This window comes from Bacteroides acidifaciens (genome assembly GCF_024623065.1).
Classification (GTDB): Bacteria; Bacteroidota; Bacteroidia; order Bacteroidales; family Bacteroidaceae; genus Bacteroides; species Bacteroides acidifaciens.
Map to the genome: position 1 here is coordinate 1 of NZ_JANJZR010000005.1, position 57671 is coordinate 57671.

A 57671-nucleotide genomic window follows, 5' to 3' on the forward strand; every position below is an offset into this window, starting at 1 on the left:
CATGACAAAGCCCTGGCTTGGGAAAGTCGGGGCTTTGTTTATACAAAAAAGAGGATGCATCGTTTCGACACACCCTCATTTTATCATTGCATCTTTCCAGCGGGGCGAACTTCCTTTCCCTTCCTATGCATATTACTATCCCCGCATTGCTTACGCATAACCTCAAGAGCTTGTTTCAACCGCTCTACTTCTTTAGGATAAAGACTCTTAACATCGTATCGTTCTCCAGGATCACGTCGTAAATCATAAAGCGCCCAGTCTGTATAAGCTTTCGTTCGCGGTCCAGGTGTACCGTCATCGTGAGGTAACGTACCATCATAAGTAATATAAAGATGAGGTTCGACCAATTTGAACCGTTCGTCTCGTACAGCATCCAATTGATTCTTTTGATCATAATAATAAAAATAGTTATGAGGCTTAAAACTTTTATCCCCTTGCATTAACGACAGGATATTCACACCGTCAATTTTCCGTTCTGGTAGTTGTCCGTCAACAATTGCAGTTATCGTAGGTAAAATATCAATGCCACTAGTCAACTGATTACAAATCCATCCGGCAGGAATCTGCGCCGGCCATTTCATAATACAAGGCACGCGTTGTCCACCTTCATATGTAACATGTTTTGCATCCCGCAGACCACCTGTAGAACCTGCCCTCATTCCAAAATTTATCCAAGCTCCATTATCGGATGTAAATATAACCAATGTATTTTCTTCTAAACCCGCTTCACGAACAGCTTTCAAGACTTCCCCCACACTCCAGTCCACTTCCATCATTGCATCACCAAAAAGCCCTTGTTCGCTTTTGCCTCGAAATTTATCTGAAACAGGCAACGGAACATGTACCATTGTATGAGCAAAATAAAGAAAAAAAGGCTTTTTCCGCTGTCGATGAATAAAATCAACCGCATATTTAGTATAAAGTTCCGTCAATGAGTTTTGATCATCCATGGTTTTGATATACCTTTCGATTTTATTGCCATTATAAAGAGGCAACTCCGGACGTTTCATCACCCGCTCGGTTGGCACTTCCCCAGGACGCACCAAATAGCCATAAGGCCACATATCATTCGAATAAGGTAATCCGAAATATTCATCAAACCCTCGTTGCAAAGGTAAATACTCAAACTCACTACCTAAATGCCATTTTCCCACAATTGCAGTTGTATAACCTACTTTCTTGACAATCTGTGATATAAAAATTTCATCAGGATGTACGCCAATACCAGTTTCCGGCTTAATAGCTCCATAAATACTAATCCGATTCGGATAACATCCAGTCATCAATCCAGCCCTTGAAGCAGAACTGACTGAAGAAGGACTGTAAAATTGAGTAAAACGGACACCCTCAAAAGAAAGATGATCAATATTGGGGGTGCTATACCCCTGTGCACCTGTAACAGTCAAATCACCATATCCCATATCATCCATATTAATCAGAATAATATTGGGACGTTTTATAGAAGGCTTATGTACCTTCTCCCCTCCCATCGCAACAAGCGGCGAGAGAGCCATTGAAATAAGCAGTTTATACATATCACATTTCTTTTTACTATTTTATACAAAAATAGACGGTTTTCCCGTAAACAAATGGCAAATATTGAGTTAGTTCCATAAATACAAAACGAATGAACGTACACTTATATACCTATTTATCAAGCAAATAAATAAAAAAGACAATGCATTTATATATAAACTTGTCTATTACTTTTTCTCTCACTATTATCATTAAGACTACAATTTCTCTAGCACAGTGTGTGTGTACATATTCCAAAAGAAAAGAAACCAGAATACTACATGGGACGGGAAAAATTCTAAAAGAGAAACCGATATCAATCAACAGTATCTTACATACAGAAAAGCACAAGATTAACCTCCACCGGTATCTCTTGTGCTTTTCTGTTTTATAGGATGAATGCTCAGACTGTAATATCCAATAAAACTTTTCCTTCTACATTCAGTACCTTAATCCGCAACTTATCTTTCTTCTTCTCCAGAATCATCACCGTAGCACTATCCATCTTATATCCTCCACCGATAACAACCGGATAATTATTGCCTAACTCACCTTTCGGATGAAAAGCATATTTATGAGTATGTGCATTCAAGCTAACATTGAAAGGTGCCTTCTCTAATAAATTAGTCCATAAGTCGGCACAAAGATTTTTTTCAGAATTGCCATAAAGTGGAATATGGTGAATAAGAACACGTTTCTTCGCTTTCTTGAATTCTTTGGCAGAAAGTTCTTTTTTCAGGAAATCGACCTGTTCATTACGCAATTGAGTAAAATCATTCAGACCATAATACACCCAATGAGAGTCCAGTTTGTCTTCTCCGCAGTCCAACATGACAATACGGGTATCCCCCCAGTTGAAAGAACCGTAAGTCTTGTCTCCTACATAGTCGTAATGATCGCGCAAACCAATAGAATATGCATTGCGGATTTCGTGATTACCGCGCATAAAGAAAGTCGGTATGCGGTCGCCATGAACACCTTCTGTCAGTTCGCTGATAAAAGCAGTCGCTTGATTATGATCGACAGGATCGTCTACACAGTCACCGTTGAAAACAACGAAGTCATAATCCACATTCTGTATTTGTTTGCACAGGGCACGGAAAGTTTTGGTATGCTGATGCAGGTCATTAAAAACAACGGCAGTAAAAGAATCCGTATCCGTTGCCGGAAGCGTGAACTCACTGAAAGACGACTGTGCCGTATTGCCGAACACCTTTTTATATGCCTGGTAAAGCAGCATTTCCTGTGAGCATACACGATAATAATACTTCTGACCGGGTTGCAAACCGTCTATACGTATTTTGTGCAAGTAGTTATTGCAAACCACCTGTCCGTCTACGATTGTACGCGCACGTTTCAGTTGAGTAGTGTCCGTTCCATATTCTACCCAGCAATATGCAGGGACGGTAGTTTCCCACATCACTGTAATGCCATTGCCTACCGGATTCTGCAAATAAGGTTTCGTGCGGAATATTTTGTTTGCTTCTTCGGCAGTTCGGAGTTCTACTAATATAGGGCGATGGTCGGAAGCCATAGGCTCATTCAATACCTGTGCGGATATAAGAGCGAAACCGTTTGCATTGGATTTTAATGCCGCAATATAATCTATCGTTTCCTTCGGCTCTGGAGCAGGATAAGTATGCTGTTTGGGATTGGAAAGTAACTGAAAATCCTTTTGCAGTTCTTTAATAAAGTCGGATTCCGGTTCGGCATTCATGTCTCCTGCCAGAAAAAGAGGCTTTTTATAAGGAGTAGTAAACGATTTCACAATCTTCAATGATTCCATTCGATCTTCTTCTGTCAGCGACATATGAGTGCAACAGTAAATGTAATCTTCAAATTCTGCGAGAACCAGGGCACGCTCTTCTTCTCTTCCCGGTAAAGGGATAGTTTGCAGGCGTACCGGAACTTGTCTGGTCAGTAATCCGATTCCGTATTTTCCACCATCAAAATCAATGGCAGGTGCAAAGTAGGCATGCATTTGTGTGCGCCCGGCAATTTCTCCCAACACATACTTCTGTCCGCTCCGCTTCGTCATGCTGTCCACTTCCTGTATAGCCACCACATCGGGAGAAGCGTTGTTTATCACATTCGCTATACGCTGGAAATTACAGACATCATCCATGCCGTTTGCATTCTTGATATTGTAGGTCATCAATTTTAACGTGTTCTGAGCCTGTGCTGAAAAAACAAATAGAATAGCAATAATTAATAAAAGATTCTTTTTCATGTTTCTCATTTTTTGGGGTTCATGTTAAGCGGCTCAAAGGTAGTGAAAAAACAAAAAGCTGCAAAGATCAAACAAAGATGTATGGAACAAACAATACGGATATAATAAAATACACAGTACGATGTTGGTTACTAATTCAAATAAAGCACCTTTCGTTGGAGAAAGTTTAGAAAAGTTCCAAGTAAAATAATTCAAAGAAACGTCTTCTTTAAGGGAAAAAGGAAAAACAGGCAAAAACGATACACTCATAAAGTTTGTCGTTTTTGCTTTTTTAGGTACTTTTGTAATCGAAAAGAACCAAATGCAGTATCTGCAAAAGAATTATGAAACATCCTCTCGACCAATTCCAATATTGCCCCAAATGTGGTTCCTCACATTTCGAGGTCAACAATGAAAAATCCAAGAAATGTGCCGATTGCGGCTTTGTCTATTATTTCAACCCGTCCGCCGCTACCGTGGCGCTGATTCTGAATGAAAAGAACGAGTTGCTAGTCTGCCGACGCGCCAAAGAGCCCGCCAAAGGTACGCTCGACCTTCCCGGCGGCTTTATCGACATGGACGAAACAGGAGAAGAAGGCGTAGCCCGCGAAGTATTGGAAGAAACCGGATTGAAAGTGAAGCAAGCCATTTATCAATTCTCACTTCCCAATATTTACATCTACTCCGGGTTTCCCGTACACACGCTTGATATGTTCTTTCTTTGCACCGTAGAAGATATGAGCCATTTCTCGGCAATGGATGATGTGGCGGATTCCTTCTTCCTGCCTTTATCGGAGATACGTCCGGAAGATTTCGGGTTGGACTCCGTCCGGCGGGGACTTATACGGTTTCTGAGCCAGCATAACTAACCGGAGGCTTCATTAAACTTTCGGCATGCAAATTGCGTTCTAAGCGGAAAAGGGTGTATCTTTGTAGCATTAGAATTCTAAATCTATCCTGGTCATGAGCAAGATTTACCCCATCGGAATACAGAACTTTGAGAAGATTCGCAGAGACGGATATTTCTACATCGACAAAACTGCCTTAGTCTATCAAATGGTAAAGACAGGCAGCTACTTCTTCCTAAACCGCCCGCGCCGCTTTGGGAAAAGTTTGTTGGTGTCTACGCTCGAAGCCTACTTTGAAGGTAAGCGCGAACTCTTTGAGGGACAGAAGTATGCCGTGAATTAAGAACGTGTTACGATGGGTGTCATTTCGTAGAAGATTCTGTCGGCATATATAATCCGTTCAGCGTGCTTAATACATTCTTCAAAATGAAGTTCGGTAGTTACTGGTTTGAAACCGGAACACCTACTTATCTGGTGGAATTATTAAAAGCCCATCACTATGACCTGCACTGTATGGCGCATGTAGAAACCGATGCGGACATACTGAACAGTGTCGATTCGGCTTCGACCAATCCTATTCCTGTGATTTATCAAAGTGGATATCTCACTATAAAGAAATTTGACCAGGAATTTGCTACTTATCAGTTAGGCTTTCCCAATCGCGAGGTAGAAGAAGGATTTATGAAATTTCTGTTGCCTTTCTATGCAAATACAGATAAGGTTGAATCACCTTTTCAAATTCAGAAATTCGTTCGTGAAGTACGCAGTGGCGATTATGAATCTTTCTTCCACCGCTTGCAAAGTTTCTTTGCCGATACACCCTATGAGTTAATACGCGACCAGGAATTACATTATCAGAATGTACTGTTCATCGTTTTCAAGCTTATCGGCTTCTATGTAAAGGCAGAGTACCGCACATCGCAAGGTCGTATTGACCTCGTGTTGCAAACAAACAGATAAATTCATATATGTAATGGAATTTAAACTGGAAGGCAGTGCCGAGGAAGCTCTCAGACAAATAAACGAAAAGAATTATGCGCAGCCTTTTGCAGCCGACCCTCGTAGGCTATTCAAGATAGGGATTAACTTCGGCAGTCGGACAAGGAATATTGAAAGGTGGATTGTAGAATAATACAAGAGCCGGGAAAGTGAAGTACAAGAGCTGGGAGAGTGAAGTACAAGAACGAGACAGAAGAAGTACAATACTTTAACAAATGAAGTAGACGAATCAGATAGAAGTAGCACTTAGTTTTAAATCCGGGCAGGCTCTTTCGATACCTTTTATCCCACCCAACAAAAAGTAGAGAAAGTTGCCTTCAGCTTCTCAAAAAGCTGCAAAATCAATAAATAAATTAAACACATACATCTATCCTGATATATGTCTACATAACCCACATATTGGACATATAGATTCACCGTGCTGTATATATATTGCCACCGTGCTGTACATATATAGCCACCACAATGGATATATATACCCACTAAATAGCTTGATGTCTGCGCCGTGCATGCATATATTCTATCCCCCAGCCCATACCTCTTCGAGCACCCGGCATATCGAATTCTCCCCACGGTTCAGAGATTCTGTTCTCATGGATTGACACCTTTGTTCCCGCACATCAAAGCCTCTAATCTATAATTACAGAAGAAACTGAAAGCTGAAAGCAGAGAAGTTGATGAAAAGTTGGGTTTAGCCCAAAACCTATTAAAAAGACCATTTAAGACCAAAGCACACAATCAGTCCATAATCTTAAATAATTATATTACACCACTCAAAATGAGAAGAATAGCATGACTTTCATTATCTTTGTAATCGTCATTAGTTTAATGGCCATCAAATTAGCCGCCATTAAGAATAAAGCCTGTAGTATGCAATTTTATGACCGAAAGACAGAAATAGCGATAGCCCTGACAGTCCTCAACCGATTCAACAAAACCGCCCTAATCGGAGAGGTAAAAAGAAACCCCATAAGAACAAGCATCTCCGTGTTGGGAAACGTGTTGGAAAAGAAGAGCGAAACTTTACATAAAGAATTAAATGATTATAAAATAACTTTCAAAGGATTGTCTTTGGAAGATATGTAGTACTTTTGCATAAATACCCGATTATGAAAAAAGAAATTATCAGACTCATTTGCGCGGCTATCTGCAGCGCACCCATTATAGGACTTGCCCAGACAGGTGATAAGTTCACCTCGACTGACAACCTTTATAAAGAGGGAAAAGAACTTTTCCTGGAAAAGAATTACGCTGCCGCCCTGCCGGCACTAAAGGCATTTATAAAACAAAAGCCAACAGCCAGCCTGCTTCAGGATGCGGAGTATATGCTGGTCAGTTCGGCATACGAGTTAAATGACAAGAACCGTATCGAATTGCTCCGCAAATATCTCGACCGCTATCCCGATACGCCTTACGCCAATCGAATTTATTCACTGTTGGCTTCCTGCTATTTCTACGAAGGAAAGTACAATGAAGCGATGGCGCTCTTCAATTCTACCGACCTCGACTTGCTCAGCAGCGAAGAACGTGACGACCGCACCTATCAATTGGCTACCTGCTATCTGAAAACGAACAACCTGAGAGAAGCAGCCATCTGGTTTGAGACTCTCCGCGCCAACAGCCCCAAATATGCAAAAGATTGCGATTACTACGTTTCTTATATCCGCTACACACAGAAACGCTATAACGAAGCGCTGAAAGGTTTCCTGCCGCTACAAAACGATTCGAAATACAAAGCACTCGTACCTTATTATATCGCTGAAATCTATGCACAGCTCAAAAACTATGATAAGGCACAGATTGTGGCACAGAATTATCTGTCGGCTTATCCGGACAATGAACATGCAGCGGAAATGTACCGTATCCTCGGAGATGCTTATTACCACTTCGGCCAATATCACAAAGCGGCAGAATCATTCAATGCATATTTAAATAAAGACCATTCGGCTCCCCGCCGGGATGCCCTCTATATGCTGGGACTTTCTTGCTATCAGACGAAAGTCTATTCAAAAGCAGCCGAGACACTCGGTAAAGTGACAACTACCAATGACGCGCTTACACAGAATGCCTACCTGCATATGGGGCTCTCTTATCTGCAACTGGCAGAAAAGAACAAAGCCCGCATGGCTTTCGAACAGGCGGCAGCGTCCAACGCCAATATGCAAATCAAGGAACAGGCAGCCTACAACTACGCTCTCTGCCTGCATGAGACTTCTTTCTCCGCCTTCGGTGAATCCGTTACCGCCTTCGAGAAGTTCCTGAACGAATTTCCGACTTCTCCTTATGCAGAGAAAGTCAGCAGCTATCTGGTGGAAGTTTACATGAATACCCGCAGCTACGATGCGGCTTTGAAATCAATAGACCGGATTGCCAAACCAAGCGCACAGATACTGGAAGCCAAGCAGAAGATACTGTTCCAATTAGGTACACAGTCCTTTGCGAACGCCGACTTCGAACAGGCTCTGAAATATCTGAACCAATCCATTGCCATCGGGCAATACAACCGTCAGACCAAGGCAGATGCTTACTACTGGTGTGGAGAATCTTATTATCGCCTCAACCGGATGACGGAAGCAGCGCGTGACTTCAACGCCTATCTGCAACTGACCACCCAGCCCAATAACGAAATGTATGCGCTTGCCAATTATAACCTGGGATATATCGCTTTCCACCGGAAAGACTATACGCAAGCAAACAACTACTTCCAAAAATACGTCCAACAGGAAAAAGGTGAAAACACAACGGCTTTAGCCGATGCATACAACCGTATCGGCGACTGCCGCTTGCATGTGCGCAACTTCGAGGAAGCCAAACATTATTATTCGCAAGCCGAACAGATGAATACTCCTTCCGGAGATTATTCTTTCTATCAACTGGCTCTTGTATCCGGCCTGCAGAGAGACTATACCGGCAAGATAACTTTGCTGAACCGCCTGGTGGGAAAATATCCCGCTTCTCCTTATGCCGTGAATGCGATTTACGAAAAAGGGAGGTCTTATGTATTGATGGACAATAACAATCAGGCAATCACTTCCTTCAAGGAACTGCTGAACAAATACCCCGAAAGCCCGGTCAGCCGGAAAGCTGCGACAGAAATCGGACTGCTCTATTATCAGAAAGAGGATTACGACCAAGCTATCGGAGCCTACAAGCAGGTCATCGAGAAATATCCGGGTAGTGAAGAAGCCCGTCTGGCTATGCGTGATTTAAAGTCGATTTATGTGGACTTGAACCGTATAGACGAATTTGCGGCTTTGGCAAATACCATGCCGGGACATATCCGCTTTGACGCCAACGAACAGGATTCACTGACCTATGCCGCCGCTGAAAAGATTTATATGCGAGGACGGATGGAAGAAGCCAAGACAAGTCTCAACAAATACTTGCAGACTTTCCCGGAAGGGGCTTTCAGCTTGAATGCACATTATTATCTTTGCCTGATTGGGAACGAGCAGAAAAACTATGATATGATTCTTCTCCACTCCGGCAAATTACTGGAATATCCGAACAATCCGTTTGCCGAAGAAGCCCTTATCCTGCGTGCCGAAGTGCAGTTCAACCAACAACAGACAGCAGAAGCACTGGCTAGTTATAAGATGCTGAAAGAGAAAGCAACCAACGTAGAACGTCGCCAGCTTGCTGAAACAGGGATACTCCGCTGCGCCTTCCTGTTGAGGGATGATATTGAAACCATCCATGCTGCTACCGACTTATTGGCTGAACCTAAACTCAGCCCTGAACTGAGAAATGAAGCCCTTTATTATCGCGCCAAGGCTTATGTCAAACAAAAGGCGGACAAGAAAGCAATGGACGACTTCCGCGAACTGGCAAAAGACACCCGTAATCCATACGGAGCGGAAGCAAAATATCTGGTTGCACAGTCGCTGTATGACGCGAAAGAATATGCTGCCGCGGAAAAGGAACTGCTCAACTACATAGAACAAAGCACACCGCACGCCTATTGGCTGGCACGTAGTTTCGTCCTTTTGTCCGATGTATATGCTGCTACGGGTAAGGACCTTGACGCACGCCAGTATCTATTGAGTCTGCAACAGAATTACCAGGGCAACGATGATATAGCAAGTATGATTGAAAGCAGACTCGCTAAGTTGAAAGGTGAAAATTGAGAATTAAAAAATAGAAAAGTATGAAACACTCTCTTTATATAATAGGCGGACTTGCATTGGCGATTTCCATGCCGTCCGACCTTCAAGCCCAAACTACCCAGCCCAAGGATACGACCATGAATCGTACCGTTGTTGTGGAACAAGAATATAACCCGGATATTATGGATGCTTCGAAAGTAAACGTCCTGCCCAAAGTGGAAGAACCGACGGTAAGCAAGAAAGAGGTAGAGTATGCTACGACTTTCTTTCCGGCAACTTCTGTCCCGGCGGGTCTGATGAATCCTTATACCGGAAAAGAAGTCCAGCCCGGCAGCACTCCCGGATATGTACGCGCCGGATATGGCAATTTAGGCAATCTGGATGTTCTTGCCAATTATTTATTCCGCCTCTCGGATAAAGACAAACTGAATGTACGTTTCCAGATGGACGGAATGGACGGAAAATTGACTCTTCCTTTTACAGATGGTGAGAAATGGAATGCTTTCTATTATCGCACACGTGCTAATGTGGATTACACACACCAATTCAACAAATTGGATTTGAATATTGCCGGAAACTTCGGCTTGAGCAACTTCAACTTCAAACCGGGAAGTGTAAACAGTAAGCAGAAATTCACTTCCGGTGACTTTCATGCCGGTATTCATTTTATCGACGAAACTGCACCGCTTCGTTTCAATGCCGAAACAAATCTGCTGATGTACGAACGTCAACATAATATGCTCAATGGGAATGATGCCAATACAGCTATTAAAGAAACAATCATACGCACCAAAGGCGATGTCACGGGAGCTATCGGTGACCAGCAATCGGTGACTATCGCTCTGGAAATGAATAATCTCTTGTATAGCGGATATCCAAAGGATGTCTCTACCGGAGACGAGTATTTCAAGAACTATACGACGCTTCTCCTGAATCCATATTATGAGTTGGACAACGACGACTGGAAACTGCACGTCGGCGCCAACGTAGACCTGTCTTTTGGGTTCGACAAGTCCTTCCGTGTCTCGCCGGATATTACTGCACAATATATCTTTTCCGACAGCTATGTGGTTTACGCAAAAGCGACGGGCGGCAAGCAACTGAATGATTTCCGCAGACTGGAGAATATCTGTCCTTATGCAGACTCTTATATACCGGCATTATCAGAAGCGAGCACCATCCTCAGTCGTACCTTCGACACTTACGAACAAGTCAACGCCAGCATCGGATTCAAGGCAAGTCCCTATACCGGGGTTTGGTTTCACCTGTTCGGAGGATATCAGAATCTGAAGAATGATTTAATGTATAGCAGCCAAGACCTAAGCATCTCCGGCACCGGTCCAATAGGCAACACACTTGCTTTCCAACAGGAAAACACCAGCAATGTATATGCAGGTGGTGAATTTACCTACGACTATAAAGACATTCTTTCTGTTGCAGCCCGCTATACTTATCGCAACTGGAGCAGTAGCCGAGATGAATATCTGCTCAACATAAAGCCCGAGAATGAAGTTTCCGTATCTCTGGGCCTTCAGCCAGTTTCCGCTCTCCGGGTCAACATCGGCTACGATTATATCGGACGCAAGCAAGAAGCGGTGTCTTTTCCTATGTCGGACGTGAACGACTTATATATCGGAGCCAGCTACAATGTATTCAAAGGAGTATCGGTCTATGCACAGGTACACAATCTGCTGAACAAGAAGTATCAATACTACATAGGTTATCCTGCCCAGGGATTCAATTTCTTGGGAGGATTGAGCTTCCGGTTCTAAAAAAATAAAGGGATAACCCAACAGGCTGCCACACGAATTCTTTCTGAATCATTTTTCAAGATTTTACTAAAAAACATTAGATTCTCCTTATATTATAAGGTAGGGAGAATCTTTTTTTCTACTTTTGTCCCCGAATATTGTGGTACAAGCCATTATAAAAGAAAGAATTATGCAGAAAAACCTTGTCATTGTCGAGTCTCCGGCAAAAGCAAAAACGATTGAAAAGTTTCTTGGGAAAGATTTTAAAGTCCTTTCAAGTTACGGACACATACGCGACCTGAAGAAGAAAGACTTCAGCATCGACGTAGAGAAGAATTTTAAGCCCAACTACGAAATTCCGGCAGACAAAAAGGCTTTGGTCAGCACACTGAAAGCAGAAGCGAAAGAGGCGGAAACCGTATGGCTCGCATCCGATGAGGACCGCGAGGGAGAGGCTATCGCCTGGCATCTGTATGAGGTCTTAAAACTGAAACCGGAAAACACAAAACGGATCGTATTCCATGAAATTACGAAAAACGCTATTCTAAAAGCTATTGAACAACCACGCGATATCGACATCAACCTCGTGAATGCACAGCAGGCACGACGTATCCTGGACCGCATCGTAGGTTTCGAGCTGTCTCCCGTACTCTGGAGAAAAGTGAAACCGGCACTTTCGGCAGGACGCGTACAGTCGGTTACCGTCCGCCTGATTGTAGAGCGCGAACGCGAAATTCATGCTTTCAAATCGGAAGCGGCCTACCGGGTGGTCGCCGTTTTCCTGGTGCCCGACACTGACGGAAAACCGGTGGAAATGAAAGCCGAACTAGTGCGCCGTATCAAAACCAAAAAAGAGGCAAAGGCTTTCCTCGAAACTTGCCAGGGAGCTAATTTTGCTATCGAAGATATTACCACCCGTCCGGTAAAGAAAACGCCACCCGCACCGTTCACTACGTCTACATTGCAACAGGAAGCCGCCCGTAAACTGGGATATACCGTAGCACAGACCATGATGCTTGCACAACGTCTGTACGAGTCGGGATTCATCACTTATATGCGTACGGACTCCGTCAACCTGTCGGAATTTGCAACGATAGGCAGCAAAGACGCCATCGTCAAAATGATGGGCGACCGCTATGTGCATCCGCGCCATTTTGAGACAAAGACCAAAGGCGCACAGGAAGCGCATGAGGCTATCCGTCCAACGTATATGGAAAACCAGACCATAGAAGGCTCACCACAGGAAAAGAAACTGTACGAACTGATATGGAAACGTACCATCGCCTCACAGATGGCGGACGCGGAACTGGAAAAGACAACCGCAACCATCACGATAAGTGGCAGCAGCGATGTGTTTACTGCTGTCGGCGAAGTAATCAAGTTCGACGGCTTCTTACGCGTCTACCGTGAATCTTATGACGATGACAGTGAGCAGGAAGATGAAAGCCGCTTGTTGCCCCCTTTGAAAAAGGGACAGAAACTGGAACACGGCCCTATCATCGCCACCGAACGTTTCAGCCAGCGCCCACCACGCTATACGGAAGCCAGCCTGGTACGCAAGTTGGAGGAGTTGGGCATCGGACGTCCGTCTACGTATGCACCTACCATCTCGACCATCCAACAGCGCGAATATGTAGAAAAGGGAAACAAGGACGGAGAAGAACGCAACTTTAATGTGATGATCCTGAAAGACAATCAGATTAAGGACGAGAACCATTCCGAAATCACCGGTGCCGAAAAGTCCAAGCTGTTCCCTACGGATACGGGTATAGTGGTAAACGACTTCCTGACCGAATACTTCCCGGACATTCTGGACTACAACTTTACGGCAAGTGTGGAAAAAGATTTCGACGAGATTGCGGAAGGCGGCGTGCAATGGACTTCCATCATGAAAACTTTCTATGATAAATTCCATCCGGCGGTAGAAAACACATTGGCTATCAAGACAGAACACAAGGTAGGCGAACGCATCTTGGGAGAAGACCCGGAAAGCGGCAAGCCTGTTTCGGTGAAGATTGGGCGTTTCGGTCCTATGGCACAAATCGGTACGGTAGAAGATGAAGAAAAGCCACGGTTTGCCCAATTGAAGAAAGGACAGTCCATAGAAACCATCACTTTGGAAGAAGTTCTCGAATTATTCAAACTTCCCCGTACACTGGGCGAGTATGAAGGAAAGACAGTCAGTGTAGGTATCGGCCGTTTCGGTCCCTATGTTTTGCATAATAAGGTATATGTATCACTACCGAAAACAATGGACCCGATGGTAATCACTTTGGAAGAGGCAGAACAACTGATTCTCGAAAAACGCCAGAAGGAAGCCGAACGCCACATCAAGAAGTTTGAAGAAGAACCGGAGTTGGAAATTCTGAATGGTCGTTACGGACCTTATATTACTTATAAGGGCAATAACTATAAGATTCCTAAAGATATCGTTCCACAGGATTTGAGCCTGCAAAGTTGTTTGGAACTAATCAAGATACAGGACGAAAAAGGGGAAACGTCTTCCTTCAAACGAGGAAAACGGACTGCGAAGAAGAAATAAAAAAATCAGGGTGTCGGTCAACGTGAGACCGGCACCCTGTTTTTTTTCAGATAAATATCCGATTGTTCTTACATTCGTGAAGGAACTTCGATGCCCAACAGGCCCATACCCAAACGAACCACTTTAGCTACATTTGCCGACAGAGCGACACGGAACACTTTCACCGCTTCGTTCTCTTCGCGCAAAATACTGAAGTCGTGGTAGAACTGATTGTATTCTTTCACCAGGTCGTAGGTGTAATTGGCGATGATAGACGGGCTGTAGTCCTCGCCTGCCTGTTTGACAACAGCGGCAAAATCGGCAACCATTTGAATCAGTCCTTCTTCTTTTTCACTCAATTCAATACCGGCAGGAATCTGCTCGGGTATCACGATTCCCGATTCGGCAGCCTTACGAAGTACGGACTGGATACGGGCATAGGTATATTGGATGAACGGTCCTGTGTTGCCGTTGAAGTCAATAGATTCTTTCGGGTTGAACGTCATGTTCTTACGGGCGTCCACTTTCAGGATGAAATACTTCAAAGCACCCAAACCGACGATACGGGCAATATCATCCGCTTCTTCCTGTGTCAAGCCGTCCAGTTTGCCCAGTTCCTGCGAAGTTTCTTTGGCAGTGGTAATCATCTCTTCCATCAGGTCGTCAGCATCCACCACCGTACCTTCACGGGATTTCATCTTACCTTCCGGCAGTTCCACCATTCCGTAAGAGAAATGAACCAGACTCTTGCCCCACTCGAAGCCGAGTTTGTCAAGCAGGATAGAAAGCACCTGGAAATGATAGTTCTGTTCGTTACCCACTACATAAATCATCTTGTCAATGGGATAATCGGCAAAACGGAGTTTAGCTGTGCCAATGTCCTGCGTCATGTAAACAGATGTGCCGTCACCACGGAGAAGCAACTTATGGTCCAGCCCTTCAGCAGTCAGGTCAGCCCACACAGAGCCGTCTTCCTTCTTGAAGAAGAAACCTTTCTCCAGTCCTTCCATCACTTTCTCTTTTCCTTCAAGATAGGTGTTGGATTCATAATATATCTTGTCGAAGCTGACACCCATCTTCTTGTAGGTTTCATCGAAACCGGCATATACCCAGTTGTTCATCATCTCCCACAATCCGCGTACTTCCGGGTCACCTGCTTCCCACTTCACAAGCATTTCACGGGCTTCCTGCATCAATGGGGAAGCAGCTTCCGCTTTCGCCTTCGCCTCTTCATCATTCATTCCCTGTGCTGTATATCCAGCCATCAGTTCCTTAACTTCCGCCTTATAATGCTTATCGAAAGATACATAATAATCACCTACCAGATGGTCGCCTTTCTTGCCGGAAGTCTCGGGAGTTTCACCGTTGCCGTATTTCTTCCATGCCAACATGGATTTACAGATATGGATGCCACGGTCGTTAACGATATTGGTCTTTACCACCTTGTTGCCGTTTGCAGCCACAATGTTAGCCAATGCGTTACCCAAAAGGTTGTTACGCACGTGTCCCAAGTGAAGCGGCTTGTTCGTATTCGGAGAAGAATATTCAATCATCACCAACGGCGAAGTTTCGGTAGCTTTTACCAGACCATATTGTTCGTCAGCCTGAATCTCATTCAGCAACTGAATCCACGTAGCTGATGCGATAGTCAGGTTCAGAAACCCTTTTATCACGTTAAAGGCAGCCACTGCCGGTTCGTTAGCCTTCAGATATTCGCCAATTTCCTGCGCCGTCTGTTCCGGGCCTTTTCTCGACATTTTCAGAAAAGGGAACACAACCAGCGTCAGATGTCCTTCAAATTCTTTTTTGGTCTTTTGGATTTGCACCATCTTTTCAGGGACTTCCTGACCGTAGAGTGCCTTCAGTCCGCTAATGACGGACGCTACAATTTTATCTTCTATCTTCATAATCAAGTTGTTTCTTGCGCGCAAAGATACAAAAAAAAGGAGACGCATCACGTCTCCTCTTTCCAAATTCTTTCAACTATATGTCTTATTCAACAGCTGCAGACAATTCAGCACCAGCTTTAAACTTAGCTACTTTCTTTGCAGGAATAGTAATAGTTGCCTTTGTTGAAGGGTTAATACCAGTTCTTTCAGCCCTTTCGCTTACAGAGAAAGTACCAAAACCAACGAGGGATACTTTTTCGCCAGCTTTCATAGCATTAGTAACTGAAGTGATGAAAGCATCAAGTGCTTTTTTTGCATCGGCTTTGCTCATTTGAGATTCAGCAGCCATTGCGCTGATAAGTTCAGACTTATTCATAATACGTGAATGATTAATTAATATATATGTTACACAAAAGATTATCTTTCAAGGAATTGATTTCACAAATATAACCGAACAAAACAACATATCAAATAAAAACATAAAAAAAACGCAGCAAATTATTGAAAAAGAGCTAATAGGAAGTCTTTTTCATGCTTTAAAACAGAATTTATTCGTACTTTTGCGTTTATTATCTAAATATTCAGAAATTAAAATGATGCCAACTGTAACTAAAAACCTGATAATTATCAATGTATTGGTATTTTTCGGTACATTCGTTGCCCAACGATACGGTATAGACTTAACGAACTATCTGGGATTGCATTTTTTCCTTGCAAGCGATTTCAATCCGGCACAACTTATCACTTATATGTTCATGCACGGCGGATTCAGCCACATTTTCTTCAATATGTTCGCCGTTTTCATGTTCGGTTCGATTCTCGAACAAACTTGGGGACCGAAACGTTTTCTGTTTTACTATATCCTTTGCGGCATCGGTGCAGGGCTTATTCAGGAAGGAGTGCAGTATATCCAGTATGTGACGGAACTGAGCCATTACGCACAAGTAAACATAGGTACGGGAATCATCCCCATGGAAGAATTTCTGAATATGATGACTACCGTAGGTGCTTCGGGAGCGGTCTACGCCATTTTGCTGGCATTCGGTATGTTGTTTCCCGACAACCGCCTGTTCGTCTTCCCGCTACCCTTCCCTATCAAAGCGAAATTCTTTGTTATCGGATATGCCGCAATCGAATTATGGGCGGGACTAGCCGATAGTGCCGGAGACAATATCGCTCACTTCGCCCACCTGGGGGGAATGTTGTTCGGACTGATTCTGATTTTATATTGGAGAAAAAAAAACAATAACAATGAGACATATTATAGCTGATTTAAAAGAAACGTTCAGAAGAGGAAACATTTTTATCCAGCTGATTTATATTAACGTCGGTATTTTTATTATCGGCACACTGGTTAATGTTTTCCTGCAACTATTCAATTTCAATATCCTTGATATATTCAGTATTTTTTCCCTGCCGGCATCGTTTATCGGCTTTATCCATCAGCCGTGGTCACTGTTCACCTATATGTTCATGCATGCAGGCATCCTACATATCCTGTTCAATATGCTATGGCTGTACTGGTTCGGAAGTCTGTTTCTCTACTTCTTTTCGGCAAAGCATCTGAGAGGTTTGTATGTATTGGGCGGTATCTGCGGCGGTTTATTATATATGGTCGCCTACAATGCATTTCCTTTATTCAGTTCGCAGGTGGCGGGCTCCACACTAGTAGGTGCATCGGCATCCGTACTGGCTATCGTAGCAGCAACGGCATACCGTGAACCAAACTACCGGGTACAACTCTTCCTGTTCGGCGCTATCCGACTCAAATACCTGGCGTTAATCGTTATCGGCATTGATGTATTATCCATCACCTCCAGCAACGCAGGCGGACATATCGCCCATTTAGGCGGTGCGCTCGCCGGACTTTGGTTTGCCGCAAGTCTGAGTAAAGGCGTTGATTTAACTTCTTGGATTAACCGGATTCTGGATGGTTTCATTTTTCTGTTCCAAAAGAAAACATGGAAACGAAAGCCCAAAATGAAAGTACACTACGGCAACAGTGCTACCGGTCGTGAGAAGGATTACGATTACAATGCCCGCAAGAAAGCACAGTCCGACGAAGTAGACCGCATTTTGGAAAAACTGAAAAAGTCCGGTTACGACAGTCTGACTACAGAAGAAAAGAAAAGCTTGTTCGACGCAAGCAAAAGATAAAAGAATGGAACATATAGGCAAAATTGTCGCATTTCTGATACTGGCCATCAACGCTTTCTTTGTGGGAACGTTGATATTAAGTGCGTATAGCCCTTATCTCAGTCCCAAAGCAAACCCGCTTGCTTCCAGTCTCGGACTTGCGTTCCCGATATTTCTGGCTGTCAACTTCCTGTTCCTTATTTTTTGGGCATTTATCAATTACCGCTACGCGTTATTGCCAATCATCGGTTTTCTGGTTTGTATTCCGCAAATTCGGACGTATATCCCTTTCAATTCCACCACCAAAACAATCCCTGAAGGAAGCATCAAACTTCTATCCTACAACGTAATGAGTTTTAATCATATGGAAAAGAAAGACGGGGAAAACCCTATCCTGTCGTATCTGGCAAATAGCAAAGCCGACATTATCTGCCTGCAGGAATATAATACAGCCACCAACAAGCAATTTCTAACGGAGCAGGATGTGAAAGAAGCGCTGAAAGCCTATCCTTACCAGTCTATCCGCCAGCAAGGAAGAGGAGAGGTACAGCTAGCCTGTTTCTCCAAATTTCCCATACTATCCGCACGTCCCATCAGGTACGAAAGCAGTTATAACGGTTCTATGAGATACGTACTGAATGTAAACAACGACACGATTATGTTGATAAACAATCACTTGGAATCCAACAAGCTCACCAAGGAAGACAGAGGAATCTACGAAGACATGATAAAAGACCCGAATGCGCAAAAGGTGAAAACCGGACTTCGGCAACTAGTCAGGAAGCTCGCGGAAGCATCGGCCATCCGTGCGTCACAAGCAGACTCCGTAGCCAACTATGTAGCGGAAAGCAAATATCCGACCATTATTGCGTGCGGTGACTTCAACGAGGGTTCCATCTCGTACACACACCGTATCCTGACCCAAAAGCTGGACGACGCATTTACCCACTCCGGCAAGGGGCTGGGGATTTCCTATAATCAGAACAAGTTCTATTTCCGAATCGACAATATCCTGATAAGCCCCAACCTGAAAGCTTATAATTGCACCGTAGACCAGTCAATCAAAGCTTCCGACCACTACCCTATCTGGTGCTATATCAGCAAGCGATAAGAACTGTGAACTCTAATATAAAACACATATGATGATAAAAAAAACACTAACCATTTTAGCAGTAAGTTGTATGATGTACTCCTGTGCTACGAAAACAGAAAGCAATCCTTTCTTTACAGAGTTTCAAACCCAGTATGGTGTTCCTTCTTTCGACAAGATTAAACTGGAACACTACGAGCCTGCCTTCCTGAAAGGTATCGAGGAGCAGAACCAAAATATAGAAGCTATCATCGAAAGCCCGGAAATCCCGACTTTCGAGAATACAATCGCAGCCCTGGATAACAGCGCGCCTATCCTCGACCGCGTAAGTGCTATCTTCTTCAATATGACAGATGCGGAGACCACCGACGCCCTCACCGAACTTTCCATGAAAATGGCTCCGGTCCTTTCGGAACATGAGGATAATATCTCCCTGAATGAGAAACTGTTCAAGCGTGTGAACAACGTGTACTTGCAGAAAGACTCATTGAACCTGACAACAGAACAGGCACGTTTGCTGGATAAAACCTACAAGAGATTTGTCCGTTCGGGAGCCAACCTCAGCGCAGAGAAACAAGTCCGTCTCCGTGAAATCAACAAGGAACTTTCCACACTCGGCATCACTTTCAGCAACAATGTATTGAACGAGAATAATGCTTTCCAACTCTTCGTTGATAAAGAGGAAGATTTGGTCGGCCTGCCCGAATGGTTCCGCCAAAGCGCAGCCAAAGAAGCAAAAGCAGCCGGACAACCAGGCAAATGGCTGTTTACCCTGCACAATGCCAGTCGTCTGCCTTTCCTGCAATATTCCGAAAGCCGTCCGCTCCGCGAACAAATGTACAAAGCCTACATCAACCGGGGAAACAACGACAATGAAAACGACAATAAAGAGAATATCCGCAAAATCGTTTCTCTCCGTCTGGAAAAAGCCAATTTATTAGGTTTCGACTGCTACGCCAACTTCGTCCTGGACGAAACAATGGCAAAGAACGCCACCAACGTAATGGAACTTTTGAACAACCTCTGGAGCTATGCATTGCCGAAAGCGAAAGCGGAAGCGGAGGAACTTCAAAAATTGATGGACAAAGAAGGCAAAGGCGAAAAACTGGAAGCATGGGACTGGTGGTATTATACCGAGAAACTGCGGAAAGAGAAATACAACCTGTCTGAAGAAGATACAAAACCCTACTTCAAACTGGAGAACGTACGCGAAGGCGCATTTGCGGTAGCCAACAAGCTATACGGCATCACCCTGAGCAAGCTCGAAGGCATCCCAACCTATCATCCTGACGTAGAAGTCTTTGAAGTAAAAGATGCAGACGGTTCACAACTCGGTATCTTCTATGTTGACTACTTCCCGCGTGCCGGCAAAAGCGGCGGTGCATGGATGAGCAACTACCGCGAACAACAGGGGGCAACCCGTCCGCTAGTATGCAACGTCTGCAGCTTCACCAAACCGGTAGGCGACACTCCTTCCCTGCTGACAATGGATGAAGTAGAGACATTGTTCCACGAATTCGGACATGGCCTGCACGGACTGCTGACCAAATGCGAATACAAAGGAACGTCCGGCACAAACGTAGTGCGCGACTTTGTAGAACTTCCTTCACAAATCAACGAGCACTGGGCTACCGAACCGGAAGTACTGAAAATGTATGCCAAACATTATCAGACAGGAGAAGTGATACCCGACGAAATCATCGAAAAGATACTGCAACAGAAGACTTTCAATCAGGGCTTCATGACCACCGAATTGCTGGCTGCCGCCATCCTCGACATGAACTTGCACACCGTAACAGATGTAAAGAATATAGACATGCTTTCTTTCGAAAAAGAAGCCATGGACAAGCTCGGCCTTATCCCCGAAATAGCCCCCCGCTACCGTGTCACTTACTTTAACCACATCATCGGCGGATACGCTGCCGGATACTATAGCTACCTGTGGGCGAATGTATTGGACAACGACGCTTTCGAAGCCTTTAAAGAACACGGAATTTTTGATAAGAACACTGCCGACTTGTTCCGCCACAACGTATTGGAAAAGGGCGACAGCGAAGACCCGATGGTACTTTACAAGAATTTCCGCGGAGCAGAGCCGAGCCTGGAACCGCTACTGAAAAACAGAGGAATGAAATAATTCTGCAAAAAAGCCCTTAAACATCAAATATTTGAGGGCTTCTTACATATAAATGTGAAAAAAAAACTATATTTGCAGCCTTGTATGCGGCAAAAAGCACTTGTGTACGACAGAATTTAACTGAAAATTAAATTAAAAAAGTAATCATCATAAATTAAAAGTAAAATGCAAAACAAAGGATTTGTAAAGGTTTTTGCGGTATTACTCACGCTGGTATGCGTGTTCTACCTCTCCTTCTCCTTCGTAACACGCCATTATACCAACAAGGCGAAAGAAATTGCGAACGGCGACCCGAAAGTGGAACAGGACTACCTCGACTCTCTCTCCAACGAGAAAGTATGGCTGGGTAACTGGACGCTGAAAGATTGTCGTGAGATGGAGATTAGTTTAGGTTTGGACCTGAAAGGTGGTATGAACGTTATCCTTGAAGTTTCCATACCTGATGTTATCAAAGCATTGGCAGACAACAAGCCGGATGAAGCTTTCAACAACGCATTGGCGACAGCTGCAAAACAGGCTGTCAACAGTCAGGATGATGTTATCACCCTATTCATCAGAGAATACCACAAAATTGCTCCGGACGCAAAACTTTCCGAACTCTTCGCAACACAACAGTTGAAAGATAAAGTTAACCAGAAATCAACAGATGCTGAAGTTGAAAAAGTGCTAAGAGCAGAAGTAAAAGCCGCAGTTGAAAACTCATTCAACGTTCTTCGTACCCGTATCGACCGTTTTGGTGTCGTTCAGCCGAACATCCAAAGCCTGGAAGACAAAATGGGTCGCATCATGGTAGAATTGCCGGGTATTAAAGAACCGGAACGCGTGAGAAAACTTCTCCAAGGTTCGGCTAATCTGGAATTTTGGGAAACATATACAGCTAAAGAAATTCTTCCTGCCATGCAATCTGCAGACGCTAAATTGCGTGGTATTTTAACAGAAGGAACAACAGCTGATACAGATACTATTGAAGCAGCCCTTACCGAAGCTACTCCGGTTGAGGAAAAAGCTGTAAGCGCTGCCGACAGCCTTGCAGCCGCCTTGAAAGGTGATGCAGCCGCTGAAGACAAAGCAGCCGTCAACATGGAAGAAATCAAAAAGCAATATCCTCTGTTGTCAATGCTTCAGTTGAATTCCAGCGGACAGGGTCCTGTTATCGGTTATGCCAACTACAAAGACACTGCCGACATCAACAAATACCTGGCGATGCCGGAAGTGAAAGCCGAACTGCCTAAAGACCTTAGTCTGAAATGGGGTGTATCTGCCGCTGACTTTGACAAGAAAAAACAGACATTCGAACTGTATGCCATCAAAGTGACAGAACGCAACGGCAAGGCTCCGTTGGAAGGTGATGTTATCACAGATGCAAAAGACGAATTCAACCAATACAGCAAACCGATAGTTACTATGGCTATGAACAATGACGGTGCACGTCGTTGGGCACAGTTGACCAAACAGAACATCGGCCGCGCTATTGCTATCGTATTGGATAATTATGTATATTCCGCACCGAATGTAAATACAGAAATTACCGGCGGACATTCTGAAATCTCCGGAAACTTCACTCCGGAACAGACCAAAGACTTGGCAAACGTATTGAAATCAGGTAAGATGCCGGCTCCGGCTCACATCGTACAGGAAGATATCGTTGGTCCGTCACTGGGTCAGGAATCTATCAACGCAGGTATTTTCTCATTCGTTGTAGCGCTGATTCTGTTGATGATTTACATGTGCTCCATGTACGGTTTCATCCCGGGTATGGTTGCCAACTGCGCATTAGTCCTCAACTTCTTCTTCACACTGGGTGTCCTTTCATCCTTCCAGGCTGCGTTAACAATGTCCGGTATAGCCGGTATGGTATTGTCACTGGGTATGGCAGTGGATGCGAACGTACTTATCTATGAACGTACAAAAGAAGAGCTTCGTGCAGGCAAGGCAGTGAAGAAAGCACTTGCTGACGGTTATTCCAACGCATTCTCGGCCATCTTCGACTCTAACTTGACATCCATCATCACAGGTATCATCCTATTCAACTTCGGTACTGGTCCGATTCGTGGTTTTGCTACGACATTGATGATCGGTATCTTGATATCCTTCTTTACCGCAGTGTTCATTACTCGTATTGTTTATGAACACTTCATGAACAAAGACAAGTGGTTGAACCTGACATTTACGACCAAGATTTCAAAGAATCTGATGGCCAATACGCATTTCGACTTCATGGGAACCAACAAGAGATCCATGATTATCGTCAGCGCAATTATCATTGTTTGCATCGGTTCATTTGCTATCCGTGGTTTGAGTCAGAGCATCGACTTCACCGGTGGACGTAACTTCAAGGTACAGTTCGAAAACCCGGTTGAACCGGAACAAGTACGCGAACTGATTTCCAGCAAGTTCGGTGATGCTAACGTCAGTGTAATCGCTATCGGTACAGACAAGAAAACAGTACGTATCAGCACAAACTACCGCATCGAAGATGCAGGTAACAATGTGGACTCGGAAATCGAAGCATATCTGTACGAGACATTGAAACCGGTACTGACTCAGAACATTACATTGGAAACTTTCATTGACCGCGACAATCACACAGGTGGTAGTATCGTAAGTTCACAGAAGGTAGGTCCGAGTATCGCAGACGACATCAAGACAGGCGCTATCTACTCTGTAGTATTGGCATTGATTGCAATCGGCTTATACATCTTAATCCGCTTCCGCAACATTGCTTACAGTATCGGTTCTATCGTAGCCTTGACAAGTGACACCATTATGATTATCGGTGCCTACTCACTGTTCTGGGGTATCCTGCCGTTCTCACTGGAAATCGACCAGACATTCATCGGTGCTATCCTGACGGCTATCGGTTACTCTATTAATGACAAGGTGGTAATCTTCGACCGTGTGCGCGAGTTCTTCGGCTTGTACCCGAAACGTGACAAGCGCATGTTGTTCAACGACTCTCTGAACACTACACTGGCTCGTACCATTAATACATCATTGAGTACATTAATCGTATTGCTGTGTATCTTCATCCTCGGTGGTGATTCAATCCGCAGCTTCGCATTCGCAATGATTCTCGGTGTGGTTATCGGTACATTGTCTTCACTGTTCATTGCATCTCCGATTGCATACAACATGATGAAGAACAAGAAAGTCGTAGTACCGGCTACGGAAGAATAACAAACTCCCCAAATAGAAAAGCCTCTTCCGGATATTCGGAAGAGGCTTTTCTATTGATTATTAAAACAAATAGAAGCTATAAGACGTTAATCTTAAAAGAAGCCATTGTAAAACTTAATACAGTATGAAAGCCTACAACACAACTTCCCATAGATTCTTCTTTATAGTAGCCCCGAGGGGAATCGAACCCCTATCTAAAGTTTAGGAAACTTCTAACCCAACTTTGAGTATCAGTCACTTGCGAGACTATTTCAATTTTTCGTAGAACTATAGTAGAACTTTTGCATTTTTGTTGAATACCCCTGCCTCTCCAAAAGAAGAATACAGGGGTACAATGCAACACCGATTTTCAGAATCGGTACTGCAAAGATATGACTTTTATTTCAAAGGACAAAGAAAAACCGGGCGCACTTCACAGCGAACCCGGCTCAGAACAAAAGTTCTACTCTATTACTAACACCTAATCATTTCTTTTTCCGTTTCTTCAATTCTATATATTCCGAATACACTATTTTGGTATGGGGATTGCTACTTACAACTTCTTGCCTAATAGCCTTTGTTCCCCATCGGAAAAACAACCATTGCTTAGGCACTCTATGCACTACTTGAAATAGGGTATCTACAGATTGTATGCGTAAATCCAGTTTCTTATCGGGCATGATTAAGCCATCAACATTTATCCACGGGTCTTTCCATCGTATCGCTTGGACTTTAAGATAGGATGTATCACGGTATATAATGCTATCCTTAACTATGGTTTGTACCTCCACCTCCGTTTTTGTTGCATTCGTGGAAGCCGCTTGTAACCTCTTTACTTTCAAGTCAAGTTCCTTAACGGTATTCGTCAAGTCGGCACAATGCTTTTCCACCTCAGACTTGGATAAAGTCAATGCCTGTACAGAAGCAGCGGATTTTCCGGATTCTGTTTGGTAAAATTCAATTTTCTCCAACAAGGCGGTTTGGTTGCCATCCAATCTTTCCTTTTCTGATTTCAACTTGGAACAATAAGCCCATAGCCCAAAGGTAGCCGCCATCAAAAGCCCACAGAGGGCGATTAATATCAAAAACGCTTTATTTCTCATATTCCTTGATGTATTGGATTATACCCTCTACGTGGGTGTTCACAATGTTTTGTTTCCCCTCCATAGATGTAAGGTAAGCAATATCTTCCTTGTTATCCATGAAGAAATTTTCCGTCAATACAGCCGGGCATTTCGTCTTGGAAAGGATGTAAAAATTTTCCTCCCAATCCGGGTCGCCATCCGAATAGTCACGCCTAATCTTTTGCCCGGTAATAAAGCAAGCGGCAGCATCATACATTCGGTTTGCCAGTTCGTCAGCTTTCGTTTTGCCCTTAGTGGTATAGGCAGACCATCCACGGGCATTCATCCATTCGCCATTCCCGGCAGCATTGCAGTGGATGGAAACAAGCAACACGTTATTAGCTCCATATCGGGCGCAAATCTCGTTCACACGCCTTGCACGTTCAGCCAAAGGCACGTCCAAGTTCTCCTTAACAATGCGTTCCGCTACATAGCCACGTTTAGCCAGTTCACGCACGACTTCATCCGCAATTTCTCTTGTATAGGCATACTCCCTGAAAGTTCCATCCGGGCTGCGTTTACCCGGTGTATTTTCTCCATGCCCATTGTCTATAAGTATCTTCATTCTTGATTCAATTTATGGTAAAAATCTATTTTAATTCTGTCATATACCATTTGTACATTGGTATAAGCTCTGCCATTGTTCACCGTTTCCGCATAAACCTCTGACAACACACATTGCTCTACCCATTCAATCCATTCGGGCGAAGTGTAGCTTGACAATCGTTTCCCTCGATACGAATGTGCATCAAATCGGCTGTTTCTGTCCTCGTGCATATTCATAATCAAGGTGTGTACTTTCGCTTTCGTGGCTTCACGGTCTGCGATGTGGTTTTCTTCACGCACTTTCTTTATTATACGGCAAACCCTCTCAACGGCAAGGTCAAAGTAAATGCTTGATATGTTTTTTATCCGCAACTGCGTTTCGGGTCTTAACCCCTCTGCAATGTCAGTGAGCATATCATTTTGGGTTTTGGTTTCCGTCAGAAGTTCGGCTACCATAGACTGATTGCTTTTAATCATGTCGTTAATGATAGACTTGAACCACTTGAAACAAGCTACCATAAGTGCAGCCGCCAAACAGAGAAACACAGCGCACACTATCACCATAAAGCCAAAATCGCTTATGCCTTGTGCTACTTTCAAACTTTCTTCCATCATCGGTTTTTCTTATACTTGTTTCGCTTGTAATACTCAAAGTTATCCCTATCCTCCTGCGTGATTGGAGTATTCGGTGGAAAGAACTTAAACCCGTACATCGTTCCATAGCGTACCACTTTGATTACGGCACGAAATGGATATTTGCGCTTCGGGTCTAAAACAACATCTTTCAACTTCTTACTATCAGTATAGAAAGCGGATGCACCGATACCCTCGCCATAGGCGATTAGTGTTCTCGTTCCGTTCTCTGTCTGTCTTTCCTTACATCCCGTAAACACCGTGACCTCATTAATCACGGCATCTACTGAGGTGTATTCACAATCGAAAATATCTTCATTCAAGGATTCTGTTTCCTCAAAGTCCATTACCTCGTTCATAAGTCCATCGGTATATTATAGGTTTCACAATCGGCATCCACCATTTCACGGATAGCCAAACGGTCTTTCAAAAAGTTCTCATAGGGGGATTTCGCACTTTCGGCAAGCAATCCCAGCATGGCAGACTGATATTCGTTTACCAGCTTACTTTCTGTCTTAGCCGGGTATCTTGCAGTAAGCAACGTGCTGAAAATATTATCAGCCGTTTTTGGATATTCCACCCTCACGCTGTCATATTGGAACATCGTGCCTGTGGCACGTTCCGCATCAGTCGTAATCTCAATGCCACCCTCTTTGTCTGCAATAACCTTAACCTCTTTGATGTTATGGTTATAAAGGAACGTTCCCTGCCCGTTATTAAGAGAATCTATCACCTCCGGCTTAGTCTTAGCCAGCAGCCCTGTAGTCAAAACATTTGCTTCCATCGTTCAAACAATTATTAAAAATGAATTTACTGTGTTCCTCCGAGCATCTGATTATCCAGCCATATTCAGATGGGAAGAAGTGTTTAATATCCGTTTCATCTTTGATTTCGTATTTATTGATGGTGCGGTGGAATTTCTTATAAAACCTTTTCAGAATACCGCTTCTTAGCAATATGCCGTAATGGTTTTGTTTGAATCCCACATAATCAATGCTACGAGCATCAACCGGGAATATCTGCCAGTTGCTTTTAATCTCTACTTTCAATTCGCCACCCAAGTAAAGCCCCATCATGTCGAGTACGAAATGCAGTGCCTCTTTGTCAGCGCATAGTATCACCATATCATCCATATAGCGATAGTAGTAGATTTTCACCCCAAAACGCTTCATCACTATCTTAGCCAGTTCTTCTTTAACCCAATGGTCGAAATATGCTAAATAGAGATTAGCCAAATATTGACTTGTGAAATTGCCTATTGGCAGCCCCTTGTCTTTACCGTTACTATCTATTATCTTATCCAACAGCCTTAACAGTTGTTCATCCGCTATAGTGTAGCGGATTATCCTTTTCAATGCTGCGTGGTCTATGTTATCATAGAACTTCTTGATGTCAATCTTCAAACAGAACCTTGTACCTTTTCTGTCTATGATTAAAGCCGTATGCACATCCTCCATACATTTATGAATACCACGCCCTTTGATACAAGCGTATGTATTCGCAATGAAGAAGTTAGTCCAGTAACGCCCCAACACATTGATAATGCAATGGTGTACTATCCTGTCCGGGAAGAACGGGGCAATCATAATCACCCTTTCTTTCGGCTCATATATAACCTTAATCCGATATTCACCGGGGGTATAAGTTTCATTGCGCAAGTCCCAGTACAAGCTATCCAAATTCTCCAAAATGTTCTCATTGAACTTGGATATTTCGGTACGCTCTCCTTTGCCTTGCTGTGCCTTATATTGCGCCCGTATGAGGTTGGAGCATTCATATATCAGGTGATAAACATTCTTAATTTTCTTAGCTTGGGAAATGAATATCTTTCCTGTATCACCGACATATAAACCGCAATCCTCAAAATCCGAGTATTGATTAAAGCAGGTATCAGCCGTATAACATAACCCGTATTCAGTCTTTACTACACCCATTTGTGCCGTTGTTCTAAAACAGAGCTTTCAATTACTTACTTGCACCGTCCTAATCCATATTATTTTACCAACTATCAGACGTGCCGATAGTCCCTGTGAGGTAAGGGCGTGGCAGCAACAGTTATAAGTTGAAACCACGGTAAAAGCGGAACCCAATGTTCGCATTCGCATTCGAGGAACGATTATTCGCATTCAGATAACCGAAACCCGCATTCGCACCATTATTCGCATTAGCAGACAAAAGGGCACCAGCCGCCACAACCCTGTTATGTTTTTATTTTTTTCAATCCAACGCCATTTTCGTTGCTCCGTTCACCGAGTTTTGCAGTCCGTCAAAAACGGCACAAGCGGAACCCAACGTACGCAAGCGCAACCGAGGAACGATTACCCGCAGACAGATAACCGAAACCCGCACTCGCACCATGAAGCGCACGAGCAGACAAAAGGGCACCATACCAGCCTACAGCAGACCACGTACTACCACCTGTGGGAGTCCAATAGTAATCGCAATACCCTTTATTACTTGAACCTCCTACTTTTTCGGCAAAGGAATAACCTTTAGTGGAATGAGCCATAGAAAGCACATAGCCCTCAGTTCGTGGAAGCTCCGTAATGGCTTCATATCCGATAGGTACGGTAGTAGCACTATCTGAATGAGAGGTGAATTTTGTCGGGTCTTCGCATACATAGGCAATAGACACATCCGCTTTATGCCAAATTAGTACATCATCAGCAAGCATCCACAAGTATTCATAAGGAGTTTCCAAGCCACGGTAAGAGGTTACTTGTACCACCTTATCGCCACCAGTCCATCCCTTGATGGTGTAGGACACCTTACCCGTGTTGTTTCCCAGCGTTGCAGTAACACCGCAAGGCACAAAGGGTCTGTAACCTCCCCATGTATTCCACTCCGTACCATTAACAACCGGACCACTCCCTAAGCCTCCTTGATGGAATCCGTCAGCAGTCAGCGTTTCGGTGTAAGCATCTTGGCAGTGCAATGAGGCATATTCCACACGTTGCAACCAAGCAATTTCATTGTACACCCTGTACGCCCCGTGGTGTGTTCCGTTCTTGCAAAGAGGACGAACACCAGCCTTTGAAATGGAAGTACGAGGCATACCCAACATGGAGTTGTAAGTACCATCCTTAGCGGCATCACCAGCACCCGAACCACCTCTGAATTGTGCGGCATTCGCTTTGAGTATAACAAATCCGTCTGAATCCCTTGCAATTTCATCGCCATTCCAAGTGAGCCAACATCCCGAAACGGCTACAGAGTTGGTAATATCCACCGTTGCATACCACGGGCTTACCGTCTTTCGTTCCATCTTGATAAAGCCGGGCAACGGATATTCGGAATAGGCACGAATCCATTTCGTCCCCTCTATCTCCAACTTGAAGTAATATTCCGGCTTTTCAAGCATTACATTACCGTCCGTGCTGTCAATCACAGCCGTTGCACCCGAATCCTTTTTACGGCTGTCATTTTGGTTAAGGTAATACTTAACCGAGCCGTCAGGGTTTTCCACAAAGCGTTTCAGCTTCGCTTGAATGGGTAATGTACGGTGCAAATCCAAATTACCCACACGCTTTAGTTTGTAGTCCTGTGAGTTGAAATCACCTTGCACCCCATACCATTGGTCGTAAGGATATTGCGGTTTCGTGTTTCCGCTTCCCAATAATAATCCCATAGCTATAAGTTATTTAATGTTTCACCAGCACCCCAATACACATCATATACCGAAAGGTCGATACCGTTTGGGGATATTACGGTTATCGCTCCGGGCGTCCAATCCCCGATAGGTACGGGGAACATACTAAATTCCTTATCACAAATGAGCTTGCATTTAAGCAGCGTACTTGTTTCCATCGTAACCTCTTTAGGTCGTACAAAGATGGTAAACGGAACACCACCCAAAGCAAAACCATTGGAAAGGTCTGTAACCTTGCCTTTGGAAAGAATCCGCAGGCTATACATTGTTGTTTCCATAATTCACTAAGTAAATCAAGTTTATCTAACTGCAAATATAATCATAAATGTGTTCGCTAAACACATTTTCAGACAAAACTAAACACATGAGGGCTATTTACATCCACCCTTGCCTTTTTTACTTGTTTTCTTACCGCCTTTCTTTGCCATTATAAACACCTCCTTTCAATATATCAATATTTATAATCCCAATCCGGGGCAAACACTACAAAATTGAAATTGCCGTCATTCCTTGAACTATCATCGGAAGTCATTACCTCAAAATAGGTAGAATATTGTACATACACATTCGCCTTTAACGGGTTAGAGCCTCCGCTTATAGTACCATTTCCGCAAACCATTACCATGTAGCCGCTTGGCAGTGTACCATTCGCAAACGAAAGTCTGTAACGCCCGGTATCTTGTCTTGATGCGGTAAATACCTCTCTTAGGTTTCTGCCATCGAAAAACTTGCCGCTTACACTTGCGCCACTACTACCATAGAACGTACCCATCGCCATAATACGGGCAAAACGCCCAGTAGCTCCATTTGTTATAAAATCATCTCTTGAAAAACGGCTTGTTATCGTCCACTCTCCAAGAATTTTACTTGGCGTACTTCCATTACGCTCAAAACAAGTCATTTCGACAATTTCTTGCGGTCTTATTAAAGCATATAAAGATGAACTTGACGAAGTAACATTATCAGTTATTGAAAACGTATTCATCTCAACAAGATAATTGGCTTTACCAAAAGCCCCACTATTATAAAGCCGACATACTTTACCTATATCCTCTTTTTCATAGCCCATAGTAATATTGCGTTCGCTTGTCGTTTCCGGAAGATAGAATAGGTTTACATCGGAGAAATTGCCGCTAAATCCTGTTGATAGTTGCAATGTGCCTTTTAGACGTACTTCGCCTTTATTCCCGTCCATATATACATTTCCATTCTGACTTTCCAAACGTCCGTTACGGAATACCCACCCGGCTATATTGGCGTTTTCAGCCAACAATAGGTTGGTTGCCACACTCTCGAATTGCGCCCCAAAAGTATTCCATTTGCTTGTGTTGGTCGGCACGACACCCGAGAACGTTCCTGCATCAATACGGGCAACATAAAACACATTATTGTACTTTACCACATCTAACCTGTATTTGTTGCCGTAATAAGTTTTGCTACTACTGTACAATCCTTGATATACAGCAGCCGGGCTATCTCCTTTTTCGCCCTTATCACCCGGTTCGCCTTTATCACCTTTCGACCCCGTGACACATATTGCAGCCGTGGTGTCGCTCGTTCCATTCGTATAAGTGATAACCGAGCGTGTCCATATATACCATTTATCTTTCCAAGTTGGGCGTGTTGTACCCCATGAGCCACCAAGCAATGAGGTTGCCGAACTGGATAGGTAGTATTGCTCCACAATGGACGATACCCCAACACCAGTAGTACCCTTGCCGCCTGTAATACAAACCGCCTTAGTGTATGTGGTCGTATTATCGGAATAAGACACTTTCGTTCTACTCCATATATACCGCCCGTCAATCCATGTAGGAGCGGTTGTCTGCCACCCCGTAGTAGGCGCAACGGTATTAGACGTGCTTTGCGCATACTCCACATCTGCCAACGTTACACTCGTACCCGGTTCGCCTTTATCACCATTATAGGAGTTTATACGTACAGGGGTACTCCATTTCTGTACCATCGTGTCTGCCTTGCCATTCATCACGGAAGCAATATCATTCACAGGCAAAGCTCCCATCAGCAAACGCACATCATCGAAATATACGGCAGAGCCGAATACATCATCATCGTAAATAGCAAAGCCTACAGCCATGATATTAACACTGCCACTATGTAATTGCTCCCCGTTTTTGAATACCGTAACGGTGCGGTCATTGAAGCGGAATGCAAGGTGAAACCACGTGTTAGGCGTGATTGCAATACTCTTTTCCACATAGTGCCTACCGTTATACCCGTTCAACATCCACTTTATTTGCCTTTGTTCTGACTTCATCCAAAAACAGAGTGTAAAACTTTCCCCAAAGGGTAAATCATAAGGAATACGGCTCTCCATTCCACCACTCAGATTGAGGGCATATCTCGTTCCGTCCTTTACCACCGTTCCACTACCCAATACGCCATTGTAGCCATTACCCGAAACATCAGAAAAATTGTTTTCCTCAATGGGCAAATAGAACTTGGTACGGTCTGCAAGCCCGGACTTCTTAGCCATGATGCACCACAAGTATTCAAACTCATCAAGTGTTGGCATTTCCGTAGTCCATCCGGCAGGATTGGAAGAATTAATATCCAAAGTGGGGGGCGTTGAAGTCGAGCCATTTTTAGCGTAACGGTATTCGTAGTATTCGCCAGCTCCGGCATCCGTTCCACCCGTACCCGATTCTCCTTTAATTAAAGCCCACGTGTAATCCATCGGGTTGTCGCTGTCTTTCTGCACATAGTCGGTGTATTGCCCTATGTAATCGCCCGGCTCTTCACCATTGTTTGCAGTGAACGACATTCCCCCGTTGTCCGAATACTTGATATGGAAGTATGGAGTACGCCCATCTTCACCGGGTAAACCGGGCGTTCCGTCTTGTCCTTTCGTGTCGCTCCACTTGTAGGCACTTGGTTTGTCGCTATCGGTGGGTATCATATCCACATACAAACCCAACCATCTTCCGGGTGTTTCACCGTTTCCGGCTGTGAACGTTTTGCCGCCATCATCGGAATACTTCTTATGAAGATAGCTACTCTTTCCATCTTCCCCCTTAATAGCTCCAACATCTTTCCAGTTCGTGCCATCCCAAATATAGAGGTTGCCCCCGATTAGATAAGCATCGCCCTCTGAATTTCCAACGGTAGGCAGTTGTGAAACATTGTCCTTAGAACCTTTGATATTGATTGAAGTACCATCAGCACCACGCACACGAAAAGGAATACCCCACGCACCCTCCGTATCGGTCTTGGCGTTCTTTATACTCATCCAAACCACGTTTTCGGACGAAGTTCTGTGCCAACCTCCCGTAGAGCCATCCCCCGTAGGGGTGGCAGGCTTGGTTTCACTGTCATTATAGGTATAGAATACGGATAAACCGCTTTCTCCCTTATCCCCAGTAGAACCTTTCGCCACAACCGACCAATATACGGAATTGGTAGGCAGGTTGCCCATGCTTGGCGTGGGGTTGGTGTATCGGTAAGTACACGTTTCACCATTCACCGTATAAGTCACCTCATCCCCGGCATAGTACACGTACTTCGGATTATATGTGCCACGGAACACCCCGATATGTGAGGTGTCCCCACTATCAGAAAGCAAACGGACGTTGTGCAATGTTAATTGGCGTTTTGCCGTTACGTTCCAATCAATAGAACTTGAAGAATCACCGATACGGAACTTGTTGCCGTCCAAATCCAAATAGCACTCCTTATCGCTTGTTATAATCTTACCCGTAGTGATAGTGTTTCCGTTGATACGGGTAAATCCGTAGGTAGTGGTAAAGTCCCTGAAATCATCATCCGAATGCACCGACCCCAATATACCCACTTGGAAATAATAGTTGTTCGGGTCTTCGGTTGGTTCAACCTTTAGTTGTTCCTGTGTCACATACCAAATGCCATCCGTGCTTTTCTTGGAGCACTTGGCAAACACATAGTACCCCTTTGGGCTTGATAGAGTGAATGAGCCAGCCGCCATGTTCCAATGCTTGATTATCTCATCATCAATAGTCAAGTGAGCCAATACCCCGGCAGAAGCATCAAAACGATTGGATATTCCGTTTACGTTGGCTTGCAGTATCACATCTATCAAAACAAATTGTTGGCTCTTAGACCCCACCGTAAGCATATTGGTGTCAATGGAATTGGGCTTGATGTTTTCGGGGTCAAAATAACCGTCCGTATCATACACCATTGTACGCAGTTCCTCTGTTGTACGCCATCCCCTCCGTGCCTTAGTCAAGTCCCGAAGCCGATTGTTTTCTATGATTGTTTCGTGCCGTCCCACATCCACAACCGTTTGAGTGATTGGGGAAATGGCTGTAATGTCCGAAAGGGTCAGTGTATAGTCATGCTCCACAAGCAGGTTCTTTGTCACCTTTTGGATGCGGATATTCTTCTCAATACCGAAACGCTCATCTTTCACGGGTACATAGTTACCCACATGAAAGACGGTTGTTTCGCTATCGCTTGGCAAAGCGTTCAGAAAGTAGGAGCGTTCAAAGGTAAGCTGATATTGCGCCCGTGCCTGTGTGCGTGGCTTGAACTCGTTATATCCGGCATACCATAAATCTTCCTCTGCATCATCTTCATAAGATTTAGGCAGGTGAATATCCGTAATCTTATACGTGTCACCCTCCGTTATTCGGTAAGCCTCGCTTTCAGTGGTAGGAATAGTTAGCCCCCTGTTGTCCGTAAATGGAATGAGCGTAAACCTTTTTGTTGCATGGTCGTATCCTCCCTTTTGCGCCAATTCAAATTGTTGTCCGGCTAATTTACCCGAAATGAAAGTAATCTTTGCCGATACCTCGTTAATCAGATACTTTGTACCTTTATCGTCTTTCTCGTTCAGGTCAAAGTCCATTGTATCATCAATGAAGCTGTTTATATCATCAGCCACCAAAGCAGTAACCGTACCCGTCCGTTTCGGGAAAATATTATCATACGTCACAGCATCCTCATCACTACCCAGTGCATCCCTCAAATCGCCATCCTCCAAATAACGCTTGTTATCATCGGATATGCCTATATATTCGCTCTGAGGCGGTACTATTGTACCGTCCCATAGTTTGTGTTCCTTTTTGTTCAAACGCACTGGAAACGGAAGCTGTAGGCGTTCTGAATAGTCCCTGTAATCACTCCGAATGTTGGTCGTGCCACCCTCCACCCAAAGTCTTGTGATAATGGTCTTATCATCTACCTTTTGCTCTTTGAGCTTGTACAAGCCGTTGCCTTTGCCCCACTCAAAGAAAGCGTTGCCACCCGGGGGCACAACTTTTGCACCGAACTTTCCTATGTGGATGGTACGCACCCCGTCCTTTTGGGTAATGAGAAACTCCAAATCAAATTCACGGTCACTGCAAAGCATTTGCAAAACCTGTAGGCAATTGTTACGGGCAAAGGAAATGGTACGGGGTTCTGTGTCCGGGCAATTAGCTTCATCGAAAGCCCATAAGCCCGGATAGTCACGGCTCACGTTGTAGATAAGCACCTTTACAAAGTCCCGGATATTATAAGTGAGGTCAAACGTGCTTTTGCTGGATTTCCCGTTTGCATCGGTGTTTCGGTACAGGCTTTTCATCAGCTCGTACATCACTCCGTAGAAAGTGGCATCATGCACATAATGGTTGTCCGAAAGCATTTCACGGTTCACCTTAGTACGGATGGTGTATTCTTCACCCTCCACTATGATTTTATCTCCCTTGCCTAAATTAAGCAACTCAGAGGAAACAATGGAAAGCTGTACGTTATCATCCCCCATTAAGGAACTGTTTTGAGCGGCTGATTTCAGCGTACAAAACGGCTCTTTGGAAAACAAGCGTACCTTTTCACCGTTGCGCCTGATTATTTCAAGAGTTCCCATATCACAATAGCATTGGTTTCAAATTTTTCAATGTCTTCAATCACGCCCGAAACGATTATCTCGTATTCACCGGGTGTAACGTAAGTGTGTTCTATCGTTTGTTCGCTGCCGGACACATCGTAAGTGTGCGTGCCGTCACCCCAATAGATATTAAGCAGCTTGGACGAAGTGACGGTAATCGTAGCCTTGCCGTTTGCAGTTCCACCTATATATCTAAGCACTTTTTTCACAGGTTCATCTTCCACCAGCTTTAAACGGAATGTACCCACCATCAAATCGTTGCTATATTGTCCCCAGCTCTTTTCCGGGTCTGCCTCATCCAGCAATTCCACTTCATATACCAAAGGCTTTGCCTTTCCGTCATAGTCCACACGCAAACGGTGGTTCCCCTCCGCATCGAATTGGGAAAAGAAAAGGTTTACCCATTCCACATAGGCGGCACGTCCCGAAGCCTCAATAAAGCAATCCAGTGTAATGTTGCGTTCCTTGTAGCGTGGTCGCTTCTTATCCCTTACAATACCGTGGTAATTGTCCCAGTTCACTTGCAAGGCTTCTTTGCGCTCCAACCGTCCAACCAATCCGGCACTTTTGGAAACGAATACCCCAAACTCCTTGAAGTTCTTTCCGTCTATGAAATATTCCACATCCGTATCTTTCTGCAACTCGAATATTTCACGGGGTTCTTTCGCCACGTCAAACAGTTTCACTTCGTCCAGCAAGGCTTTCGTCCCAAAAAGTGATTGGTCGTTGATGGAAAGCCCTGTTGGTGTCTTTGGTAATATTTCACTGAATATCCGGGTCGTGTTCTCATAGACGGTAAACATATTGCCGGACTTAACGAAAGCAAAGAAAATCCAGCCATCGGGCATTACATCAAGCCATTGCTCTTTATAATTGTCTATACCGGGCATATTCAGCACCCAGCCTAACTTTTGAGAAACAGGCAGCACCCAAAAACAAAGTGTAAAATTACCGCTAAAGGGTATGGAACGAGCTGTTTCGCATTCGCCCGTACCATTCAAAGCAAGTGATTTACCCACTTTAGATTTCTTAGAAAAATCCGCACCATCCGATAAGGTGGCATCGTTGCGGTACTGTGAAAAGTCGTAAGCTATACTACCGTCCGGGTCATCGAAAGGCAGGTGTAAAATCATGTTCTTATCCATATCAGTAAGTATTTTTATTCATTTGTCTAACTTCTATCCCCACTCCCTCTATATCCGCTTTGGCATTGCCATACAGATTCACAAGCACCTTTGCATCCGTTCCGGCTACCGCCACATACAGATACGAGTTATCGAAAGCGTCTATGGTAACAATCGCATTGTCCGACACGTTTACGGCACTATGGGAATCATGCCGTGCATATACCCGTGAAACAGAATAGCCGTCATACTCCAACATAGCTTTGCAGTCACCATTCAGCACCACATCGGGTAAATTCACCTTATCCGTAACCTCATCATCCACAAACACCCCGTAAACCTCGCATTTGCCTTTGAAGTGTTCCCGTATAAAGTCAAGCGTGGGGTAATTCTCCGATATACAGAAATCTATGCCCTTAATGTAAAGCTGTATCAGTTGCTCATAGTCAAGCCCCGTTCTTAGCTTCATTTGCCACATCCGGCAAAGCCCCTTTGCCTTGCCATCCTCTTTAAGTTGTTGTACCAGTTCCATAACTATGCTATTCCTTGTGATAAAAGTGAACTATCTTTATTTTCAATGCGCTTCAAAGTAGTTTTAATCTCCGTCAGCTCTGATGCACTCAACTTCGTGTTGGCGGCTATTTCTGCTTGGTAAACAAGTGCCTGCCTCATAATAGAGGTTTGGTCGCTTTGGTTTATGACAAAGGCATTCAACCGCCCGGCTATCACACCGCCCGTTTCCTCACTCATGGAAGTAACCGCACCCGTAAGGGGGTCTTGCTGTACGGTTTCTTCCTCCACATCCTTAATCCAATCACCAATACCCTCCAATGCGGAATTGAACAAATCCCCGGCAGCGTTCACCATCCTTTCAAATTCTCGCTTCTCTACATCGGTCAGTTTCCCGTCTTTCATGGATTCTCCCAAATAGAGAACGGCATCATTGATTCCCTTTGCCAAAAACTCACGTTTCAACGCTTCCACAACCGCTTTTTTAAGGACTTCTTTTGTCTTTTCGCCCAATGCTTCCGCTGCATCCTCACCTTTGCAATAAGCATCTACCAACGCATCGGCAAATTCATCAATGGCGGTTTTTACATCCGTTCCGGCAAGCGTTTCCATCATTGACCTATCCAAATCCTCTATCTGTTGGGTAATGGATTCTATTTGCTCGTTCCACTGTTGGATTTTTCCGTTATCGGTTTTCTTCTTATCCTTTTCAGCTTGAATTTGCTTTCTTAAATCCTCTTGTTGCTGTTTGAGGTTCTTTTTCTGAGCCTCATAGATAGAAAACATATCTCCGTTTTCTTCCGCATTCTTCAACTGTTTGTTGAGTTCCTTAATCTCCTTGTTGAGTTGAGCGTAACGGGCAAAATCCCAATTCTTCTTTGCTATATTGGCTTCTTGTTCCAAAGCCCGTATTTGGTCGTTAATCAGTTGGATATTCTTTTCGTAGGCTTCACGTTGGCTATCATTGAACACCCAATAAGTATTATTGTAGGCTCGTTCCAAACGGTTGTAGGATTGTTCCAGCGCATCTATTTCCTTTTGCAGATTTTGAATTTTCTTCTCATACTTGGAATCATGCAATTTGGCAAATATGCCCACTACAGAAGTAACGGCACTTACCATACCCGTAACGCCTCCCAATATGTCACCGCTCATCATTTTACCTACAGAGGCGGCGGCATTGCCCAACTGCCCGAACAACTCCATTGCAGTGCCTAAGCCGTTTGCCAAATCATCCTGTCCCAAATCAGAAAACATGGATGCAATGGCATTGCCGCACGTGGTAGCCGTATCGGTAATCGTTTCAATGGACTTGGTTACGCCTTTGGCGGCTTTCTTCATGTCAGCCTCTGCCTTTTTCACATCCTCATCCGTACCCTTTCCGGCAGCAACATTCGCTTTGGCTTCTGCCAGCTTCTTTTTGGCTTCAATGTAATCATCATAGAACGTGCCTAAAGCCTTAAAAGGATTCTTTGAAATAAGCGTTTCCTTTGCTTGATTCAAACTATCAATCAAAGCACGGTAATCTACGGGATTCAGTTTCAAATCCGCATCTTTTAGCTTTGTTTCAATATCAGCCACCAACTTATCTATTTCAGCTACAGAAAGGCTATCCAAATCGCCAAATAACTTCTTCCAACTATCCGATTGCTTTAACATATTGGCGGTAAGGGTGCTTAACGCTTCTGCCTCCGACTTGTTTACTTGGTTAATCCGTTCTTGGTCGCCCGTCTTTTGAGCGGCAGCACGCAGCAAGGCGTATTCCTTTTGGATGTCATTTCTTTGTTCCTCAAAGGTTCTGTAAGAGGAAAGTATCTTTTGCTGTACTTCTTCCTGTAACTTTTCATCTTCTTCTGAAACAAATAAAGTGGCTTCCGCTTTTTCGTCAGCACCCACAAGCCCGGAACTTCCATTAGCCAGCTTCTCTTTTGCATCGGCTATGGCTTCCAACTTCTCGGCAAGTGTTTGGGCTTGCTGAATGGTCTTAGATACAGATTCCTTGAAAGAATCCATAGCGGACTTTGCCCCCGTGATTTCATTGTATTGCATATTAAGGGAAATAAGTTGGTTACTTTCTCCCTCTGTGAGTGTTCCGGCTTGTTGTTTATCCTTTAGAGCCTTGATTTCATTTTCCACATACTCCTTGTACGATTTACCGCCTTTTAAAAGCGTGGCAAATTGGGTATTGGCTACATCTTCGCCCATGTTACGCACCCAACGGAAATACAAGGCATATTGCTGTTTCTTGTACTCTATTTCACCGTCAAAGAGTTTGTTTTGGGCTTTGTCATATTTCTTGTTTTCAAGTGTTCGCCTTTCATCGAAGCCGTCCTTTTCAGACTTAGATAAGCCACCTTTTCCGGCATCCTTACGAGCTTTAGCCAAAGCCTTTTCCTCTTTGTCTATATTATCCAATGCCTCCTTGTGTTGGAGCGAAAGGGTGCGCTTGCGTTTTTCGTAGCCCTCTTCCAAGACTGCAATACGGTCAGCCTCCAATTTGCGGTCAGCTTCAAGTTGCCTTTCACGTAGTTGCTTGGCGGCACTATCCGCTTTATCCCCCGTGGTATGCTTGGGTAAACGGGCTTCCAACTTCTTTATTTGCGTATCATAGCTCTTATAGTCAGAACTACCGATAATGGCAGCTTCACGCAAATCTTTAAGCTGCTTGATACGGTCTGATATTCCCTTTTCCGTGTTAAGGTTTGTAGTCTTGGTGTTTACAGCACCATTCAATTTATCCAACAAGTCTTTCAACTCTTTCAGTTGGGTATTATCGGCTTCCACCTTTACCTTTTTGGCATTGAGGGTATCAATACTTTTCTGAGTTTCACCTATTTTCTTATCCAGCTCGTTAAACGACATAGCCACATAGTCGGTACTTTCTGTTACAGAAGTCGTATCTTTCGGAGCAATGAACGCTTCTAATTCCTTATTCACCTTGCCTATGGTTTCATCCGCCTTTTTTGCTGATTGTACAATACTTTCAAGATATGTTTTTATGTTACTTTTGAAAGCATCCATTTCTTTATCAGTCGCACTTGTACTTTGCTTGACTTGTGAAACAATGCTGTTTAATGAGTTATTGAACGCATCGGTATAGGCTTGACCTGTTAGCCCTTTCAATTGGTTTGCGGATTCTACCGCCATAGATTCTACCGCATCCCATACAGCCCCCGAAGCTCCACGAATAGAACTTGAAGCCACATCAACAACCTTATTCATCATAACGGTTACACCCTCCGGGGTGGTTTCCATAACTTCTTGAATTTCTTTGTAGGTTGCATCTTCGGCATTCTCTTTCAGCTTATCAAGTGCATCCGTTTGGCTTTGTACCAGTTCTTGCATAGCTTGTTCGGTATATTTAGCCTTGATTTTTTCGGCTGTAGTTTGCTGAATGGCTGTAGTCAATTCCTCATATTTAAGACGCTGTAAATCAAGTGTAGCGTTTTCATCAAGCAATGTCTTATTATATTGTTTACATACGGCATTGATTTTTTCAATCGTATTTTTATGTGTTTGAGTTCCTTTCTCCGTATTTTGCAATACGGCAAAAAGTAAATTCAAATCGTCAATCTCTTTTTTCGTGGTATCTTGAAATTCACCCGTTGCCGTGGTCGCTTCTTTTTGTTTGCCCGTAAAAAGAGTAATTACACTGACTAATGCACCTATCAATCCCATTACCCAGCCGATAGGATTGCTCATCATGGAAGCCCAAAGAGCTTTCACCGCTACCGTTGCTTTTGTCGTGATTGCAGTCAGTACGGAAGTTACAGCCCCTTGTGTTGTCTTTGCCGTAGTATCTGCCACGGAAGCGGCTGTGGATTGCTTGGTGGCTGTAGCTTCAAGTAGTTTTTTCTTTGCGTAAAAATCGGATTGGGTGGCTAAAGCCGTCTTTCGTGCGATAGCTGCGTTATCCTCCGCTGCCTCCATCTTCTTAGTGGCAATGGCTATCTTTTCAGCGTTCCCAGTCTGTTGTGCCCTGTACACTTCCAAATAGGCACGTTCTACAGCCGCCTTTGCCGCCAGTGCATCAGCCCGTGCCGATTCCATCTTTACGGCTGCTGCCTTGACATCGGTACGCATGGCATTTAAGGTAGCCGCACTGTTTTGTGTCTTAACGGCAACCTCATTTTCCAAAGCGGCACGATACACGGCACTTTTAGCCGACAAGTCTAACTTGCTTAGAGCTTGCTTTTGTTCAACGGTAAGAACACTCAGAGCCACCGCCTCATAATTGGCAGAAGAAGCCGTTAGATTCAAATTGGAAAGGTATTCTGCTTGTTGGATGGTAAGCATTTGTTGAATGGTGGCAATGCGTAACTGCTTTACCATGTTGGCGTGTTCCTCTACCGTCAGTTGCGCTTGCAATGCTGCGACATGGCTGTTTTGGGCTGCAACCATCGCTTTTGTCTGAGCTACCATCTGCCCAGTAGCAACGGCTTCCAACTTCATTAAGGAAATCTTAGCCTGCCTTGCCGTGTTATCCAAAAGAGCAACGCCCGTATATCCCTTTGTGGCTAATGTATTCAGTACAATAGCGGCTTTCACGCTTCCATAGCCTATAGCAACGGCTTTCAAAATACGCAAAATATCATCCAAATGCTCTGCCATATAGGTAGCACTTTCAATAGCTCCGGCAAAAACATCTTGGTTATCCGCACCCAACTTGTTTAACGATTGTTCCCACGCATCACCCATGTTGGAAATCATACCCGTTAGGGACTTGCTTTGTTCTTGCATGAGGTTGTAGTAAGTCCCGGCTTTACCCGTCATGTTTTGGAAAGCCTTTTCTACTTCCGCAAAGCCAACCTTACCCTCCGTTACAAGGTTGGAAACTTCATCTTTGGTTACGCCAAGCACTTTAGCCAGTTCCTCATAGATGGGAATACCACGCCCGGCAAACTGCCTAATATCCACGGTAAATGCCCTGCCTTGTGTCCGTAGCGTTCCATAGAGGTAGGCAATATCCTGTAGTGGCGCACCCACGCCCGAAGCCACGTTACCAAGCATTACCAGCTCATCCACCACATTATCCACGGTTGAGCCGTAAGCAAGCATCTGTTTGGCACTACTCGCAATGCCCGAAAGGTCAAACGGAGTTTTGGCGGCTGTATCAATAAGCCTATCCATCAAGCCCTTTGCTTGCGTACCACTTTTGAGCATGGTTGTAAAGGCAATTTCCAACTGTTGAAACTGCCCACGTGTTTGCACGATACTTTGAAGCAAAGTCCCCATACCCTGCCCAACGAGGTAGGAAACAATGTATTTCGCCCCATTTTGCGCAAAGCTCTGAATGGAGTTATCCATCACAGACGATTCCGATACGGCTGTGGATGAAACCTGTTTGATACTCCTTTCCATCGCTTGTGCCGACACGTTGAAATCATTTATATCAAGGGTGGCTTTGAACGCCAACGCTCCGTTTATATTATCCATTACATTATTCCTTTCAGATAATTCTTAATATCATCCTTTGTCTTTAGCTGTACAGGCGGCTTCCCACCATCTTTGTTTCCGTCCGTTTGCTCCGGCTCTTGTTCCACACGTGCCGCATCTGCCAGCATGATTTGTACGTTTAGCCAACTGATACCCCAAAGCAGATAATCGTAAGTCCAGCCAAAGGACTTGATAATTTCCCCACGATTACCCCACGGGCTATTTAGCCCGATTACTCTACTCGGTTTGCTTTGAGTTTCTTCGGATTGGTCGTTCCTATCTCCCGTATTGACCGAATAGAGGACGTAAAACCCCCGGGATTCATCATTTGGCTTATCACGTCTGCCAGCTTTTCAAGCCGGGTAGATGTAAGGTGTTCCATGAAAAACGCTTTCAAGGCTTTCACCTCTTTGTCTTTAGAGGGGTCAGCTACCACGGGATTGTTAAGCACGGCTACGGCTGCAATCTCAGCCATCAGAGGAATATACTTGAAAAGGCGTTTGCTTTCCTGTATGGGTTCGGCTTGTATCTTTTCCTCATCGTATTCTATATTCAGATACAACCGCCTCAAACAATCCATCGTACCCAAATAAAGAGGCTTCAAATGGAAGTGGCGCATATATACACGCTCCATAGTTTGCAAAGCGGCATTGGGTACTTCTGTTTCGGACACATCCCAGCCTTTGGGAATACGTTTGTCACGCCACATCCTTACATGGTTCGGAAAATGCTTATTCCACCAACGGATGAAGCGTGGCGGTTTTACCGGGTTAATTTTAAGCGGTACATTGAATTTCACTCCCATGTTCACAAGTGCCTGTATCGCCTTTTCTTCGATTTCCAAGCGTTCTTCACGGGTCAATTCACGTTCATTATTCAGTTGTTCCATTTGTCTTAAAAGTTAAAAAGCCCCCCATCCGGGGATAGGAGGCTATCGGTTCTCAGACTTTTTCAGTGTCATGCTACTGTTGGGTCGCTCATTTCCTCGCTTGCTTGCAAGTTTGATTGGAACTTGATAGTCATAGGCACAAGGCAGATACCCTTTGAAGAATAGGTAATTTCGAATGTCGGGATGATACGCACATTGGCACATCCGACAAACAAGCCCTCTTCCGGCTCAATCCACATAGCCCATTCCTTGTATTCCAACTTCTTGGGACGAATCCAAACACGCTTACCATCTTCCCCGGTAGGTGTTCCACCGAAGTAACGTGCAAGCTGTGTCAAATCCGGGTCCATCAAGGAAAGTTCAATAGCCGTAGGTGTTTCACCAACAAGCGTGATAACCTTGCTTGAAGTTTCCGACTTGTGTTCCGTGATTTCCGGGGAATCGTCTTTCAGACTACAAGTGTCTTGATAGACATCGCCCAAATCAAGCCATTCATTGCCTTTTGCGGGCATATTTCCGTCACTTTTGGCAGGGGCGATATAAATCTTTTTCAACCCCATTGTTGCTAAAATCGGCATAATCTTAATTTTTATTGGTTGATACTCTTTTCTCTTACTGTAAGCTCCAAAGCAAGGGAAACAAAATGTTCGTTTTGGTCTTTCTCCTTAATCGGTGGGTTAAACCGCCCTATGTTCCAGTTATAGCCTTTCCCACTTTCATAATGGTTTTTCAACACCTCAACCACCTTTGCCCTTATCTCTATGAGCCTCTTAAAATGTGTCCTGTAAACGGCTTTCCCCTTGCCTTTGGCTATCACCTTATCCGGCACATGAATATTCACGTTTATCTGACCGTAGCGCACGGATGCTTCACCGTCTATCGTATGAGGGACAATTATCACATCCTCTTTGGTGTAGTCGTTACGCTCGTAATCAATCACACCCGAAATGAAGTTTTTCACCTCGCTTGCTTGAAGCATGGCGTAAATCCTTGTTGCTATTTCCTCAGTCGTTATCATGCTGCGTTCCCGAATAATTCGATTGCTTTCTTATTAGCTTTCATCACCAACTTGTTAATCTCGGCAGGTAGTTCGCTTTTGGCTTTCAGTTCGGCAGGTAGAATCACGTTGTACCCTTTGGCTTCCACGTAGGCGGCATAATTCATTCCGGCTACTATAATGAGGGAAAAAGTGTTTGGCAGCGTGGCGGCATACTTCATTGCAGCCTCCAACATGGCTTTCGCACCCTCTCCGGGCTGGTCTGACCCACCATAGTAAACGATTTCCTTATTCTGTACCACGGCATAGCCTATAGAGTTGGTTAAATTGCCCGTTTGGTCTTGGTAGTTGTGGCTATCCTTAGCATACTTAGCCAGCTTTTCGCCCATGTATTTTAACAAGGTTACGAAAGCCAATTCAAGTTGCTTTTGGAAAGCAGCCACGGGGTTTAAGATAGCCCCTTTGTCAAACATCGGCATTATCCCCATATCTCTATGTATTTAGGGTTTGTATCATCTATTCCCGAAATGGTGAACTCATCCACACCTCCACGCTCCAAAGTCACTTCCACACGTGCGCCTATACTCAAATCACCCTCAAAGTAGGATGGTAAAAACACATCAAAGGTGTATGAATACATTTGCCCGTCCGTTCCCAATCGTTGCTTGGCAGGTATGAATTTCTCCACTTGACACTCACAGCCTTTCACCCACACGGGCGCATCATCGTCCGTGTAAAATCCCGTTGCTTCATCCCTCGTTGCTTCAAGGGGCAAAGCGGTGTATCTGAAAGTTCCGTTATTCCGTGCCATATCACCACAAATTAGAGCCGTCCGTAATGGAAGAAACTTCGACAAAATCCGAAACGTCCAAACCGTTCTCGTTGCAAAGGTCTTTAATGCGCTTCTCCAACTTCTCCACGCTGTAGCCTTGTGAGGACTTACCTAACGTGTCATTGGTAAGCACAATCATCCGCTTTAGCACCTTTATAGCGGCTATGGCTATCGTGCGTTGGTCTGTGTCGGCATTGTACTCACTATCCCAGTCGCTTATCTTCACATCAGCAAGTGCCTTTTGCAAAGCAAGGCGGCTTGGGGTATAGGGTTCAAGCTCACCCACCAACGCATTGTATTTTGTCAAAGTTCCCATCACTACTATTTTTCAAGGGCTTCTTTCAAAGCCGTTACACTCTCATCTGAAAGGGCTTCAATCGCTTTGGTTACACCTTTAACCCCGGCATTTTTGGCAACGGGGGCATTGATGGATTCCAAAGCATCCTTTACCACATTCAAATCATATTCATTGTCTTGGAAAGTGACCTTTTCAGCCTGTTTGCTTTCCAAAGACTTAATCACACAAATGCCCCTTGCAACCAAATCATTAACTCGGTTAAGCTCATCGGTATGCAAGGTTTCACCTACCTTGTAGATTTTGCCTTTGTCGTTTTTGTCTATAAACGCTTTCTTTACTGTCAGTTCCATAAGCAAAAGGTTTAGCCTACTTCAAGAGATGTTGCGCTCTCAAATTCGGATTTAGTCCAATAGGTACGTGCCACACCGTTTGCATCGGCAGGAACTTCCTTTTCTTCAAAACCACGGACTTGCAAACAGATAATAGCACCAATCTCAGTGATAAGAGGCAGCAAGCGTCCAGAGCCTTGTGTATATTCGGCTGCAACTTGACCTGTGGATTCCCCAGTACGCCACTTGGCGATACGAATACCACCGCCAGCGTTCATGTAGTCCACGTTTTCTTCCTCTATCAACTCGCTATCTTCAATGGCGGGCTGAATTTCACCGATAACCCCGGCAGGCTTGATACAGATAAAGTTGTGATTCCACGGTTCAAGCGATTTACGCTTACCGTCCATATCCATACCCATTTTACGGGTAATCACCGTTACAGGGGGGATTTCATTACCAGCAAGCAAATCTGCCATCTGAGCCGTTGTTACGGTCTGAGCCTTTTTATCGTTACCATGTACCAACAAACGGGTCGTTTCGTCCATACGCAACCAAAAATAGAGGTCTTGGCTCATAAGGATTTCGCCCGGCTCAATGCCACGGTTACGCAGGTCACTACAGATAGCCGACAACATCAAAACGGGGGACAACTTGCCAGCTTTGGTATTGGCAGAGTTCCACAAGAAAGCTGATACCAGCTTGTTTGTTTCCGGCATTTGATAATCCACCTCGTACTTACGTCCACCCGGATTGTTGATTTCCGGCACGAACTGAGCCACACCCCAATTAGAGAATGCCATCAGAGCGATAAAGTCCATCACGTCCTTACAGCCCAAATAAGCATCTTTCATGTCGTGGGTAAGGAGCTTTTCAATTTGCTTCACCTTAGCGGATTCACTCAAACGGGGATTTTCGTAAACCTCCATCAGTTTACGGTAATCACGTGCATACATGGGGAACTTGTGACCCACACGGGGGATTTCCTTAGTCCACACATCGAAGCCGTCAGAACGCCTCATAGGTGTAGGTGATTCATCACCAATCAATGTAGCCATGATACGCAAGTTGTACTTACCTACAAGTGCCTCGGCAGTCAATGACATTTGGGGCGTGTTGGTAGTAAACCAGCTATCACAGTACATCTTCTGAAAAAGGGTTGTTTCACGTTCGGAAGCCTTATCAAAAGTCTTTTTCCACGTTGCTAAAAAGTCAAGCGGTTTGCCGTCCTTGTGAAGCCCTTTGAATGTTGAAAAAATAGATTTCATGTCGTTACGCTAATTTTAGTTAGTGTGATTTCGTTAATTTCACGTGGGGATTCCCTTTCAAGTAATCGCCCGTAGTGTCCTTTTGCCCGGCAGGGATAGGCGGCACACGTCTTTCGTACATTGCGTATTGCATGGTGTCGGCAGAAACATCTACAGAGGTTTCAAACTCGCCTACTTCCACATCGGCAATCAGTACGGAGTTGGAAGTGCCACGCTCCTTTGATTTTGCGGCAGTTTGTCCGTCCGAAACAACCTCTACCAATACATCATCCTTTACAAGCCCGGCAATGGCTTTGGAGAGAGTGACAATGTAATTGTTTCCGTTTCGCTCAATCTTTTCGATTGTGGGAACATCGGCAATGGCTGTAGCGGCTGTGCCGTCTTTCAGCACCAAATCACCAACGGCAAAGCAAGGCTCGTAGAACTCATCCACGTACAGGCTTACTTTCTTGGTGTTTTCCGCATCCACTTCCACCACTTTTGCAGTCTTGATGACTTGCACCGTCCTTTTCACCTCATCCTTGATAGCAAGCGTTCCGGCAGGCACGGTATCGCCAACAGCGAAATGTTGGTTTTCCACGTCCAGATTGAAGCCGCCTTGCACGATAGAGGGCGAACCCGTGAAAATGGGTCGCATCCCGGTAAATGAAGCAGTCTTTCTTTTCATTTCATCTTTTATTTTACGGTTATTGATTCCAGCAAGCTATCAGCAGCTTCATCAATTTGCTTTTCACTTGCCGCCTTAGAACCCCCTGAGTGTTCATCATCAAGCCCATTTGTAATAAGCTCCTGTTTGTAAGCGGAAACGGCATCCTCAATATCTTCATCATCGGAGATTGATTTTGCCAAACGGTCACGGAGATAAGCCGGGATTTTGTGCTTTTCCATAGCCTTAACTACTTCCTTCGCACGGGCTTCTTTGCTTTCTTTGGCTTCGTAGTTAGCAATCTTTTCCTCCATTTCCTTTAACCTCTTTTCAGTCGCTTCGTCCAAAGCCACCTTGCCCTTACGTTTAGATTCTTCTTCCTTACGCTTTCTTTCTTCCTCTTCCTCATCCTCGGTTTGGGTTGGTTTCTTTTTGTTTGCCCATCGGGTTGCTTCACCTTGACTTTCCTTAGCCACTTCCGCAATCAGATTTGCCGTACTTTCTATTGCCTCATCATCGGTAGAATCATCCTCAATGCTGCCACCCATTTTTTCGGTTATCGCTTTAAGGTACTTCTCCGAAAGACCAGTGTCTTTACACAAGCCTTTGACTTTCTCAAAGAGTTTCTTATTCATTGTTGCTTTTGTTATTTAGTAAGTTGAACTTCTACAGAGCAAAGATATGAAATAAAATCATATATGCGTTCTATAAACACACATATTTTACTCGGTAAATTACTTGCCTATTAGCATCTTACGCTTAAAAACAAGACGTAAAAGCGATTTTTCATTTACTATATTCAATATAACAAATATGTGTTTGATTAACACAATAGGAATAATATTTTTCACTCAACAAAAATATATCCTCAAAAAAGCACAAAATATATCCTGTTTTGCAGTAAATATATCCATTCGAGCATTTCCACCCATCTTAAATAAAGGAAATTACCACTAAAAGACTATCAAAACCAACTATCACATAGGTATTTTGAAAATATATCCAAAAATATATCCGAATACTTTGTTATATTAAATATATAGCCTATATTTGCATCGTAATAAGATTGATAACGTTTAAAATATATGTGATATGGATGTGAATTATATTCTAATAAAAGGAAACAAGCATTTTAAGTGCCACAGTTTAGCAGAAATGGCTATCTATTTTAGCTTGTCCGTAACCAGCAATGGAAGCGTAATCTGTGATGGCTACCATGATACAATGTCTTATTCTAAAGAGTGGAGCCACGAAGATATTATTACCGATTTCATACGCAACAGAGTAGAGAAAGTAGTACCTGATGTTGAAATATACAAAGTACAAAAATAATAATGCAACACTAAATTTTCAGATTATGGCAACTAAGAGTATTGATAAAAAGAAAACATTGGAATATGCGGTAGCATTTTACTTCTATGATTCGGGATGTGTAAACTTTATGATGGGTAATATCATGTACCAGCATATCAAAACCATTTATGACGAAAGGGCAGACGGCAGAGGGCAAAACACATTAGAGGTAGTTTACAACTACAAAAAAATGAAATATGAAGTGCTGTGCCTCACAAACAGCAAATTAGCTCAAAAAGAAATATCAATACTATAATACATATTGCCATGACACAGAAAGAATTTGAAGAAAGAACCGGGTTGAAGCTAACAGCGGACAACTATATAGAGGTTGAAACTTGCTACATGAATACAGACCTTGATAAAGATGCGTTTTGCAAGTTGTGGATGAAAAACCCGGCAGCTCTGAAAGAAATAGAGCAAAAAACGGTGTTAGTTCGTGAACTTTACGAAGAACGCAAATGTCTTGAAAACTTTCTTATAGAACAAGCCGAAAAGTGGAGTGCATTAGATTTAAGAGAAAAAGCAATAACCATGATTGGCGAGCGTGAATACCTCAGAAGAAAATTAGCAAAAGGATACAACCTTTGGGAATTAGACAAAGAACTATTAGACGAAATTTTAAGAAAGTAATAACCAGTAGGGTAGCAATCCCCTACACAATACAAATAAGATTATGAAACTTTTAGAGATACATAAAAAGGGTATTAATGCCCACAATAAAGAAGTAAGCTATTACGGCTTAGATTACACGACTAAGAAAGTGTTATTTGAAGTCGAAGAACTCAATGAGGCTATTGAGCAAGCCGTTTCTTTTGGCTATCAAAAATGGGCTGAAATAACAATGATGTTCTAAGTTTAACCCGGTAGTCTTTGGGCTACCACAATGCAACACCGAATGAAAAGATATTATTTGCAAGGCAAAGAGATTAGCGAAAAACAAGCTAAAGCCATTGAAGCCCAAAATCAGAAGTACATAAGCAGCAATGATTTTACGCTTTGGGCAAAGTGCCAATTTGTAACAGTAGTAACCAAGTAAATTTCAGAATTATGAATGAATACACTTACATCATTTTCGACCATAACGGCAGACGTTTGGGAAAGATTGAGTTTGGAGTGCGCAACAGCGTACCATCCGCAAAAGAAATAAAAGAAGCCATTAAAGATGGCTTTCCCAACGGGACGACTTATAAATTACTCGTTCCAATAAGCGTGTGTATCAACCAATAAAATTTTAGGATATGGGAATATTGAAAGATGCAATTTTAGCGGCAATACAGCAGGAACACCCGGATGCTCATTGGGTGGGAAACGAAAAACCCCACATGATAGAATCTACAGCGCAAGCAAAATACAATGACGTTAGACGTGTTGAACGCAATTATACTAAAGGCGTTCACAAGGCAAGAAAGGAGGCTCACAATGGCAATAGTAACAGTACAAGACATTTATAGATGTGATTCATGCAAGGCAGCATCAGACGAATTAGGAAGAGGATGTAAGCATGGTATGCTCTTCCCTCTAATGCTTATAATGGGAAACTTTACTGAGTGTATGAACTATGAGTTTGATGCCGAAAAGGTAAAACTTCAACTAAAACGAAAGGAGGCAAAATAAGATGGCAACACTGATAAAGACAGACGGAAGTAAATTGGAAATCCAACCTCAAAACGGGCTGGACTTCCAACTGGATGAACTGCAAAAGTTCGTAGATGGTTACATTGATATTATAAACCTACACAATGGGGATATTCTCGTAATCAATGATAATGGGAAAGACGTTTTAGATTCCAACGAAACAGCCACGGAAATAGCGCATAAACACAATGCTATTTTTGGTTGGGATTATATTTGTGGCGATGTCGTTATGTGTAAAGATGAGGAGGTGCAATAATGGAAATTCATAAATTCCCTTATAACTGGAAGCTGGCAGAAGCCAATTTCACTAAAGACAAAGGCAAAGTGTTTTCTTGTTTTGCGTGTGGTGGCGGTTCAACTATGGGCTACAAGTTGGCAGGGTTTGATGTGATAGGTTGCAATGAAATAGACCCTAAAGTGAATCAGGTGTATGTAACCAACCATGCACCACGGTTCAATTTTTTAGGGGATATAAGAGAATTGAGAGAGAGAGAGAGAGAGAGAGCTACCGCCCGAACTTTATAACTTGGATATTTTGGACGGCTCACCCCCATGTTCCACTTTCTCCTTATCCGGCAACCGTGAAAAGGATTGGGGCAAAGAAAAGGTGTTCAGAGAGGGGCAAACGGCACAAGTTCTTGATACACTTTTCTTCGACTTCATTGCTTTGGCAAAAGCACTGCAACCAAAGGTTGTGATAGCGGAAAATGTGAAAGGCTTGCTTATGGGTAATGCCATAGATTATGTAAGGCGCATTTACAAGGACTTTGAAGATGCTGGGTATTATTGCCAACACTTCTTACTTGATGCTTCTAAAATGGGAGTACCACAAATGCGAAACCGGGTGTTCTTTGTATGTATTAGGCATGATTTGGGCGTGAATTTCTTGAAAGTGTCTGACCTCTTCAATGTTGAGCCACATATTTGCATGGACTTCAACGAGCCGGGGATTTGCTACGGAGAATTTGCGGATTACATGGGCAAACCATACGGCAAGCGCATGAAAGAAATGTTTGATAATAGAACACATGGGGATATTGATATGTCAAATGCTTATCGGAAGCTGACAGGCAAAAGAGGATTTTTCAATCAATGTTATTTGTATGAGGATGAAATTTGCAACACGCTTACGGCTCATGCAGACAGCACGATTCCTTTTAATAAGCCTGTGTATTTATCAAAATCTGAGGTGTGCAACGCTTCTACTTTCCCGCAAGACTATGATTTTTGCGGTTTTTCACCGCACTACATTTGCGGTATGAGTGTACCGCCTGTTATGATGGCGCAAGTGTCTACACGAGTTTACGAACAATGGCTATCAAATTTATAATTGGAATGAAAACACTAACAGTTGGAGAACTTATACAAAAACTTAAAAAAATGCCTAAAGCAGCCAATGTTTGGATGCTAACAGATAGAAAAGAATCAAATTGGGATGAAGATAATGCGACTTTTAGGCGTGTTCATGGAATAACTTACGTTGAAAAAGAAATCGTATATCCAAACGATGGTTTTACAGATAAAACAGAAATTAATGTTTTACTTGAAATAGAAGAGGATGAGATATGAGAAAGTTACGTGCAATATGGCAGCTTATCAAAGCTGATAAATGGGCTTTATTCACTTATGAAAATGCCCCGGAAGACCCAGTATGGGCAACTTTCCCATTTTTTCGGTGGAACATATCGGAGAAATGCGACTACTTTTTCAGACTGATTAAAGAACGTCTGTATAGTATTGATAATTACAACAGTGCTTTAACTAATGAGCGTAAAATATATGAGGATAACGAACAATGATTGAAAAATGGTACGAGGTATCTTGTGATATATGCGGTTGTAAACTTATTCAATATGCAATGTTTCAGCCAACGCCTACCGAATTACGGAGAAACGGTATAAAAGTTAAAATCTATAATGGCAAGATTCACACTTATTGTGATGAATGTTATGAGAAGATAAGAAAAGGAGGTAAACGATGAACACTACATTAAGAAATGCTTTCAAGAAAGCGGAAGATAAACACCGTGAATCAATTATAGCACTACAAGCTATTGATAAACATCTTGCTTTTTCAGGATTTAGAGGGAACGAGCCTAAAATATCAATGGCGGCAGGGGATGATATTTTACTTGTGTGGCAATGTAAAGAAATGGATAAAGAAACAATCATCGAAATCATGGAATCAAGAGGGTATATAACACCCGATGATTTTGTAGGAGTGTTCGACTAAAGTATAAAGCAATGAGGTACGCACTTAGGAAGCAAGCTAAAATAGCCTCTGTGTATAGTGAGGCTTATTTGAAAGAACACATCATAAGCAGCCTTGATTCTTATTTTGGCAAATGCGATGATGAGCGTATAACGGATGATATTTCACAAGAGGGATATGTAACCAGTACTGGAGAAGATTATCCACTTTTGAAAATAAACGACCTTGCGGATGATAACGCTATGTTGGAGTTCGCCGTTATAGGTTTGGAATGTGATATATTAAAATTGTCTTTTTTAGGACGAATAAAAGGATAAACACAATGAATAAAGAACTGATTAAAAAGGAAGCAGATGAATTTGCTAATAAAGAATACGAGATAAGCGATATTGATAGAGATGCTTTACATAAAGGGTTTTATCATGGTGCGGAATGGCGCATAAATTCGGTATGGCACAATGCGGATAAGAAACCAAAAGACGGAAAGTATCTAACAATAATAAAGGTGAAAGGAGAGCTTATAATTGAAATAGCCCCGTGGAGAAATGGAAAATATCAAGGGACACACCATATTGGAGTGTATTTTGGTCATGCTACGATTGTCAAATATGCCAATATTTACGATTTACTACCATCAGAACAAATCGAATAAGAAAGCATTAACCATACTAAGTACAATAAACTTGGTAAACATTTGTTTTATTAAATATAATATGGTAATTTTGCGTTTATAGAACACATATAGCAATGAAACAGCAAAGAAAGGTCATTCATGTAGAATTGAAAGAGCCATACAAGGGCAAACGTCACTACTATTTTGGCAGCATTACCGCTATATATGAGCTGTTGCCCACCGAAGTAGTAGGATGCTCGAAAGAAACCCTTTGGAATGTTCTAAGGAATGACGAACACAAGGGTAGAAAAGCCATTATACGATATGGCACACTCCATACAAAACAATCAAATAGAGGCATAAGAAAGGAGGCTAACAATGGATGAATGTATTACGAAAGAAATGACAAAATCCCTTTTGAAAGCATTTGAGGGTATAAACGAATCTTTAGAAGATTTTCAAAAGGCTTGTGCATCTACAATAGAATCTACAGAAAAGCATATTGTATCGGCTCTTTTTTTAAGAGAATCTGCAATGCTCATTAAACTGGCAGAATCTTCATTTGTTACACGATGGTACTACAAACATAAGTACCGTGAAGCTAAATATCATAGAATTAAAGCAGAGCGTTTTTTTAATCAAAATTTCAAGTAATATGTTAGGAGCAATTATAGGCGATATTGTAGGCTCACGCTTTGAGTTTAACAATACAGATAACTACAACTTTGAATTATTCACAAAGGATAGCACGTTTACAGACGATACCATTTGTACTATAGCGGTAGCGGATGCAATCAATACGGGCGCAAATTACAAAGATAAGTTTCTCCAATGGTGTAGAGCATACCCCAATCCGAAAGGGGCATACGGCGGCAGCTTTGCCCGCTGGATAGCCTCAGACACCCCACAACCATATAACAGCTTCGGCAATGGCTCTGCAATGCGTGTTTCCCCGGTTGCATGGGCTTATGACAACTTGGATAAGGTTTTGATGGAGGCAGAGAAAACGGCTATAGTAACCCATAATCACCCGGAGGGAATTAAAGGAGCTGTAGCAGTCGCACACGCTATTTATTATCTGAGGACAACCCACAATCAGAAAGCATTTGAGAATATAATGCAATCGTACTATCCGCAATTCATGGTAAACGATTATTATGCCGGAGTATTTGATGAAACGTGTCAAGGCACTGTGCCGCTTTGTTTGAAAATTATTCGTGTAAGCACCTCTTTTGAGGATGCAATCAGACGGGCTATTTCATGGGGTGGAGATAGCGACACGATAGGGGCAATAGTCGGCTCAATGGCAGAAGCCCTTTGGGGTGTCCCCAAAGAAATTTCAGACAAGGCATTTGACTTGTTGCCTACTGATATGCTCAATGTAGTTGGTGATTTTTTCGGAAACTTAAATAGAAAACAATATGTATAAAAACGATTTACAATCATTTTGCCGCTTCTACAAAGGCGAAACGGTATGCCCGTTCAAAGATGGCGATAAGCAAATGTTTTGGCTTTGTGAAAAATGGTGGACTGAGCAAACTATACCTGCCACCGATGCTGGATGTGAACTCATTACCCCAATTCTAAAGGAATACACTGATGCCGGATTATCCAGTTTTGAATTGTACGATGGTGTGCCCATCACATTGAAAGCGGTGCTTTTCAATAGGTACTGCAAATATGCTGAAAGGGTGGATATAGAGGATTTTAGAAAGCTGTATCGGACTACATACATAAAAGATTAAAGTAAAGGCGCACCGTAATTGATGCGCCTTTCTTTTGTTGTCAATACTTGCAATAGAATCCCATTGGAGTAGAAACCATTTCCTTTATCACTTTCGGGCTTTGTTCCAAAACTTCCATATCTATATACCATTTGCCATTTGTGTATTCGGCTTTAGTGATTCTGAATTTAGTGCCACGCTGTAGGATAATTTCATTTTCCCCCGTTGTTGTAGGCTTAGAAGTTCCGTTCCACTTCTTACCCGGACAATAGTCCCCATTGTCATGGCTTGAACCAAATGCAGAAAAAGGCTCTGCGTAGGTCATTTGTGTACCTTTCGGACAATAGATATTCAGACAAACGGGCTTACTTCCAAAGTTCGTATTCCGGCAATTACCACACGACATAAAGGAATCATCCGTACCAACCTTGCCAACAAGCTTAGACGGGTCAGATATATAAGCATCCAAATCAGACAGCCCAAACCGATAGTTTACAAAAGCACTGATTTCGTCACGCTTTACCCAAACATCATCTTTAAGTGTGCTTCGGGCTATATATTGGGTCATATCGGCAATATGCTTTTCAGCTTCGGACAATCTACTACCATAGTAGTGATAATATCCCTTGATAGCACGCAAAGGCTCTGTTATGTAACTACTACCAGCCGTATATTGATACATAGCCGCCTTTTCATTGGTGCTTGCAAGTTTCCACATATCCACGGCATTATCAAAGAAATAATCGTTTGCATCTGAACTATGAATAAACCATTTCGCCTCATCCTTTCTTTCCTGCGTAAAATCGGAATCCTTAAACTTAACCTCCTTTACTTTTGATTTACGCTTGGCAGCGGCTTTTTCAATGCTTTCTTTCCTTGCATTAAGTTCCGCAATGGTTTGTTGTGCCATTGCTTTATCATTGCCATTGATTGCATTTTCAAGCTGTGCAATGAGCGATTGGTAAGGCTTGGACTTGGTAGAGAACTTAGATAGGTCGGCATAGCTATCCTTAATGGCATTCCAATCTATCTTATCTTGAACAATGCCAAGCTGTTTAATATAGGCTTGTTGTGACACCTGCCACGTTGGGTACTTCTGTTGTACATTATGATAGTTACCACCTAAAAAGTCGTATACTTCAAAATTCAGTTTCTTTAATTGTTGTTCCAAAGAAAGGCTATCCCATTGTGCCAGCTTATCAGCAACCGCCTTGTTTACGGCTTTTGCATCGGCTAAAGAGAACTTTTTAGCCACCTCCATAGGGCTATCTATGTAACCCAGTGAATAAATCTCCTTACCTATGGCTTTCAGTTTATGGGCTTCCAACATGATAGCGGACAAATCAGGGTGTTTTAGAGCCTCAGCTAAAGCCGTAGTATCAACGTCTGAAATACCACCCATAACACGGAGCATATTATTACCATAGTGATAGGTCGCTTTCCTCACATTCCACCGTTGCCGGATGGCATTTGCTTCCGCTTCCGTCCGGGCTTCGTGCCGGGCTTTTGCTATCTCTTTTGCTGTCGGTGGATAGATAACCTTTTCATTGTCCCGTAGGAAGTAGGGCAAAGTCCCTTTCTCCGTTGCATCCTTGATGCGTTGCTCATTATCTTGCATCCACCCGGTA

Annotated in this window: 55 protein-coding genes and 2 pseudogenes (1 of these 57 running past the window's edge); 29 read left to right on the forward strand and 28 right to left on the reverse strand. The window is 43.4% G+C overall.

Annotated elements, in window-relative coordinates; translation table 11 throughout:
• Positions 1-83: 83 nt before the first annotated feature.
• On the reverse strand, positions 84-1535 hold the full coding sequence (locus tag NSB03_RS02180; RefSeq protein ID WP_024986335.1) for a sulfatase family protein: 1452 nt from the start codon (positions 1533-1535) through the stop codon (positions 84-86).
• A gap of 383 nt (positions 1536-1918) precedes the next feature.
• Positions 1919-3745 (reverse strand): endonuclease/exonuclease/phosphatase family protein, encoded by a 1827-nt coding sequence (locus NSB03_RS02185; RefSeq protein ID WP_257466187.1) that lies wholly within the window; start codon positions 3743-3745, stop codon positions 1919-1921.
• 323 nt (positions 3746-4068) lie between these two features.
• Here NSB03_RS02185 and NSB03_RS02190 point away from each other — a divergent pair, with 323 nt between their 5' ends.
• The 6 genes and pseudogenes from NSB03_RS02190 (at position 4069) to topA (ending at position 13970) form a co-directional block, all read left to right on the forward strand.
• On the forward strand, positions 4069-4593 hold the full coding sequence (locus NSB03_RS02190) for an NUDIX hydrolase (protein WP_024986336.1): 525 nt from the start codon (positions 4069-4071) through the stop codon (positions 4591-4593).
• A 94-nt stretch (positions 4594-4687) separates the two neighbouring features.
• Positions 4688-5704 (forward strand): annotated as a pseudogene (locus tag NSB03_RS02195) (PD-(D/E)XK nuclease domain-containing protein).
• Between the two features lie 659 nt (positions 5705-6363).
• On the forward strand, positions 6364-6657 hold the full coding sequence (locus NSB03_RS02200; protein ID WP_024986339.1) for a hypothetical protein: 294 nt from the start codon (positions 6364-6366) through the stop codon (positions 6655-6657).
• Positions 6658-6680: 23 nt separating this feature from the next.
• On the forward strand, positions 6681-9698 hold the full coding sequence (locus NSB03_RS02205; RefSeq protein ID WP_024986340.1) for a tetratricopeptide repeat protein: 3018 nt from the start codon (positions 6681-6683) through the stop codon (positions 9696-9698).
• A gap of 20 nt (positions 9699-9718) precedes the next feature.
• On the forward strand, positions 9719-11449 hold the full coding sequence (locus NSB03_RS02210; protein WP_024986341.1) for a TonB-dependent receptor: 1731 nt from the start codon (positions 9719-9721) through the stop codon (positions 11447-11449).
• A gap of 169 nt (positions 11450-11618) precedes the next feature.
• The gene (gene topA, locus NSB03_RS02215; RefSeq protein ID WP_024986342.1) at positions 11619-13970 is read left to right on the forward strand and encodes a type I DNA topoisomerase; all 2352 of its coding nucleotides are present in this window, start codon (positions 11619-11621) and stop codon (positions 13968-13970) included.
• Positions 13971-14038: 68 nt separating this feature from the next.
• On the opposite strand, the gene argS is transcribed toward topA, so the two are convergent.
• Together argS and NSB03_RS02225 are read right to left on the reverse strand one after the other, a co-directional pair.
• Positions 14039-15856, reverse strand: coding sequence for an arginine--tRNA ligase (gene argS, locus NSB03_RS02220; RefSeq protein ID WP_024986343.1), 1818 nt, complete (start codon positions 15854-15856; stop codon positions 14039-14041).
• An 85-nt stretch (positions 15857-15941) separates the two neighbouring features.
• Entirely contained in the window at positions 15942-16232 is a 291-nt protein-coding gene (locus tag NSB03_RS02225; protein ID WP_255202416.1) for an HU family DNA-binding protein, read from the reverse strand.
• A 202-nt stretch (positions 16233-16434) separates the two neighbouring features.
• On the opposite strand from NSB03_RS02225, the gene NSB03_RS02230 reads away from it, so the two are divergent.
• The 5 genes from NSB03_RS02230 (at position 16435) to secDF (ending at position 24378) form a co-directional block, all read left to right on the forward strand.
• Positions 16435-17109 (forward strand): rhomboid family intramembrane serine protease, encoded by a 675-nt coding sequence (locus NSB03_RS02230; RefSeq protein WP_024986344.1) that lies wholly within the window; start codon positions 16435-16437, stop codon positions 17107-17109.
• Entirely contained in the window at positions 17090-17995 is a 906-nt protein-coding gene (locus NSB03_RS02235) for a rhomboid family protein (RefSeq protein ID WP_024986345.1), read from the forward strand. Before NSB03_RS02230 ends, NSB03_RS02235 begins: the two co-directional genes overlap by 20 nt.
• Positions 17996-17999: 4 nt before the next feature.
• Entirely contained in the window at positions 18000-19085 is a 1086-nt protein-coding gene (locus NSB03_RS02240) for an endonuclease/exonuclease/phosphatase family protein (RefSeq protein WP_257466188.1), read from the forward strand.
• Between the two features lie 31 nt (positions 19086-19116).
• The gene (locus NSB03_RS02245; protein WP_024986346.1) at positions 19117-21201 is read left to right on the forward strand and encodes a M3 family metallopeptidase; all 2085 of its coding nucleotides are present in this window, start codon (positions 19117-19119) and stop codon (positions 21199-21201) included.
• 165 nt (positions 21202-21366) lie between these two features.
• A complete protein-coding gene (secDF, locus tag NSB03_RS02250; protein ID WP_121765579.1) occupies positions 21367-24378 on the forward strand; it encodes a protein translocase subunit SecDF in 3012 nt (1003 codons plus the stop codon).
• A 464-nt stretch (positions 24379-24842) separates the two neighbouring features.
• On the opposite strand, the gene NSB03_RS02255 is transcribed toward secDF, so the two are convergent.
• The 23 genes from NSB03_RS02255 to NSB03_RS02365 form a co-directional block, all read right to left on the reverse strand.
• Positions 24843-25460, reverse strand: a complete 618-nt coding sequence (locus tag NSB03_RS02255) for a DUF6549 family protein (protein ID WP_008642540.1) — start codon at positions 25458-25460, stop codon at positions 24843-24845.
• Positions 25450-26046 carry an N-acetylmuramoyl-L-alanine amidase gene (locus NSB03_RS02260; RefSeq protein WP_005650556.1) on the reverse strand — a complete coding sequence of 199 codons (597 nt, stop codon included), beginning with the start codon at positions 26044-26046 and terminating at the stop codon, positions 25450-25452. Before NSB03_RS02260 ends, NSB03_RS02255 begins: the two co-directional genes overlap by 11 nt.
• Positions 26043-26642: a hypothetical protein gene (locus NSB03_RS02265; RefSeq protein WP_009038912.1), complete on the reverse strand. Its 600-nt coding sequence runs from the start codon at positions 26640-26642 to the stop codon at positions 26043-26045. The genes NSB03_RS02260 and NSB03_RS02265 overlap by 4 nt, the downstream gene beginning before the upstream one ends.
• Positions 26639-27019 carry a DUF8468 domain-containing protein gene (locus NSB03_RS02270; RefSeq protein ID WP_005650559.1) on the reverse strand — a complete coding sequence of 127 codons (381 nt, stop codon included), beginning with the start codon at positions 27017-27019 and terminating at the stop codon, positions 26639-26641. Before NSB03_RS02270 ends, NSB03_RS02265 begins: the two co-directional genes overlap by 4 nt.
• Positions 27016-27444, reverse strand: coding sequence for a hypothetical protein (locus NSB03_RS02275; RefSeq protein ID WP_005650561.1), 429 nt, complete (start codon positions 27442-27444; stop codon positions 27016-27018). Before NSB03_RS02275 ends, NSB03_RS02270 begins: the two co-directional genes overlap by 4 nt.
• Entirely contained in the window at positions 27407-28594 is a 1188-nt protein-coding gene (locus tag NSB03_RS02280) for a reverse transcriptase/maturase family protein (protein ID WP_008642534.1), read from the reverse strand. The genes NSB03_RS02275 and NSB03_RS02280 overlap by 38 nt, the downstream gene beginning before the upstream one ends.
• Before the next feature lie 332 nt (positions 28595-28926).
• Positions 28927-30288 (reverse strand): hypothetical protein, encoded by a 1362-nt coding sequence (locus NSB03_RS02285; RefSeq protein ID WP_024986347.1) that lies wholly within the window; start codon positions 30286-30288, stop codon positions 28927-28929.
• Positions 30289-30290: 2 nt separating this feature from the next.
• A complete protein-coding gene (locus tag NSB03_RS02290; protein ID WP_024986348.1) occupies positions 30291-30587 on the reverse strand; it encodes a hypothetical protein in 297 nt (98 codons plus the stop codon).
• Positions 30588-30760: 173 nt separating this feature from the next.
• A complete protein-coding gene (locus NSB03_RS02295; protein ID WP_228099421.1) occupies positions 30761-36154 on the reverse strand; it encodes a LamG-like jellyroll fold domain-containing protein in 5394 nt (1797 codons plus the stop codon).
• Positions 36136-37320, reverse strand: a complete 1185-nt coding sequence (locus NSB03_RS02300; RefSeq protein WP_008642527.1) for a hypothetical protein — start codon at positions 37318-37320, stop codon at positions 36136-36138. Before NSB03_RS02300 ends, NSB03_RS02295 begins: the two co-directional genes overlap by 19 nt.
• A gap of 1 nt (position 37321) precedes the next feature.
• Positions 37322-37831: a hypothetical protein gene (locus NSB03_RS02305; protein WP_005655404.1), complete on the reverse strand. Its 510-nt coding sequence runs from the start codon at positions 37829-37831 to the stop codon at positions 37322-37324.
• Positions 37832-37833: 2 nt separating this feature from the next.
• A complete protein-coding gene (locus NSB03_RS02310; protein WP_065539752.1) occupies positions 37834-43245 on the reverse strand; it encodes a tape measure protein in 5412 nt (1803 codons plus the stop codon).
• Positions 43245-43373: a hypothetical protein gene (locus tag NSB03_RS02315; protein ID WP_005655406.1), complete on the reverse strand. Its 129-nt coding sequence runs from the start codon at positions 43371-43373 to the stop codon at positions 43245-43247. The genes NSB03_RS02310 and NSB03_RS02315 overlap by 1 nt, the downstream gene beginning before the upstream one ends.
• A gap of 104 nt (positions 43374-43477) precedes the next feature.
• On the reverse strand, positions 43478-44134 hold the full coding sequence (locus tag NSB03_RS02320) for a hypothetical protein (protein ID WP_032592241.1): 657 nt from the start codon (positions 44132-44134) through the stop codon (positions 43478-43480).
• Positions 44135-44202: 68 nt separating this feature from the next.
• Positions 44203-44712: a hypothetical protein gene (locus tag NSB03_RS02325; protein ID WP_024986349.1), complete on the reverse strand. Its 510-nt coding sequence runs from the start codon at positions 44710-44712 to the stop codon at positions 44203-44205.
• Positions 44713-44723: 11 nt separating this feature from the next.
• A complete protein-coding gene (locus NSB03_RS02330; protein ID WP_024986350.1) occupies positions 44724-45152 on the reverse strand; it encodes a hypothetical protein in 429 nt (142 codons plus the stop codon).
• Positions 45149-45619 (reverse strand): hypothetical protein, encoded by a 471-nt coding sequence (locus NSB03_RS02335; protein ID WP_005655410.1) that lies wholly within the window; start codon positions 45617-45619, stop codon positions 45149-45151. The genes NSB03_RS02330 and NSB03_RS02335 overlap by 4 nt, the downstream gene beginning before the upstream one ends.
• Positions 45610-45942 (reverse strand): hypothetical protein, encoded by a 333-nt coding sequence (locus NSB03_RS02340; RefSeq protein WP_005655412.1) that lies wholly within the window; start codon positions 45940-45942, stop codon positions 45610-45612. The genes NSB03_RS02335 and NSB03_RS02340 overlap by 10 nt, the downstream gene beginning before the upstream one ends.
• Position 45943: 1 nt before the next feature.
• Entirely contained in the window at positions 45944-46279 is a 336-nt protein-coding gene (locus NSB03_RS02345) for a DUF6706 family protein (protein ID WP_005655413.1), read from the reverse strand.
• Between the two features lie 5 nt (positions 46280-46284).
• A complete protein-coding gene (locus tag NSB03_RS02350; protein ID WP_024986351.1) occupies positions 46285-46611 on the reverse strand; it encodes a hypothetical protein in 327 nt (108 codons plus the stop codon).
• Between the two features lie 11 nt (positions 46612-46622).
• Positions 46623-47858 carry a hypothetical protein gene (locus NSB03_RS02355; protein ID WP_024986352.1) on the reverse strand — a complete coding sequence of 412 codons (1236 nt, stop codon included), beginning with the start codon at positions 47856-47858 and terminating at the stop codon, positions 46623-46625.
• A 19-nt stretch (positions 47859-47877) separates the two neighbouring features.
• Positions 47878-48525: a hypothetical protein gene (locus tag NSB03_RS02360; RefSeq protein WP_008642519.1), complete on the reverse strand. Its 648-nt coding sequence runs from the start codon at positions 48523-48525 to the stop codon at positions 47878-47880.
• An 8-nt stretch (positions 48526-48533) separates the two neighbouring features.
• Positions 48534-49139 carry a hypothetical protein gene (locus NSB03_RS02365; protein WP_005655418.1) on the reverse strand — a complete coding sequence of 202 codons (606 nt, stop codon included), beginning with the start codon at positions 49137-49139 and terminating at the stop codon, positions 48534-48536.
• A 520-nt stretch (positions 49140-49659) separates the two neighbouring features.
• Here NSB03_RS02365 and NSB03_RS02370 point away from each other — a divergent pair.
• The 18 genes and pseudogenes from NSB03_RS02370 (at position 49660) to NSB03_RS02460 (ending at position 56064) form a co-directional block, all read left to right on the forward strand.
• Positions 49660-49836, forward strand: a complete 177-nt coding sequence (locus NSB03_RS02370; RefSeq protein WP_225665235.1) for a hypothetical protein — start codon at positions 49660-49662, stop codon at positions 49834-49836.
• 25 nt (positions 49837-49861) lie between these two features.
• On the forward strand, positions 49862-50113 hold the full coding sequence (locus NSB03_RS02375) for a hypothetical protein (protein WP_024986353.1): 252 nt from the start codon (positions 49862-49864) through the stop codon (positions 50111-50113).
• Between the two features lie 11 nt (positions 50114-50124).
• Positions 50125-50490 (forward strand): hypothetical protein, encoded by a 366-nt coding sequence (locus NSB03_RS02380; protein WP_024986354.1) that lies wholly within the window; start codon positions 50125-50127, stop codon positions 50488-50490.
• 43 nt (positions 50491-50533) lie between these two features.
• Positions 50534-50713: a hypothetical protein gene (locus NSB03_RS02385; RefSeq protein WP_024986355.1), complete on the forward strand. Its 180-nt coding sequence runs from the start codon at positions 50534-50536 to the stop codon at positions 50711-50713.
• A 42-nt stretch (positions 50714-50755) separates the two neighbouring features.
• Positions 50756-50896 carry a hypothetical protein gene (locus NSB03_RS02390; RefSeq protein ID WP_162223847.1) on the forward strand — a complete coding sequence of 47 codons (141 nt, stop codon included), beginning with the start codon at positions 50756-50758 and terminating at the stop codon, positions 50894-50896.
• A gap of 11 nt (positions 50897-50907) precedes the next feature.
• Positions 50908-51087, forward strand: a complete 180-nt coding sequence (locus NSB03_RS02395; protein WP_024986356.1) for a hypothetical protein — start codon at positions 50908-50910, stop codon at positions 51085-51087.
• An 11-nt stretch (positions 51088-51098) separates the two neighbouring features.
• The gene (locus NSB03_RS02400) at positions 51099-51311 is read left to right on the forward strand and encodes a hypothetical protein (RefSeq protein ID WP_008642513.1); all 213 of its coding nucleotides are present in this window, start codon (positions 51099-51101) and stop codon (positions 51309-51311) included.
• Positions 51312-51475: 164 nt separating this feature from the next.
• Positions 51476-51751, forward strand: coding sequence for a DUF3846 domain-containing protein (locus NSB03_RS02405; protein ID WP_024986357.1), 276 nt, complete (start codon positions 51476-51478; stop codon positions 51749-51751).
• A pseudogene (locus tag NSB03_RS02415) lies at positions 51751-52825 on the forward strand (DNA cytosine methyltransferase). Before NSB03_RS02405 ends, NSB03_RS02415 begins: the two are co-directional and overlap by 1 nt.
• A 5-nt stretch (positions 52826-52830) precedes the next feature.
• Positions 52831-53064 carry a hypothetical protein gene (locus NSB03_RS02420; protein ID WP_128824230.1) on the forward strand — a complete coding sequence of 78 codons (234 nt, stop codon included), beginning with the start codon at positions 52831-52833 and terminating at the stop codon, positions 53062-53064.
• Entirely contained in the window at positions 53061-53294 is a 234-nt protein-coding gene (locus tag NSB03_RS02425; RefSeq protein ID WP_024986359.1) for a hypothetical protein, read from the forward strand. The genes NSB03_RS02420 and NSB03_RS02425 overlap by 4 nt, the downstream gene beginning before the upstream one ends.
• A gap of 178 nt (positions 53295-53472) precedes the next feature.
• Complete coding sequence (locus tag NSB03_RS02430) at positions 53473-53727, forward strand: hypothetical protein (protein WP_024986361.1); 255 nt, start codon at positions 53473-53475, stop codon at positions 53725-53727.
• A gap of 11 nt (positions 53728-53738) precedes the next feature.
• The gene (locus NSB03_RS02435; RefSeq protein WP_024986362.1) at positions 53739-54023 is read left to right on the forward strand and encodes a hypothetical protein; all 285 of its coding nucleotides are present in this window, start codon (positions 53739-53741) and stop codon (positions 54021-54023) included.
• A 5-nt stretch (positions 54024-54028) separates the two neighbouring features.
• Entirely contained in the window at positions 54029-54358 is a 330-nt protein-coding gene (locus NSB03_RS02440; RefSeq protein WP_024986363.1) for a hypothetical protein, read from the forward strand.
• A gap of 95 nt (positions 54359-54453) precedes the next feature.
• Positions 54454-54705 carry a hypothetical protein gene (locus NSB03_RS02445; RefSeq protein ID WP_024986364.1) on the forward strand — a complete coding sequence of 84 codons (252 nt, stop codon included), beginning with the start codon at positions 54454-54456 and terminating at the stop codon, positions 54703-54705.
• Positions 54698-54973 (forward strand): hypothetical protein, encoded by a 276-nt coding sequence (locus NSB03_RS02450; protein WP_024986365.1) that lies wholly within the window; start codon positions 54698-54700, stop codon positions 54971-54973. Before NSB03_RS02445 ends, NSB03_RS02450 begins: the two co-directional genes overlap by 8 nt.
• A 1-nt stretch (position 54974) precedes the next feature.
• On the forward strand, positions 54975-55748 hold the full coding sequence (locus tag NSB03_RS02455) for an ADP-ribosylglycohydrolase family protein (RefSeq protein WP_024986366.1): 774 nt from the start codon (positions 54975-54977) through the stop codon (positions 55746-55748).
• Positions 55741-56064, forward strand: coding sequence for a hypothetical protein (locus NSB03_RS02460; protein WP_024986367.1), 324 nt, complete (start codon positions 55741-55743; stop codon positions 56062-56064). Before NSB03_RS02455 ends, NSB03_RS02460 begins: the two co-directional genes overlap by 8 nt.
• Positions 56065-56104: 40 nt before the next feature.
• Here NSB03_RS02460 and NSB03_RS02465 read toward each other — a convergent pair whose 3' ends face one another.
• Positions 56105-57671: the 3' portion of an ADP-ribosyltransferase gene (locus tag NSB03_RS02465; protein WP_065539757.1), read on the reverse strand. Its footprint extends 1043 nt past the window's final position; only the last 1567 of its 2610 coding nucleotides appear in the window; the start codon falls outside the window, past its right edge; its stop codon occupies positions 56105-56107.

Coding starts and splice junctions, on each gene's coding strand:
- NSB03_RS02435 (WP_024986362.1), top strand. CDS start 53,739: ATGAGGTACGCACTTAGGAAGCAAGCTAAAATAGCCTCTGTGTATAGT.
- secDF (WP_121765579.1), top strand. CDS start 21,367: ATGCAAAACAAAGGATTTGTAAAGGTTTTTGCGGTATTACTCACGCTG.
- NSB03_RS02325 (WP_024986349.1), bottom strand. CDS start 44,712: ATGCCGATTTTAGCAACAATGGGGTTGAAAAAGATTTATATCGCCCCT.
- NSB03_RS02430 (WP_024986361.1), top strand. CDS start 53,473: ATGAACACTACATTAAGAAATGCTTTCAAGAAAGCGGAAGATAAACAC.
- topA (WP_024986342.1), top strand. CDS start 11,619: ATGCAGAAAAACCTTGTCATTGTCGAGTCTCCGGCAAAAGCAAAAACG.
- NSB03_RS02290 (WP_024986348.1), bottom strand. CDS start 30,587: ATGGAAACAACAATGTATAGCCTGCGGATTCTTTCCAAAGGCAAGGTT.
- NSB03_RS02445 (WP_024986364.1), top strand. CDS start 54,454: ATGAAACAGCAAAGAAAGGTCATTCATGTAGAATTGAAAGAGCCATAC.
- NSB03_RS02230 (WP_024986344.1), top strand. CDS start 16,435: ATGCCAACTGTAACTAAAAACCTGATAATTATCAATGTATTGGTATTT.
- NSB03_RS02190 (WP_024986336.1), top strand. CDS start 4,069: ATGAAACATCCTCTCGACCAATTCCAATATTGCCCCAAATGTGGTTCC.
- NSB03_RS02245 (WP_024986346.1), top strand. CDS start 19,117: ATGATAAAAAAAACACTAACCATTTTAGCAGTAAGTTGTATGATGTAC.
- NSB03_RS02350 (WP_024986351.1), bottom strand. CDS start 46,611: ATGGAACTGACAGTAAAGAAAGCGTTTATAGACAAAAACGACAAAGGC.
- NSB03_RS02455 (WP_024986366.1), top strand. CDS start 54,975: ATGTTAGGAGCAATTATAGGCGATATTGTAGGCTCACGCTTTGAGTTT.
- NSB03_RS02400 (WP_008642513.1), top strand. CDS start 51,099: ATGGGAATATTGAAAGATGCAATTTTAGCGGCAATACAGCAGGAACAC.
- NSB03_RS02450 (WP_024986365.1), top strand. CDS start 54,698: ATGGATGAATGTATTACGAAAGAAATGACAAAATCCCTTTTGAAAGCA.
- NSB03_RS02420 (WP_128824230.1), top strand. CDS start 52,831: ATGAAAACACTAACAGTTGGAGAACTTATACAAAAACTTAAAAAAATG.
- NSB03_RS02385 (WP_024986355.1), top strand. CDS start 50,534: ATGAAACTTTTAGAGATACATAAAAAGGGTATTAATGCCCACAATAAA.
- NSB03_RS02295 (WP_228099421.1), bottom strand. CDS start 36,154: ATGGGAACTCTTGAAATAATCAGGCGCAACGGTGAAAAGGTACGCTTG.
- NSB03_RS02395 (WP_024986356.1), top strand. CDS start 50,908: ATGAATGAATACACTTACATCATTTTCGACCATAACGGCAGACGTTTG.
- NSB03_RS02265 (WP_009038912.1), bottom strand. CDS start 26,642: ATGATGGAAGAAAGTTTGAAAGTAGCACAAGGCATAAGCGATTTTGGC.
- NSB03_RS02255 (WP_008642540.1), bottom strand. CDS start 25,460: ATGAGAAATAAAGCGTTTTTGATATTAATCGCCCTCTGTGGGCTTTTG.
- NSB03_RS02300 (WP_008642527.1), bottom strand. CDS start 37,320: ATGGATAAGAACATGATTTTACACCTGCCTTTCGATGACCCGGACGGT.
- NSB03_RS02260 (WP_005650556.1), bottom strand. CDS start 26,046: ATGAAGATACTTATAGACAATGGGCATGGAGAAAATACACCGGGTAAA.
- NSB03_RS02315 (WP_005655406.1), bottom strand. CDS start 43,373: ATGCTGGCAGATGCGGCACGTGTGGAACAAGAGCCGGAGCAAACGGAC.
- NSB03_RS02405 (WP_024986357.1), top strand. CDS start 51,476: ATGGCAACACTGATAAAGACAGACGGAAGTAAATTGGAAATCCAACCT.
- NSB03_RS02370 (WP_225665235.1), top strand. CDS start 49,660: ATGGCTATCTATTTTAGCTTGTCCGTAACCAGCAATGGAAGCGTAATC.
- NSB03_RS02425 (WP_024986359.1), top strand. CDS start 53,061: ATGAGAAAGTTACGTGCAATATGGCAGCTTATCAAAGCTGATAAATGG.
- NSB03_RS02355 (WP_024986352.1), bottom strand. CDS start 47,858: ATGAAATCTATTTTTTCAACATTCAAAGGGCTTCACAAGGACGGCAAA.
- NSB03_RS02305 (WP_005655404.1), bottom strand. CDS start 37,831: ATGGAACTGGTACAACAACTTAAAGAGGATGGCAAGGCAAAGGGGCTT.
- NSB03_RS02345 (WP_005655413.1), bottom strand. CDS start 46,279: ATGGGAACTTTGACAAAATACAATGCGTTGGTGGGTGAGCTTGAACCC.
- NSB03_RS02460 (WP_024986367.1), top strand. CDS start 55,741: ATGTATAAAAACGATTTACAATCATTTTGCCGCTTCTACAAAGGCGAA.
- NSB03_RS02335 (WP_005655410.1), bottom strand. CDS start 45,619: ATGGGGATAATGCCGATGTTTGACAAAGGGGCTATCTTAAACCCCGTG.
- NSB03_RS02200 (WP_024986339.1), top strand. CDS start 6,364: ATGACTTTCATTATCTTTGTAATCGTCATTAGTTTAATGGCCATCAAA.
- NSB03_RS02380 (WP_024986354.1), top strand. CDS start 50,125: ATGACACAGAAAGAATTTGAAGAAAGAACCGGGTTGAAGCTAACAGCG.
- NSB03_RS02320 (WP_032592241.1), bottom strand. CDS start 44,134: ATGGAACAACTGAATAATGAACGTGAATTGACCCGTGAAGAACGCTTG.
- argS (WP_024986343.1), bottom strand. CDS start 15,856: ATGAAGATAGAAGATAAAATTGTAGCGTCCGTCATTAGCGGACTGAAG.
- NSB03_RS02240 (WP_257466188.1), top strand. CDS start 18,000: ATGGAACATATAGGCAAAATTGTCGCATTTCTGATACTGGCCATCAAC.
- NSB03_RS02440 (WP_024986363.1), top strand. CDS start 54,029: ATGAATAAAGAACTGATTAAAAAGGAAGCAGATGAATTTGCTAATAAA.
- NSB03_RS02275 (WP_005650561.1), bottom strand. CDS start 27,444: ATGGAAGCAAATGTTTTGACTACAGGGCTGCTGGCTAAGACTAAGCCG.
- NSB03_RS02210 (WP_024986341.1), top strand. CDS start 9,719: ATGAAACACTCTCTTTATATAATAGGCGGACTTGCATTGGCGATTTCC.
- NSB03_RS02270 (WP_005650559.1), bottom strand. CDS start 27,019: ATGAACGAGGTAATGGACTTTGAGGAAACAGAATCCTTGAATGAAGAT.
- NSB03_RS02390 (WP_162223847.1), top strand. CDS start 50,756: ATGAAAAGATATTATTTGCAAGGCAAAGAGATTAGCGAAAAACAAGCT.
- NSB03_RS02340 (WP_005655412.1), bottom strand. CDS start 45,942: ATGGCACGGAATAACGGAACTTTCAGATACACCGCTTTGCCCCTTGAA.
- NSB03_RS02330 (WP_024986350.1), bottom strand. CDS start 45,152: ATGATAACGACTGAGGAAATAGCAACAAGGATTTACGCCATGCTTCAA.
- NSB03_RS02310 (WP_065539752.1), bottom strand. CDS start 43,245: ATGGATAATATAAACGGAGCGTTGGCGTTCAAAGCCACCCTTGATATA.
- NSB03_RS02185 (WP_257466187.1), bottom strand. CDS start 3,745: ATGAAAAAGAATCTTTTATTAATTATTGCTATTCTATTTGTTTTTTCA.
- NSB03_RS02235 (WP_024986345.1), top strand. CDS start 17,090: ATGAGACATATTATAGCTGATTTAAAAGAAACGTTCAGAAGAGGAAAC.
- NSB03_RS02360 (WP_008642519.1), bottom strand. CDS start 48,525: ATGAAAAGAAAGACTGCTTCATTTACCGGGATGCGACCCATTTTCACG.
- NSB03_RS02180 (WP_024986335.1), bottom strand. CDS start 1,535: ATGTATAAACTGCTTATTTCAATGGCTCTCTCGCCGCTTGTTGCGATG.
- NSB03_RS02365 (WP_005655418.1), bottom strand. CDS start 49,139: ATGAATAAGAAACTCTTTGAGAAAGTCAAAGGCTTGTGTAAAGACACT.
- NSB03_RS02205 (WP_024986340.1), top strand. CDS start 6,681: ATGAAAAAAGAAATTATCAGACTCATTTGCGCGGCTATCTGCAGCGCA.
- NSB03_RS02285 (WP_024986347.1), bottom strand. CDS start 30,288: ATGGGATTATTATTGGGAAGCGGAAACACGAAACCGCAATATCCTTAC.
- NSB03_RS02375 (WP_024986353.1), top strand. CDS start 49,862: ATGGCAACTAAGAGTATTGATAAAAAGAAAACATTGGAATATGCGGTA.
- NSB03_RS02280 (WP_008642534.1), bottom strand. CDS start 28,594: ATGGGTGTAGTAAAGACTGAATACGGGTTATGTTATACGGCTGATACC.